General features: G+C 63.1%; 48 protein-coding genes and 1 tRNA gene (2 of these 49 cut by a window edge). 29 read left to right on the top strand and 20 right to left on the bottom strand.

Annotation, left to right across the window (positions count from 1 at the left end):
• The 10 genes from mrdA to F4X08_09835 form a co-directional block, all read left to right on the top strand.
• On the top strand, positions 1–1107 hold the 3' portion of the coding sequence (gene mrdA / locus F4X08_09880; GenBank protein ID MYD26108.1) for a penicillin-binding protein 2. Its footprint begins 714 nt before the window's first position; 1107 of the gene's 1821 nt are visible here — the last part of the coding sequence; its start codon lies off the left edge, out of view; it ends in the stop codon at positions 1105–1107.
• A gap of 26 nt (positions 1108–1133) precedes the next feature.
• Positions 1134–2351 (top strand): rod shape-determining protein RodA, encoded by a 1218-nt coding sequence (gene rodA / locus F4X08_09875; GenBank protein MYD26107.1) that lies wholly within the window; start codon positions 1134–1136, stop codon positions 2349–2351.
• Positions 2352–2401: 50 nt separating this feature from the next.
• On the top strand, positions 2402–3235 hold the full coding sequence (gene lgt / locus F4X08_09870) for a prolipoprotein diacylglyceryl transferase (GenBank protein MYD26106.1): 834 nt from the start codon (positions 2402–2404) through the stop codon (positions 3233–3235).
• Positions 3236–3495: 260 nt separating this feature from the next.
• The gene (locus F4X08_09865) at positions 3496–4224 is read left to right on the top strand and encodes a ComF family protein (protein ID MYD26105.1); all 729 of its coding nucleotides are present in this window, start codon (positions 3496–3498) and stop codon (positions 4222–4224) included.
• A 111-nt stretch (positions 4225–4335) separates the two neighbouring features.
• Positions 4336–5367 carry a 6-phosphofructokinase gene (locus tag F4X08_09860; protein ID MYD26104.1) on the top strand — a complete coding sequence of 344 codons (1032 nt, stop codon included), beginning with the start codon at positions 4336–4338 and terminating at the stop codon, positions 5365–5367.
• A 63-nt stretch (positions 5368–5430) separates the two neighbouring features.
• Positions 5431–6171 (top strand): triose-phosphate isomerase, encoded by a 741-nt coding sequence (locus tag F4X08_09855; protein ID MYD26103.1) that lies wholly within the window; start codon positions 5431–5433, stop codon positions 6169–6171.
• 44 nt (positions 6172–6215) lie between these two features.
• A complete protein-coding gene (secG, locus tag F4X08_09850) occupies positions 6216–6587 on the top strand; it encodes a preprotein translocase subunit SecG (protein ID MYD26102.1) in 372 nt (123 codons plus the stop codon).
• A 48-nt stretch (positions 6588–6635) separates the two neighbouring features.
• A tRNA-Leu gene (locus F4X08_09845) sits at positions 6636–6719 on the top strand.
• 56 nt (positions 6720–6775) lie between these two features.
• A complete protein-coding gene (locus tag F4X08_09840) occupies positions 6776–8461 on the top strand; it encodes a peptide ABC transporter substrate-binding protein (GenBank protein MYD26101.1) in 1686 nt (561 codons plus the stop codon).
• Between the two features lie 21 nt (positions 8462–8482).
• Complete coding sequence (locus tag F4X08_09835) at positions 8483–9748, top strand: alanine--glyoxylate aminotransferase family protein (GenBank protein MYD26100.1); 1266 nt, start codon at positions 8483–8485, stop codon at positions 9746–9748.
• Here the strand turns inward: F4X08_09835 and F4X08_09830 are convergent.
• From F4X08_09830 to F4X08_09820, 3 genes are read right to left on the bottom strand one after another with little or no spacing between them, the layout of a single operon-like run.
• On the bottom strand, positions 9732–11486 hold the full coding sequence (locus F4X08_09830) for a peptide ABC transporter substrate-binding protein (protein ID MYD26099.1): 1755 nt from the start codon (positions 11484–11486) through the stop codon (positions 9732–9734). The two genes, F4X08_09835 and F4X08_09830, sit on opposite strands and share 17 nt — an antisense overlap.
• The gene (locus F4X08_09825; GenBank protein MYD26098.1) at positions 11483–11878 is read right to left on the bottom strand and encodes a Rieske (2Fe-2S) protein; all 396 of its coding nucleotides are present in this window, start codon (positions 11876–11878) and stop codon (positions 11483–11485) included. Before F4X08_09825 ends, F4X08_09830 begins: the two co-directional genes overlap by 4 nt.
• Entirely contained in the window at positions 11875–12984 is a 1110-nt protein-coding gene (locus F4X08_09820; protein ID MYD26097.1) for an amidohydrolase, read from the bottom strand. Before F4X08_09820 ends, F4X08_09825 begins: the two co-directional genes overlap by 4 nt.
• Before the next feature lie 249 nt (positions 12985–13233).
• On the opposite strand from F4X08_09820, the gene F4X08_09815 reads away from it, so the two are divergent.
• Positions 13234–14214, top strand: coding sequence for an aldo/keto reductase (locus F4X08_09815; protein ID MYD26096.1), 981 nt, complete (start codon positions 13234–13236; stop codon positions 14212–14214).
• Positions 14215–14217: 3 nt separating this feature from the next.
• Here the strand turns inward: F4X08_09815 and F4X08_09810 are convergent, their stop codons facing one another.
• Together F4X08_09810 and F4X08_09805 are read right to left on the bottom strand one after the other, a co-directional pair.
• Positions 14218–15549 (bottom strand): HlyC/CorC family transporter, encoded by a 1332-nt coding sequence (locus tag F4X08_09810; protein MYD26095.1) that lies wholly within the window; start codon positions 15547–15549, stop codon positions 14218–14220.
• 60 nt (positions 15550–15609) lie between these two features.
• Entirely contained in the window at positions 15610–16080 is a 471-nt protein-coding gene (locus F4X08_09805; GenBank protein MYD26094.1) for an SRPBCC family protein, read from the bottom strand.
• A 197-nt stretch (positions 16081–16277) separates the two neighbouring features.
• Here F4X08_09805 and F4X08_09800 point away from each other — a divergent pair, with 197 nt between their 5' ends.
• Together F4X08_09800 and F4X08_09795 are read left to right on the top strand one after the other, a co-directional pair.
• Complete coding sequence (locus F4X08_09800) at positions 16278–17183, top strand: TIGR01777 family protein (protein MYD26093.1); 906 nt, start codon at positions 16278–16280, stop codon at positions 17181–17183.
• A 94-nt stretch (positions 17184–17277) separates the two neighbouring features.
• Positions 17278–18912, top strand: coding sequence for an AbgT family transporter (locus tag F4X08_09795; protein ID MYD26092.1), 1635 nt, complete (start codon positions 17278–17280; stop codon positions 18910–18912).
• An 82-nt stretch (positions 18913–18994) separates the two neighbouring features.
• Here F4X08_09795 and F4X08_09790 read toward each other — a convergent pair whose 3' ends face one another.
• A complete protein-coding gene (locus F4X08_09790; protein ID MYD26091.1) occupies positions 18995–20416 on the bottom strand; it encodes an amino acid permease in 1422 nt (473 codons plus the stop codon).
• A gap of 270 nt (positions 20417–20686) precedes the next feature.
• Between F4X08_09790 and F4X08_09785 the strand changes: the two genes are divergently transcribed.
• The 3 genes from F4X08_09785 (at position 20687) to F4X08_09775 (ending at position 24229) form a co-directional block, all read left to right on the top strand.
• Positions 20687–21487: a 2OG-Fe(II) oxygenase gene (locus tag F4X08_09785; GenBank protein ID MYD26090.1), complete on the top strand. Its 801-nt coding sequence runs from the start codon at positions 20687–20689 to the stop codon at positions 21485–21487.
• A complete protein-coding gene (locus F4X08_09780) occupies positions 21435–22775 on the top strand; it encodes an NAD(P)/FAD-dependent oxidoreductase (protein ID MYD26089.1) in 1341 nt (446 codons plus the stop codon). The genes F4X08_09785 and F4X08_09780 overlap by 53 nt, the downstream gene beginning before the upstream one ends.
• 122 nt (positions 22776–22897) lie before the next feature.
• On the top strand, positions 22898–24229 hold the full coding sequence (locus F4X08_09775) for a 4Fe-4S binding protein (GenBank protein ID MYD26088.1): 1332 nt from the start codon (positions 22898–22900) through the stop codon (positions 24227–24229).
• Positions 24230–24276: 47 nt separating this feature from the next.
• Here F4X08_09775 and F4X08_09770 read toward each other — a convergent pair whose 3' ends face one another.
• The gene (locus F4X08_09770; GenBank protein MYD26087.1) at positions 24277–25182 is read right to left on the bottom strand and encodes an AEC family transporter; all 906 of its coding nucleotides are present in this window, start codon (positions 25180–25182) and stop codon (positions 24277–24279) included.
• Positions 25183–25236: 54 nt separating this feature from the next.
• Positions 25237–26022, bottom strand: a complete 786-nt coding sequence (locus F4X08_09765) for an SDR family oxidoreductase (GenBank protein MYD26086.1) — start codon at positions 26020–26022, stop codon at positions 25237–25239.
• Positions 26023–26332: 310 nt separating this feature from the next.
• On the opposite strand from F4X08_09765, the gene F4X08_09760 reads away from it, so the two are divergent.
• Positions 26333–27223, top strand: coding sequence for a diacylglycerol kinase family lipid kinase (locus F4X08_09760; GenBank protein ID MYD26085.1), 891 nt, complete (start codon positions 26333–26335; stop codon positions 27221–27223).
• 30 nt (positions 27224–27253) lie between these two features.
• Here the strand turns inward: F4X08_09760 and F4X08_09755 are convergent, their stop codons facing one another.
• Positions 27254–29128, bottom strand: coding sequence for a peptide ABC transporter substrate-binding protein (locus F4X08_09755; GenBank protein MYD26084.1), 1875 nt, complete (start codon positions 29126–29128; stop codon positions 27254–27256).
• Between F4X08_09755 and F4X08_09750 the strand changes: the two genes are divergently transcribed.
• The 4 genes from F4X08_09750 (at position 29082) to F4X08_09735 (ending at position 33077) form a co-directional block, all read left to right on the top strand.
• A complete protein-coding gene (locus tag F4X08_09750) occupies positions 29082–30188 on the top strand; it encodes an AI-2E family transporter (protein MYD26083.1) in 1107 nt (368 codons plus the stop codon). The genes F4X08_09755 and F4X08_09750 overlap by 47 nt on opposite strands.
• Positions 30189–30683: a dCMP deaminase family protein gene (locus F4X08_09745; protein ID MYD26082.1), complete on the top strand. Its 495-nt coding sequence runs from the start codon at positions 30189–30191 to the stop codon at positions 30681–30683. It begins immediately after the preceding gene.
• Between the two features lie 118 nt (positions 30684–30801).
• Positions 30802–31539: a hypothetical protein gene (locus F4X08_09740; GenBank protein ID MYD26081.1), complete on the top strand. Its 738-nt coding sequence runs from the start codon at positions 30802–30804 to the stop codon at positions 31537–31539.
• 137 nt (positions 31540–31676) lie between these two features.
• Complete coding sequence (locus tag F4X08_09735) at positions 31677–33077, top strand: phytanoyl-CoA dioxygenase (protein MYD26080.1); 1401 nt, start codon at positions 31677–31679, stop codon at positions 33075–33077.
• A 17-nt stretch (positions 33078–33094) separates the two neighbouring features.
• Here F4X08_09735 and F4X08_09730 read toward each other — a convergent pair whose 3' ends face one another.
• The 9 genes from F4X08_09730 to F4X08_09690 form a co-directional block, all read right to left on the bottom strand.
• On the bottom strand, positions 33095–35035 hold the full coding sequence (locus tag F4X08_09730; GenBank protein ID MYD26079.1) for a hypothetical protein: 1941 nt from the start codon (positions 35033–35035) through the stop codon (positions 33095–33097).
• The gene (locus F4X08_09725) at positions 35011–36369 is read right to left on the bottom strand and encodes a sulfatase (protein ID MYD26078.1); all 1359 of its coding nucleotides are present in this window, start codon (positions 36367–36369) and stop codon (positions 35011–35013) included. The genes F4X08_09730 and F4X08_09725 overlap by 25 nt, the downstream gene beginning before the upstream one ends.
• 35 nt (positions 36370–36404) lie before the next feature.
• Entirely contained in the window at positions 36405–37712 is a 1308-nt protein-coding gene (locus F4X08_09720; protein MYD26077.1) for a hypothetical protein, read from the bottom strand.
• Positions 37694–38848 (bottom strand): hypothetical protein, encoded by a 1155-nt coding sequence (locus F4X08_09715; GenBank protein ID MYD26076.1) that lies wholly within the window; start codon positions 38846–38848, stop codon positions 37694–37696. Before F4X08_09715 ends, F4X08_09720 begins: the two co-directional genes overlap by 19 nt.
• Positions 38814–40868 (bottom strand): (Fe-S)-binding protein, encoded by a 2055-nt coding sequence (locus F4X08_09710; GenBank protein ID MYD26075.1) that lies wholly within the window; start codon positions 40866–40868, stop codon positions 38814–38816. Before F4X08_09710 ends, F4X08_09715 begins: the two co-directional genes overlap by 35 nt.
• Positions 40869–40926: 58 nt before the next feature.
• Positions 40927–42045, bottom strand: coding sequence for an electron transfer flavoprotein subunit alpha/FixB family protein (locus F4X08_09705; GenBank protein MYD26074.1), 1119 nt, complete (start codon positions 42043–42045; stop codon positions 40927–40929).
• Positions 41931–42722 (bottom strand): electron transfer flavoprotein subunit beta/FixA family protein, encoded by a 792-nt coding sequence (locus tag F4X08_09700; protein ID MYD26073.1) that lies wholly within the window; start codon positions 42720–42722, stop codon positions 41931–41933. Before F4X08_09700 ends, F4X08_09705 begins: the two co-directional genes overlap by 115 nt.
• An 84-nt stretch (positions 42723–42806) precedes the next feature.
• On the bottom strand, positions 42807–44009 hold the full coding sequence (locus tag F4X08_09695) for a butyryl-CoA dehydrogenase (GenBank protein ID MYD26072.1): 1203 nt from the start codon (positions 44007–44009) through the stop codon (positions 42807–42809).
• A gap of 1 nt (position 44010) precedes the next feature.
• The gene (locus tag F4X08_09690) at positions 44011–45204 is read right to left on the bottom strand and encodes an aminotransferase class V-fold PLP-dependent enzyme (protein MYD26071.1); all 1194 of its coding nucleotides are present in this window, start codon (positions 45202–45204) and stop codon (positions 44011–44013) included.
• 215 nt (positions 45205–45419) lie between these two features.
• On the opposite strand from F4X08_09690, the gene F4X08_09685 reads away from it, so the two are divergent.
• From F4X08_09685 to F4X08_09660, 6 genes are all read left to right on the top strand, one after another.
• A complete protein-coding gene (locus tag F4X08_09685; GenBank protein ID MYD26070.1) occupies positions 45420–46400 on the top strand; it encodes an amidohydrolase family protein in 981 nt (326 codons plus the stop codon).
• A gap of 119 nt (positions 46401–46519) precedes the next feature.
• Positions 46520–49282 (top strand): DNA polymerase I, encoded by a 2763-nt coding sequence (polA, locus tag F4X08_09680; GenBank protein ID MYD26069.1) that lies wholly within the window; start codon positions 46520–46522, stop codon positions 49280–49282.
• A gap of 63 nt (positions 49283–49345) precedes the next feature.
• A complete protein-coding gene (locus tag F4X08_09675) occupies positions 49346–51157 on the top strand; it encodes a Rieske (2Fe-2S) protein (GenBank protein ID MYD26068.1) in 1812 nt (603 codons plus the stop codon).
• Between the two features lie 24 nt (positions 51158–51181).
• Positions 51182–52933 carry a Rieske (2Fe-2S) protein gene (locus F4X08_09670; GenBank protein MYD26067.1) on the top strand — a complete coding sequence of 584 codons (1752 nt, stop codon included), beginning with the start codon at positions 51182–51184 and terminating at the stop codon, positions 52931–52933.
• A gap of 45 nt (positions 52934–52978) precedes the next feature.
• Complete coding sequence (locus F4X08_09665) at positions 52979–54274, top strand: sulfite oxidase (GenBank protein MYD26066.1); 1296 nt, start codon at positions 52979–52981, stop codon at positions 54272–54274.
• A gap of 245 nt (positions 54275–54519) precedes the next feature.
• Positions 54520–54807, top strand: coding sequence for a helix-turn-helix domain-containing protein (locus F4X08_09660; protein MYD26065.1), 288 nt, complete (start codon positions 54520–54522; stop codon positions 54805–54807).
• Positions 54808–54823: 16 nt separating this feature from the next.
• Here F4X08_09660 and F4X08_09655 read toward each other — a convergent pair whose 3' ends face one another.
• Positions 54824–55678 (bottom strand): phytanoyl-CoA dioxygenase family protein, encoded by an 855-nt coding sequence (locus F4X08_09655; protein ID MYD26064.1) that lies wholly within the window; start codon positions 55676–55678, stop codon positions 54824–54826.
• A gap of 41 nt (positions 55679–55719) precedes the next feature.
• Positions 55720–56658, bottom strand: a complete 939-nt coding sequence (locus tag F4X08_09650; GenBank protein MYD26063.1) for a hypothetical protein — start codon at positions 56656–56658, stop codon at positions 55720–55722.
• Here F4X08_09650 and F4X08_09645 point away from each other — a divergent pair.
• On the top strand, positions 56644–56961 hold the full coding sequence (locus F4X08_09645) for a hypothetical protein (protein MYD26062.1): 318 nt from the start codon (positions 56644–56646) through the stop codon (positions 56959–56961). The two genes, F4X08_09650 and F4X08_09645, sit on opposite strands and share 15 nt — an antisense overlap.
• A gap of 108 nt (positions 56962–57069) precedes the next feature.
• A protein-coding gene (gene aceE, locus F4X08_09640; GenBank protein ID MYD26061.1) for a pyruvate dehydrogenase (acetyl-transferring), homodimeric type crosses the window boundary here: on the top strand, positions 57070–57671 show its 5' portion. Its footprint extends 2080 nt past the window's final position; the window shows 602 of its 2682 coding nt (coding positions 1–602); its start codon is at positions 57070–57072; its stop codon lies off the right edge, out of view.

Below are 57671 nucleotides of genomic sequence, written 5' to 3'. Positions count from 1 at the left end.
GGTAACAATGTCTACCTGACACTGGACACCCGTATTCAGGCCGTTGCCGAAGAGGCGATTCCCGACAGCCTTGCCGGCGCACTGGTGGCGGTGGATCCCATGACGGGCGCGGTCATCGCGATCGTCAGCAGGCCCGGATTCGACCCGAACCTGTTTACGGAGCGGATTCCCCAGGAAACGTGGGATTCGCTTGCCAACCATCCCATGAAGCCCCTGTTGGACCGGACCCTGGACGGGCAGTATCCACCGGCTTCCACGATGAAGATCGTGACGGCCTCCGCCGCGCTGGAGGAGAACCTGGTCACGCAGTCCACGCTTTTCCGTCCCTGCAATCGAGGTTACCAGTTCGGAAATCGCTGGGCGGGGTGCTGGACCCACGGTCACGGTTCAATGGCGTTCAGGGACGCCATGACCCATTCCTGTGACGTCTATTTCTACCAGGTGGGTCACCTGCTGGGACTGGAACGGTGGGGCCGGTACGCCCGGGGCTTCGGCCTGGGAACTCCGACCGGTTACGACGCGGGTGACGAGCAGGGCGGCCTGGTTCCGGACACGGACTACTACGATCCGGCGGAGAACAGAATGTGGACGCCCGGCAAGATCCTGAACCTGGCGATCGGTCAGGGTGAACTGCTCGTAACGCCGCTGCAGATGGCGATGTTGACCGCCGCGGTGGCCAACGGAGGCGTGCTTTACCGGCCCTACATCCTCGACCGGGTGGAGTCGGCCGGCGGAGAAACGGTGGTAACCGGCGAACCAAGCATCAGGGACACGCTGACCGTTTCCTCGAAGACGCTGCGCCTGATCCGGGAATCCCTGACAAACGTGGTCAATGAAGGGACCGCACGGTCGGCGCGACTGCCCTACGCGCAACTGGCGGGAAAGACGGGCACGGCCGAAAACCCGCACGGTGACAGCCATTCCTGGTTTGTCGCCTATGCTCCGGCTGAATCACCGCGTATCGCCGTCGCGGCGATCATGGAGAACGCGCCATCGGGTTCTGCGGTGCCGATTGTACGCCAGGTGGTCGACACCTGGCTTTCCCTCGAACCGACACCTGTCGCCGGCCTGATCGACGCCGGATACACGGAAGATACCGCGCCTTAGCGCCCGGGGAACACGCCTGAAAGACCATGGAAACCCATTTAAGCCGCACGCTCGTCATCATCTCCATCCTGTTGTCCGTGATCGGCATCATCGTGATCTACAGCGCCACGCGGGACGAGACCGGTCTGGGCACGTCCCGTTACATGCTGCAGTCCATGTGGTTCGTAGCCGGCATCGGGGTGATGTACATCACGTCGGTGCTGCCCATTCGTTTCCTCCAGGCCATTACCATCCCCGTATTCGTCGTGGTGATGATCCTGCTGGTCGTTGTACTGGCCTCGGAAACCGTCAAGGGATCCAGCCGGTGGATCAGACTCGGCTTCATCGGCATTCAACCTTCCGAACTGGCGAAGATCGCCGTCATCATGGCGCTCGCACAGTATCTTTCCCAGTTGCGGACCAACATACACCGACCCTCGGTCATGGCCACCTGCGGCGTGATCGTGGCGTTGCCCGTTTTCCTCATCCTGTCCCAGCCCGACCTCGGCACCTCCATCGTCTTCGGGGCGATCTTCTGCGGCGTGCTGCTCTGGGCGGGGTTGAGCGTCCTCCAGCTGCTGCTCATGGTATCCCCGCTGATCGGCGTCGTGATCGGCGTCGTGAGCGGGTTCGACTGGGTCATCTGGTCCGTATTCATACTGATCGTGGCGGGCATCATGTACCTGAAGTGGCCGCCTCGGTTCGTCACCATATTCCTCACCGTCACGCACCTGGCCGTGGGCCTGGGTGCGGAGCCCCTGTGGGATTCGCTGCACGACTACCAGCAACAACGCGTCGAGACCTTTCTGAATCCCCAGGTCGATCCGAAGGGCGCGGGATACCAGATCATCCAGTCCAAGATCGCCATCGGATCGGGCGGACTGCTCGGACGCGGGTTTCTGCAGGGGTCCCAGACCAGCCTTGCGTTCCTGCCGGAGCAGCACACGGACTTCATCTTCTCGGTCATCGCCGAGGAGTTCGGGTTCATCGGCTCGATGGCCGTCCTCATCCTCTGCTACGTATTCATACTCATCGGGATCTACATCGCGATGAACGTCAAAAGCCGGTACCAGAGCCTGCTGGCGGCCGGCTGCGTATCCGTCTTCATTTTTCACGTGATCATGAACGTGGGGATGGCCGTCGGTGTGCTGCCGATCGCCGGCGTACCCCTGCCCTTTCTCAGCTACGGCGGCTCCTTTCTGATGACCAGCCTGATCCTGTGCGGCCTGCTGTTGAACGTATGGCGCCATCGATTTGACTACTGAATGTTGTTTCACGCCTGAATGCCGGCTACCGCCGCGAACGAGGAAAGTCCATGCATCCCATTCTTTTTGAGATCGGTCCGTTCACCGTACGTACCTATGGCCTGTTGCTGGCCGTTTCATTCATCGCGGGGATTCTTCTGGCGCTGAGGCGGTCCAGGGCGCGCGGCCTGAACCAGAACCAGATGATCAACATGAGCCTGCTCATCATGCTCGCGGGCATTGTCGGCGCCAGGATCATGTACGTCATACCCCACTGGAACGAGTTCAGCGCGAACCCCCTCGACATCATCAGCCCCTTTCAAAGCTCCGGTTCGATCGGCCTGACCGGCCTGACCATGTACGGCGGGTTCATCGCGGCGGTCCTGGTTTCCATCCTGTACCTGCGCGTTAACCGATTGTCCATCTGGAAGGCCTGCGACGCCTTTGCGCCGAGTATCGCGCTCGGCATCGGCATAAGCCGCGTCGGCTGTTTCATGAACGGCTGCTGTTTCGGACTGCCCACCGAGTCCGCCCTGGGCGTGGTCTTCCCGGCATTCAGCGCTGCGGGTTCGTTCTACCCGGACGTAGCCCTGCATCCCGCACAGCTTTACAACGCGGTGCTGGGCTTCGGTCTCTTCGGCCTGTTGATGTGGCTGGACCGCAAGCCGAGATACGACGGATTCCTCTTCGCCGTGCTGCTGATCGCCGAACCCGTCACCCGGTTCTTCGTCGATCTTTTCAGGTACTATGAATCGAGCATGACCCTGGGCAGCCTGGGTGGAATTGCCCTGTCCGTAAACCAGGGGATCAGCCTCGTTCTGATCGGCCTGGGACTCCTCCTCCTTGGATGGACCAGGAACCGTGCGCGGCAACGCTCGTCGCGAAGCCGGTCCCGTCACGGGTAGCGGTTCTTCACGCGGCGGCCGTGCCGCTCGTATTGGTTCTTTACGCGGCAGCCGCGCCGATGCAAGCCGTACGCTTCCGGTCCCTACACGCTTAAAATTCGAGCATTACCCTTCCTGTTTCATACTGATAAAAGGAAAGACTGCAGGACTCCGGCATGGTCCGGTTCGACCGGTTCGACCGGTCCGGAGGTTTCAATGCGCGCACACCCGTGGGTGTTCGATCGTTCACATCATGGTTCGAGCCGGTTTGAAAGATACCTATGGCCCTGTTTGCCCATACGCTGCGCACGGCTGGCCGAACGGCCCTGGACCTGGTCTATCCTCCGTGCTGCGTCCTTTGCAAGGCCCGGATCTTCGATGAACGGCGCGCCGTCTGCGAAGATTGCGGAGCGGGACTGCTTTTGATCGAAGCGCCGTACTGCGAACGATGCGGCCAACCGCTGCACACCCCGGTGGCCTCCTGTCCGGCCTGCACGGGCCGCACATTCTATTTCGAAGGCGCTTTTTCCGCGTTCGTATTCAACCGGCCGCTTCAGGATCTCATCCACCTGCTCAAGTACCGGAACCGCCCCGGGATCGGCCGGTTCCTGGGATCCCTGCTGGCGAAAAGGGTTGAACAGGAACCGGGGATACCACATATTACGGGCGTTTTGCCCGTGCCTCTGCATCCGCTCAGAAGGCGGGAAAGGGGCTACAACCAGAGCGCGTGCATCGCCCTGGGCATATCGGACGTAACGGGCATTCCGGTGCTGGAAAACGTGCTTTGGCGTAACCGTAACACACCGACGCAGACCTCGCTGAGCCCCGAAGCGCGGATGGCCAACGTCGAAGGGGTGTTCGAAGTGGCCCGGCCCGATGCGGTGCGCGGCGCCACGGTATCGCTGGTCGACGACATATTCACTACGGGGGCAACGATAAACAGCTGTGCCCGGACCCTGCTCCAGGCAGGCGCCGGAAGAGTGTTCGCCCTGACCGTCGCGCGCGCCTGAGTCCCTCCGAATCACCGCCGGCGCCGCGGGCAGCCTGATGCGGCGGGCGATCCGGCGCCGCGGGCAACCCGGCCCCTTCGTATCACCTGCATGCGGGAGAGAAGACTTCAAATGCATATCGGTATCCTGACGGGCGGCGGCGATTGCCCGGGTTTGAACGCCGCGATCCGGGCGGTAACAAGGCGCTCGATCAAGTCCTATGGCTCGACGGTCCTGGGCATTCGCAATGGATGGGCCGGACTGATCAACAACGATACCAGTCCACTCAGCCTGGTCTCCGTATCCGGCATACTGCACCGGGGCGGAACCATCCTGGGCACCTCCAGGACCAATCCGATGAAGGACGAAGGCAACATCGACCGGATCAAGGAGAACGTCCGGGATCTGGGCCTGGATGCGGTCGTCGCCATCGGCGGCGAGGACACCCTGGGTGCCGCGGCCGCGCTGAACGAAGCCGGCATTCCCATGGTGGGCCTGCCGAAGACGATCGACAATGACATCGTCGGGACGGACATGACCTTCGGCTTCGACACGGCGGTCACGATCGCCACTGACGCCATCGACCGGCTCCATACCACCGCGGAGTCCCACCACCGGGTGATGGTCATCGAGGTGATGGGCCGTCATACGGGGTGGATCGCCATCAAGTCGGGTATCGCCGGCGGGGCGGACTGCATCCTGATTCCCGAGGTTCCCATGGACCTGGACGAGGTCTGCGCGCTCGTCCAGCAGCGCATCGACCGAGGCAAGACGTTCAGCCTCGTCGTGGTCGCCGAGGGATTCACCATGAAGGACACTCCGGGCCAGGTGACCCAGGATGACCAGGTCGATGAATTCGGTCATGTGCGGCTGGGCGGTATCGGAGAAGTGGTCGGCGCCGAGATCGAACGTCGGGCGGGCATAGAAACCAGGGTGACCATCCTGGGATACATTCAGCGCGGCGGTTCGCCCACGCCCTACGACCGCGTCCTGGCGACGCGGTACGGCGTGACCGCGGCCGACCTGGTGCACGACGGGGATTTCGGCAAGATGGTGGCGTTGAAGGGCTCGAGGATCGAGAGCGTGCCGCTGGCCGAAGTGACCGGCCGGATCCGCACGGTCGACATGGAGTTGTATGACATTGCCCAGGTATTCTTTGGTTAGCCTGCCAACGGAGTGGTTGTGAATACGGCGTCGCGCCGGCTGATCATCGCCGGCAATTGGAAAATGCATACCGACCTGGTCGAAGGCGCTTCGCTGGTCGCCGAGGTGATGGAACGCACGGAATCGCTCGCCCTGGCCGCGGACCTGGTTTTGTGCCCGCCTTTCACCCATCTGACCGTGGCGGCCACGCAGTTGTCCGGCAGTTCCATCTCGCTGGGCGCCCAGCACATGCACGACGCCCCGGAAGGCGCGTACACGGGGGAAGTGTCGGCCAGAATGCTGTTGACTTCGGGGTGCAGGTACGTTATATTGGGGCACTCCGAAAGACGGACTTATTTCGATGAAACGAACGTGTCCGTCAACGGCAAAGTGAAATCGGCGATTTCATCGGGTCTCACCCCGATCCTGTGCGTCGGCGAGACGCTGGAAGAGCGGGAAGCCGGCCGTACCGAGGAGGTAGTCGGCGAACAGGTACGAGCGGGTCTTTCCGGTACGGATCCCGGGACGGCCGACAGTCTCGTCCTGGCTTACGAACCGGTCTGGGCTATCGGGACCGGCAAGGTGGCTACCCCCGATCAGGCGGACCAGGTGCACGGTCACCTGAGGAAGGTGATCGCGGGGTTGTTCGGCGACGACTTCGCCGGCCGGATCCGGATCCAGTACGGAGGCAGCGTCAAACCTGAAAACGCGGGCGCGTTGATGAACCAGCCGCACATCGACGGAGCGCTCGTGGGTGGTGCCAGCCTGGACGCCTCTTCATTCGAGGCTATCGTCCGGGCCGGACTGGGCATCAAGGGCGGCTAGCAATACCTGACCGGACACCGGTCGCCAAGCGAAGGATACATACCGTGTTTACCACCGTGGTTGCAGTACATGTGCTGGTTTGTCTCGTTCTGATCCTGTCCGTCCTGCTGCAGTCGGGAAAGGGCGGCGGCCTGTCCAGCGCTTTCGGCGCGGGCGGACCCACCGGCGGCATGGCCGGCCAGATGTTCGGCGGCCGGGGCGCCGCGACTTTCCTGGGCAAGGTGACCACCGTGCTGGCGACGCTGTACATGCTGATCGTCATCGGCCTGAACCTGTTGCCCGACGATACGCAAGGCACGCGAAGCATCATCCTGGATGAGGCATTGAGAAACCAGCAGACGTCCCCCGCCCAGGGATTGCCCGACGCGGAATCGGGCCTGCCCCCCGCGCCCGGGGATCCAGGGTCCACGCCTTAATCCTTCGACCATTGTGAGGCGGTCCAGCCGCCGGCCGGTCGTCATGACGCCGAAGTGGTGGAATTGGTAGACACGCTGTCTTGAGGGGGCAGTGGGAGAAATCCCGTCGCGGTTCGAATCCGCGCTTCGGCATCCTTTCCTTCATTTCAGTCGTACATCCCCGTCCTCGTGAATCCGGAGGGCGTCCCATGCGCCATGCGCGAATGCTGTTCTCCCTGATCGCCGGCCTGGCAGTCCTGGCCGTCGTCTCCGTATCTTCCGGCCAGCCGGGCCAACCCAGCCAGCCCGGTCAGCAGCCGCGCACGAATTCGGTGGGCAAAGTCATGCCTCCCGACGCCGCCCCCCTGTCGCAACAGGTCTTACGCGTGATGAACATGGAGCCGCGCAGTCTCGATTCCGGCATCCATCCCTACGACGACGAAGGGCTGGTTATGAGGCCCTTCGAGATGTTGATGTGGCGCGACGAGTTCATGCAGCCCGTTCCGGGGGCGGCCGAGCGCTACGAGCGTTCCAATGACGGCCTGACCTGGACGTTCTACCTGCGTCCCGGCGCCCGGTGGAGCGACGGGCGTCCGGTCACCGCCCACGATTTCGTGTACACGTTCCGGCGGAACGTCGATCCCGCGTCGGCGAACATCTACGCGAATTTCTACTACGACTTCAAGAACGCCCGGGCGATCAACCAGGGGCGGATCGAGGACGTGTCGCAACTGGGCGTCCGCGCGCTGGACGACCTGACCCTGGTCATCGAGACCGAGCAGCCGACTCCTTACCTTCCGTACATCATTTCCTTCCCGGATACCTTTCCGGCGCCTCGATGGGCGATTGAAAAGCACGGTCGTAAGTGGACCGAGCAGGGCAATATCGTCACCAACAGCGGCTTCAAGATGGCCGAGTGGGTTTCCGGCAGCCACATCAGGTTTATACCGGATCCCATGTACAACGGTCCCCACAAGCCCTTTCTGGAGCAGGTCGTGCAGCTGTTCCGGGAGCCCGCGGCGGCTAACATCCTGCCCTATGAAAACGACGAAGTGGACATGGAAGCGGTCGACCTCGCGGAGCTTCACCGCATCCAGAGCCACCCCCGGCTCGGCAAGGAGATCGTCCGATCGCCGAGCTATCAGAGCTGGTATTTCATTTTCCGAACCCGGGAGCCGCCCTTCGATGATGTCCGCGTCCGTGAAGCCTTTACCCGGATCATCGATCGGGAATCGATCTGCGACGTGATTCTCCAGGGTGCCGGTATCCCGGCCTACTCCATGATTCCACCCGGATTCGACGCCTACGCGGGACCGGAATACGAGCCGATACAGGGTTTCGATCCGGAACGGGCCAAAGCGCTCATGGCAGAGGCCGGCTATCCGAGGGGACGGGGCTTCCCGACCATCGAAACGTGGTTGAGAGCGCCTAATCCCATTACCCGCAGAATCGCAGAGGCGGTCCAGGGGATGTTGCGGAACCATCTCGGGGTGGACATCACCTTCCGCAGCGCCGATATGGGTTCCTACATGAGCGCCCTGTTCGATTGGCAGATTCCCTTCGGATTCATCGCCTGGGGGGCAGACTACCTGGACCCGAGGAACATGCTGGACATGACCTGGCATTCCAGGCCGAGGGGGGCGCAGCGCCAGGACTGGGCCCATCCCGCCTTCGACGATCTCGTGGACCGGGCGGTCGGGGAATCCGACCCCGCACGGCGCACGGAGATATACAAGGACGCCGAGCGTATCCTGGTGTCCGACTACGGCGGTGCATTCGTCTATCATCCCATCGGATACGGCCTGCGCAAGCCCTGGTTGAAAGGGTACTCCAGACGTCCCGACGGGACGGTGGGAAGCCTGATGTGGACCGAAGTCTACATTGGTGATCGTTGAAGACGGACAGGGAGGCGCGGCATGAATGGTGAACAGTCTGCCGTTCCCGTGGAACAGCGCATCAATATGAGTTGCGGGCAGACGCCCCTCTCGCCCGCCTGTCTCGCGGCCATCGGGAAGCAGCTGGTGGAACCGGTCTACTATGCCCATTACCCGGTGATCGAAAAAGAGACCTGTCTCATGCTCAAGCGGCTGCTGAACACCGGAAACGGCCCCATGCTCATACCAGGGTCCGCCGTGTACGGACTGGAAGCGGCCATGCTCGGCACCGTGGAGTCCGGCGACCGTGTGCTTACGGTCCAGACCGGTGTCTTCGGCCGGCTGCTGACGGAGCTGGCCAGGTTCGCGGGCGGGGATACGACCGAGATCGCCCTCGAGGAAGGGCAGTCAGTCGACCCGGACACAATTCGTCGACACCTGCTCGGCGACCCGGACATCAGACAGGTCGCGCTGGTCCACTGCGAGACCACGACCGGCACGCTGAATCCGATCGAGGCCATCGGGCGCATGCTCAAGGACGAGTTTCCCCATGTGATTTACCTTGTGGACTGCGTGTCTTCTTTTGGAGGGGTCGAGGTGCGCGTCGACGACTGGGGCATTGACCTGCTCGTCACCACGACCCAGAAGTGCCTGAACGCGCCCCAGGGACTGGCGATCGTGGTGGCCAGCGAGAAGGCCTGGGACAAGATTGAAAACCTGCGGAGCGCACCGCGCGCCATGTGCCTCGATCTCCACTCCTGGCGCCGCTACGGCATGGAGGGAGGCGCTGCGATGGGGTACGATACGCTCGAAAAGGGAGCCGTGCCGCGCGCACGTAAACCCCACCCACGGGACTGGCCCGTCCACGGCCCCCATGCGTCTTACACCCTGGTCTTGGGGCTGCACGCCTCGCTGAAGGCCATCATGGAAGAGGGACCGGAGAAGGTCTACCGCCGCCAGTACGTCGCTTCCAGGGCGGTACACGCGGCATTGCGGGCCCTGGGTCTCGGCATCGTGGCCGCGACGGCGGCGTCGGCCGCGCCTGTGGCGACGCGCATCGCGTTGCCGGACCACCTCGACGCGACCGAACTGAATAGGATCCTCTTCAAAGAACACGGCATCGCACTCAGCAGCCTTGCCCGGATCGGCACCATGGGGTTCATGGCCGTACCGGAGCATGTGCTGCGTACGATATCGGCCCTGGAGCAGGTTTTGAAGAAGATGGGATGGGATGTGAAGGAGGGTTCAGGCGTATCAGCGGCCCGTGAGGTTTTCGAGCACTCGCAGATCTTCAACGACCGGATCTGAAGAGCCAGTCCCACAATCCCTCGTCCCGGTCCTCGGCGGCCCCGTCCCTCACGACCTCCTCCGTGACGTAAAGCGTCGTCGAGAGGTTGAGATGCTTGTCGACACGAATCGCGTAACCACCCCGCTCGTTCCGTTCGAGGGCCTCGGTGCGAAGATAAGGCTTCCACAGCTCGTTGTGCTGACTGTGCCACAGGAACACGCCGGCCACGTCCTCGACCACGATGCGTTCGGCCTCCTCGTAGAGCGCTAGACGTCTTTCCGGGTCGCCGATCAGGTGATTGGCCTCCGCCATGACGGATTCGAAGCGCTGGTTGTACCAGGCATGGCGGCCCGACGAAAGCCAGATGCCGAGCAGGTTGCTGGGATCCATATAGTCGTACCCGTAGGGGATCATGGCGAAGGCGATGTCTCCCTGGTACATGGATTCCATGAACAGTTTGGCCTCGGTGTTCTGTACGCCGATATCCAGGTTCAGATTGCGCTTCAGCATGGCCTGTACCGCCTGGGGCGCCTGTCCCCCCTGTAGATTGGTTCCCCTGATCCACATCACCGTCTGTGGAAACCCGCTGCCGTCCGGATAGCCGGCTTCCGCGAGCAGCCGGCGCGCCAGGCCCGGATCGTATCGCTGAACAGGCGCGAGTTCCCGGGTATCGGCCGAGGGAAACCCGTCGGGCAACATGGACACCGCGGGAACGGCCACGCCCTGGAGGGCGGACTCGACCAGCGCTTCGGTATCGATGGCGTGGCTGAACGCCTGCCGCACCCGGAGATCGTCGAAAGGGGGCTTGAAGGTGTCCATCATCAAGTAAGTGGTCCCGAAGGCCGAATAGGTGACGAGCTGGTCCCTGAGCCCTGCATCGTGCTTAACGCGGTTGATTTCCGCCTGGTTCGTCAGGGAGGCCAGGTCCACCGCGCCCGCCTCGTAGGACGACAACATCGGCGGAGGTACCGCGGCGTTGAAGAGCTTCGAGACCACTCTTTCGAGATACGGTTTGTGGGGTCCCCGGTAGTGGGGATTCGGCGCCAGCACAATCCGGTCCAGCTTCGACCATTCCAACAGCCTGAACGGGCCACTGCCCAGCAGCGTTTCCGGCCGCGTCGACCAGCCCGGACCGTGTTTCTCGAAAAGGTGCGTGGGCGTTACCCAGCTGAATGTCAGGATCAGGGGCAGGTAAGGCGTGGGATCTTCGGTTGCAAAGGCGATGGTGTGATCGTCCAGCGCCGTGACGCCCAGTGAATCGAGAGGCAGTTTGGCGGCGACGACCTCGCTCCAGTTCCTGATCGACCGGTAGAACCATTCGAAATCGAATCCCGTGTCCGGGTCCGCCCACCGTTTGAAGGTGTCTTCGAAGTCTTGAGCCGTAAGGGGATGACCATCGGCGAAGATCAGATCGGATTGGAGGTGAAACGTCCAGGTGAGCCCGTCCCCGGACACCTCCCAACGGGTCGCGGCGGCCGGCAGCAGGTTGTAGTCCCGGTCCATGCGCACCAGCGGTTCGTTGACCAGGGCATAGTCGTGGCCGATCACCTGGTAGTGGGAGGTGGCCATGTCCAGGTACCGGTTCTCGGCCTTGAAACTGGTGAAGACCTGGTACTCGGGCGGGGCCGCGTCGGGCGGCATCGAAATGCCGATGGAATTGGTGTAGGGCGCGGGCGGATCCGCGTCCGGCCAGGCCAATGCGGCCGTGCAGCCAATCAATGCCGAGGAGAGGAGCGCAATGGCAAACCGGACCGTCACGGGATGTCCCCTTCTTCCCTCGCAGGCGATTCCGGTCCATCCAGGTACAGGATCACATTACCCTCTTCGATCTCCACCCGGAAAGTTTTGACCCGCAGCGCAGGATCGTATAGCGCCCGGCCGGTGGCGAGGTCGAATTCCCACTGGTGCCAGGCGCACTTCAGGACCTGCTTCTCGTGCTGTTCGACCGAGTATACCTCATCCGCCGTTACATGGGGCCTCAGGCGGCCGCGGCAGAGCGGCCCGCCCTTGTGGGGGCAACGGTTCCGCAGGGCGTAGTACCGGCCGCCGACGTTGAATACGCCGATCCCGCCGCGCCCGCCCGCGGGGACGATGCGCCGTTCACCCGGCGGAAGGTCTTCGACCGCGGATACCACGTAACGGCGGCTCATTCGCAGGGTTTCCCGTGTTCGTCCAGGCCGTACAACTCCCGCGCCGTCTCCACGAACACCCTGTTCTTAAGCCGCGCATCCACGCCGGGAAGCACCGAGTCCGGCGATTCCCAGTCCCAGTGGGGATAGTCGCTCGCGTACACGAGGATCTCGTCCGCGTGCAGCCACTCCAGGAAGGTCTTGAGGTCCTTTCGGGTCGGCGGCTGTTCCATGGGCTGGCATCCGAACCTGACGTGGTCACGGATATACTCGCTCGGAGGCCTTTTGACCCAGGGCGTGTAGTCGCGGACCGCCTTCCAGTCGGCGTCCATGTGCCACATGAGGCCCGGTACCCAGAAGGTATCGTGTTCGATGAAGAGGAACTTCAGCCCGGGGAATTTCTCGAAGGTCCCTTCGCAGATCAGGCTCGAGACGTGCGCCATGGCGATCTGGGGCCGGGCCATGCGCATTTCCAGGTAGTAAGAGGGATATCCGGCCGCCGTGGGGGCATTGGCAAAGCCGGCGCCCTCCACGCCGAAGTGCACGCACATGGGAAGCCGGTACTCCTGCGCCGCTTCGTAAATCGGGTCATAGAACCGGTTCCCGAAAGGCATGCGCCCCCCGGCGGGCATGATGACCTGGAGTACTTCGGGACGACTGCCGATCCGCCGGATCTCCGCGGCCGCCTGCTTCGGGTCGGACGGCGCGATGGCCACCGACGCACGGAAACGGCCGTCCGCCTTGATCCAGGTCTCCAGGGTCCAGTCGTTGAAGGCCTGGCACATTGCGGCGCCGAAGTCGGCGTCCGGGTGCACCGCCGCTCCGTACACCGTAACCCCCGTCAACAGGGCGACGTCGATGCCGTATTCGTCGAGATGGTGCCTGCGGGCCAGCTCGATGTTGCTGCTCGGATGGGTTTCGGTGTGCTCCCAGAGTTCGGCGCGGCAGCCGCCTTTGGGGAGATTGGTATAGACAAGGCCGGGCATCATGGACCCGAAGTCCTTCACGTACTCCACGTAATGACCGGGGAGGTAAGGGAATAGATCTTCGATTTCCACGACACCGTGATGCAGGTCGCAGTCGATGAGACCGATGGGGTTGGCGGCTTTCGATTCGATTTCAGTCATGATCTGGTGGCAGCTCGTCGGGAACCCGGAGGAGATCGAACCCGGCGGAAGTCCGGAAATGTGTTACTGCCATAAATACGCCGTCCGGGGGTACTGTCAAGTTGATCATGACGACGTGTAGAAGATTGTGCTTTGTATTTGACGACGAGACGCTACATTGCCATACCGTTTCATTCCTGCGACACATGCGCCTGCGGTGCAACCGGGGCGTTCCGGCCTTCACCCGCGTCCGAAAACGGAGAGGAACTCATGGAATACCGGCAACTCGGCCGCTACGGCGTGCGCGTGTCTCCCATCTGTCTCGGTACGGCGTTCCGGGGGTTCTGGGCCGGACGGACGGACGAGAAAACCTGCTTACGCACGATCGAAACGGCGGTGGATCTCGGGATCAACTTCATCGATTGCGCGAACTTCTACTTCGGCGGCAGATGCGAGGAAGTGCTGGGCAAGGCCCTGGCCGCCATGAAGGACAAGCGGGACAACCTGGTGATCTCCAGCAAGGTCTGGAGCGAGATCGGGCCGGGGCCGAACGACAAGGGCACCTCCCGCTATCATATCATGCGGGAGATCGACCGTTCGCTGAAGCGCCTGGGGCTGGATCATATCGATCTCTATCTCCTGCACCATTTCGATCCCGACACGCCCCTGGACGAGACCCTGGACGCCATGAACGACGTGGTGAGGCAGGGCAAGGCCCGGTATATCGGCATGTGCAACTACACGGCTGCCCAGGTCGTCGAAGCGCTGTGGGTGGCCGACCGGCACGGCTTCGCGACGCCGGCATGCCTGCAGAGCCAGTACAACCTGATCCATCGATCCGGCGTGGAGACCGAACTGCTCGACCGGTGCCGCCGGCATGGACTGGGGATGATGACGTACAGCCCCATCGCCGTCGGACTGCTTACGGGCCGGTGCAGACGGGGCGAGGATCCCCCCGCGGGCTCGGTCTGGGCGAACGATATCGATCGGTTCAGGAAGATCATGACTCCGGCCGTCGATCAGCTCGTCGCCACGTTGATCGACGTGGCCGCGGAGCTCGGCAGGACCCCCGCGCAGGTCGCCTTCGCATGGATCCTGGATCATCCCGAAGTGACGGCCGCCATGACGGGACCCGATCTACCGGAGCACGTGGAAGAGGTCTGCGGCGGAGCGGGTTGGCATCTGCCCCCCGAGATGCGAAGCAAACTGGACGAGGCTTCCGCCCCGGACCGGCTCGGACAGGTCGAGTAGCGCTTACCCCTGATCGTTTCCCGCATCCGCTTCCGCCGCATCGGGCATGCCGGCCATGCGATCGATCCTGAGCCGCTGGACGCGGGTCGGCTCCACGCGCAGCGCCGTCATCAGGTGGGTGCCGGCACGGACCTGTTCCCCCTGCCTGGGAATGTGGCCCAGCAGTTCGGTCATGACTCCGCCCGTGGTATCCGAAGTCAGTTCGTCGGGCAGTTCCAGGCCGCAGGCGCGGACGACCTGGTCGACGGGGCAACTGGCATCGACCTCGAACCGGTGAGGTCCCGTCCGTACGATAAGTGGCGCCTCGCTGTCGAATTCATCCTGAATCGGGCCTACCAGTTCTTCCAGTACGTTCTCCAGCGTGATCATCCCGGAAACCGTTCCAAACTCGTCCACCAGGACGGCCAGTACGGAATTGCGCCGCTGGAACTCCAGGAGCAGTGCGTCGAGGCGGATGGTCTCGGGCAGGAACAGCGGCTCGCGGGCGATACTTTCCAGGGAGGCGAACTGGTCTTCGTCGTAAAGGCCCTTCATGAGGTCCTTGACGTGAATGATCCCTGTGATCTGGTCCAGGTCCTCGTCACAGAGCGGGAAACGCGTGTGTCCGGATTCGGCTACGACGCGCAGTTTCTCTTCGGTGGGGTCGTTCTGGTTCACGAACACGATCTGGTTGCGGGGTAGCATGTAGCGCCGGGCCACCTTTTCCTCGAGGTCGAGCACGTTTTCCATGATCCGGCGTTCCCGCCGGGAGACGTGCCCGCCGGCCACCATGCTGACCAGGGCGATGCGCAGTTCCGATTCGGTGAACGATTCCCCGTGCGCGTCGATCACCCGGATGCCCAGGCATCTGAGCATGAGATTCGCGCTTACGTTCAGCAGCCAGATGAAGGGTCGAAACACCCGGTAGAACACGACGAGGGGAATGCCGATGACCAGCGCCACCTGCCGGTACTTCTGCAGGGCGACGAACTTGGGCACGAGCTCGCCGGCCGTGATGAGCAGGAAAGTCATCACCACGAGGGCGAGCGGGATCGCGATGAGATGGGCGGTCGCCGCGGAAAAACCCAGGGACAGCACGAGCGGTTCTAGCAGGGCGGCCACCGTCCGTTCGCTGAACCAGCCCAGGCCCAGGCTTCCAAGCGTTACCCCCAGCTGGCACGAGGAAAGATAGGTGTCCAGGTTCTGCAGTATATTCCGTACAGTCTGCGCGATTCGGCTTCCATCCTGGACCATGACCTCGATTTCGGCCATCCGGATCTTGACCAGGGCGAATTCCGCGGCTACGAAGAAGCCGTTGAACGCGACCAGCAGAAGTACGATAATGAGGTCGTTCATGGTACCGGGGATTTACGGAGAGAAGTCAGTCTGTGTTGGTCGTTGGGAACGCATGAACCCTCAGCGAACGGGAGGAGTACCGAATCTATCGGCGAGGGCTTCGCGCCGGTAGTCGAAAATGGCGTTGAGATGGTTCTTCACGATCGCCGCATGTACCATACGGCCCAGCACACCAAATGGCAAGGCATAATGAACCAGGTCTTTCATTTCCACTCCGCCCTCAACGGAACGCAGCCGGTGTTCGTGGTGCCAGAACCTGTACGGCCCCGATCGCTGTTCATCGATAAAGTAGCTAAGTGGTTCTGCCTGAGTGATTTCCGTTACCCAATTAAAGTAGAACATCGAGTAGAGTCCGAGCCGGTACGTGATGATGAGACCCGAGTACATGCGGTCCGGGAGATCGGAAGTCACGGTCAGCCGGACACCCGGCGGGGTCAGGTCGCGCAGGTGCTCGGGCCGGCACAGGAAATCCCAGGCGGCATCCAGGGATACGGGCAGGATCTGCGTGCGTTTCAACCGGTAGACATGCATTGGAATTCGGTGCTCCAGTCCAGGTTTCCCTTCCCGTCAAGGCGCGGCTGGTCCATGGCGCCGACGGGCGGCGGGCACGGAACGCAACCGCGCTATCTGGATACTACGGGAATCGTTGAAGCGAGTCAAACCACATTGGCTGGGCGGCCCCCCCGGCCTTGACACCTTGCCGTACCGGTTTTAACTTTCGCCACACTATGACCATACTCGTTACCGGCGGATCGGGGTTGATCGGCCGCCGGCTGATCTACCGCCTCGAGCAGGAGGGCCATCGCGTCCTTCGCCTGGTCCGGTCCAGGAACCTGGCCGGCGACAGGGCGGTCTACTGGTCCACCTCGGAAGGCGGCTTTGACTGGGACGAATCCGGTTCCACTGACGCCATTGTCCACCTGGCGGGCGAGTCGATCCTGGGACGGTGGACCGAGGCCAAGAAGGCCCGGATCCGGGACAGCCGCGTCGGCCCCACACGCAACTTGTGCGCGTTTCTCGCCGGGATGGTGTCGCCGCCTTCGGTCCTGGTGTGCGCGTCGGCCACCGGTTTTTACGGCCACCGAGGCGACGAACCGCTCGGGGAGGCATCGCCGGCGGGGGAAGGATTTCTGCCGGCGGTGAGCAGGGCGTGGGAAGCGGCGACGGAACCGGCCCGAGACGCCGGGATCCGTGTCGTGAACCTGCGCATCGGCATGGTGCTCACCCCGGAGGGCGGTGCGCTGGCCGCCATGCGTACGCCCTTCCGACTGGCATTGGGCGGAAAGGTCGGGGACGGGCGCCAGTACATGAGCTGGATCACCCGGGACGACCTGATTTCCGTCATCCGATACGCCCTGGAATCGGATGTGCTGGCCGGTCCCGTGAACGCGGTTTCTCCGCAACCCGTAACCAACGCGGAATTTACCCGGACGCTGGGCCGGGTGCTGCGTCGTCCGACCCCATTTACGGTACCCGCCTTCGCCGTCCGCCTGTTGTTCGGCCAAATGGGAAGCGACCTGCTGCTCGCTAGCGCGCGCGTCGAACCCCAACGGCTTCTGGATGCGGATTTCCAGTTCGAGCATGCGGACCTGGAGGCTGCGCTGAACGACCTGCTACGGGCGAAGCCTTTATGACCTGTGCACCGAGCACACCGGGCCGAACCTCCACAATGGCGACGCCTCCTGCCTCGGCGGTGCCTCTCGCCACCAAAAACGCCACGGAAGGGCCATGAATACCGACAGGCGGCAACAGCAACAACCCGTGCAGCATCAACCGGCGTCTGCGGGTTCAGCGGCTACAGGCGGATTCCTCGACACCATCGAGCGGGTCGGGAACCGCTTGCCGGATCCCGCGACGCTCTTCCTGATCGGCGCACTGTTCATCATCGTCCTCTCCGACATCGCGGCCCGCGGCCAGTGGACCGTGGTCCAGCGCCTGCCGGAACAGGTGGTCCTGCAGGATGGATCTACCGGCGTGGAATGGCGCGAGACGGGGGAGACCTTCAGGTCCACCAGCCTGCTTACCCGGGACGGCCTCTTCTGGGTCGTGGCCAACATGGTGGAGAACTTCATGCGGTTTCCGCCCCTCGGCGTCGTGCTGGTCGGGATGCTGGGCATTGGAGTGGCGGAGCGGACCGGCATGATCGGCGCCCTGCTCAAGGCATTCATGCTGGCGGTCCCGGGCCGGTTACTGACCCCGGCCATGGTCTTCATTGGCATCATGTCGTCCATGACGCTCGACGCCGGATACGTCATTCTACCGCCCCTCGCGGCCGCGCTGTATAAGGCGGTCGGCCGGTCGCCGCTGGCCGGCCTTGCCGCCGTATTCGCGGGGGTGTCCGCCGGATTCAACGCCAACCTCTTCGTGACGGGCCTGGATCCCCTGCTGGCCGGACTTTCCACGGCCGGGGCGCAGACGATCGACGCGGCCTACCAGGTCGCCGCCACGTGCAACTGGTACTTCATGATCGTGTCGACGGTGATCATGACCCTGGCGGGATGGCTCGTAACGGCCTGGTTCGTCGAGCGGCGCTTGGCGAGCAAGCCGCCCGAGGAAGGCGGACCCGCGCCCGCGTCGTCCGACGGTCCGGATGAACACGCCCTTACCGCCGTGGAGAAGCGGGGCATGGCCCGGGCGTCCCTGGCGTTCCTGGCGGTACTTTCGGCCATCGTGTTCATGATCCTGTGGCCCGGCGCTCCGCTGCACGGCACCGGTAGTCTGTTCGACCGGTGGGTGGAGGCCATCGTGCCCCTGCTGCTTTTCTGTTTCATCCTACCCGGCATCGTGTACGGGATCTCGGTAGGCGCCATTAAGAGCGACAAGGACGCGGCCCGGCTGCTCATCGAAACGATCGCCACTATGGCTCCGATCATCGTCCTGGCCTTCTTCGCCGCCCAGTTCATCGCCTACTTCCAGTATTCGGGACTCGGCCAGATGCTGGCGATGGCCGGCGGCCAGGCCCTCGGCCAGGCGCAGATGCCGGCGTGGATGCTGATGATAGCCTTCATCCTCGTCACGCTGGCGTTCAACCTGCTGATTGGCTCCATGTCCGCCAAGTACGCCCTCTTCGCGCCGATCTTCATCCCGATGTTCATGATGGTGGGCATCAGTCCCGAGCTGACGCAGGCGGCCTACCGGATCGGCGACTCCGTCAGCAACATCGTCACGCCCCTGAACCCCTACCTGGTGATCATCCTGGTCTTCATGCGCCAGTTCGTGCCCAGGGGGGGCATGGGCACGCTGATCTCCACGATGCTTCCCTATACTGTGGTATTCGCCGTCATCTGGACGGTTCTACTCGTGGCCTGGATGGCGTTGGGCATCCCCCTCGGCCCCGCGGGCGGACTGGTCTACGTACCCTGATCGGAAGCCGTGACGAGGCTGCCCTGTCGTACAGGAAAAAGCGACTGACGCCAGCGGGCCAGCCAGTCACGGACGGACCGGTCTAGCTGTCTGTTGTTGACAGCGCCGGCGTGCGGCGTCGAAGGAACAGGTAGGCGGGGACGCCCAGGGCGGTCAGCGCGAGACCCGCGATGGATTCGACGGGCGTCTCGAAGAGCATGTTGGCGAGAATACCGGCGGAACCGGCGATGAACAGCAGGGGGACGACCGGATAGCCCCAGGCGCGGTAGGGTCTTGGCAGGTCGGGCCGTTTCCTGCGAAGCGTGAATACCGCGGCGGCGCCGGCGATCCACAGCATGAGATTGGCGAAGGTGACGAAGGTGATCAGGTCTTCGAAGGTGCCGCTGAGGGTGAGCACGCAGGCCCAGGCCGCCTGAAACACCACCGCCGGCCCCGGCGTGCGGAACCTGGGATGGACCGATCCCGCACGCCTGAAGAACAGCCCGTCCCTCGCCATGGCAAAATAGACGCGGGGGCCCACCAGGACGGTGGCGTTCAGCGCGCCGACGATGGACACGATGACGGCGGCCGACAGCAGTACGGCGCCGGTTTCACCGAAGAGCACGTTGGCGGCGGCTTCCCCGACTCGGACGACCCCGGCCATTTCCCCCACCGGCAACGCTTTCAGGTAGATGTAGTTCACCAGCAGGTAGACGATGGTGACGATCGCGGTGCCCATGACGAGGGCCCGCGGCAGGTTCCGTCCGGGCTGCCTGACTTCGCCGGCGACGAAGGTGACCTCCTCCCAGCCGGCGAAGGCCCAGGACACGGCGATCAGGGCGACGCCGAAGGCGACCACCAGCTGTCCAAAGTCGATCCCCTGCGCGTTGATACGAAAGTCGATCGGCTGGGCGGACCCGGACCAGAGCCCGAACAGGATGAACAACCCGAGCGCGGAGACCTTGATCACCGAGGAAACGTTGGTGATGTACTTGCTGAAGGTTACGCCGCGGTAGTTCACCACCGTGAGCAGGAGGACGAGGACGAGTGCGGTGAGGTGCCCGGCGGAGAGGGCGTACGGAAAGGTCCAGCCGGGCAGGGCGATTTCGGTTTCGAAGAATACGTTGTTCATCCCGATCGCGGGGATGAAGTAGCCCGCGTATTCGGCGAATCCCACGCCGAGGGCGGCGATGATGCCGGTCAGGTACATGGTGAAGGAAACCCAGCCGAACAGGAACCCGCAGAACGGCCCGTAGGCTTCCCGGAGGTAGACGTACTGGCCGCCCGCACGGGGCATGGCGGCGCCGAGTTCGCCGTAGGCCAGCGCGCCGGCGAGGGCGTGCAGGCCGCCGAACAGCCAGGCCAGCAGAATGAGCGACGCGGACGGTATGCCCCGGGCCATCAGGCCGGTCGTGAGGAAGATCCCCGATCCGATCACGATGCCGATGATGATCATCGTCGTGTCGAAAAGGCCAAGCTGGCGGACCAGGCCAGTCTTTTCTTTTTGCTCGCTCGGAATTGCCATATATTGAGGGTAGAAGTCGTTCCGCCGGGCTGCCGCATACAGCAGGTGCGGTAACTGCCAAGTCCAACTGGTGTGGTTATCGTCGGCGCGGGCATAGAGAAGTCGAAAACGAACGTCCATTTTACCGGTACGATCCGCCGAAGTCAAGACGGGACTGGGCAGATTCAGGCACGACCAGGCACGACCGGGTGGGACTGGGCACGACTGGACACATCCGGGCACGACCGGGCGATACCAGGCGAGACCGCAAATCGGAAAGGAAACCCCGAGGTGAACGATTCGGCGCTGGACCTCATCGACGCGACGACTTACCCCATTCACCAGCCCGGATCGGCCACGTACCGCACCCTGGTCGGCAGGTGCAGGGACGACCTGGCGGCCCAGAGCGCCTGCCTGCTGCCAGGCTTCATCACGGAGGAAGCGCGGGTTCGCATGGTGGCCGAGGTAGACCGCGCCGCCCCGGACGCCTTTCCGTGCCGAAGACCCCATAACGTCTACCTGGAAGAACACGACGACGCCTTTCCGTCCGACCACCCGCGGCGGAGGACCCAGGCCACGGAACTGGATTCGGTCGCCTTCGACCAGTTCCGCCCCTCCGACGGCCTGCACCGGCTCTACGTCTGGGATCCGCTTCTGTCCTTTGTCGCCGACGTACTCGACAAGGAACACTACTACCGGATGGCGGACCCGCTGGCCGCGCTGACCGTTAATGTCATGCGCGAGGGCCAGAATCACGGCTGGCATTTCGACGAATCCGAGGCGACGACCACCCTCATGCTTCAGGCGCCCGAAGCGGGGGGCGTTTTCGAGTACGCCCCGGATGTGCGTCCCGCGGACGGAGACGGCTACGAGATCGTGGACCAGGTGCTGCGTGGCCGCTACCCCGACATTCGCACGCTCGCGGTGAAACCCGGCACGCTCATCCTCTTCGTCGGCTACCGGTCCATGCACCGGGTGACCCCCGTCGAGGGTCCGGTGACACGGTACGTCGCCGCGTTCTGCTACAAGGACCGGCCCAATGTCCGCAACAGCCGGGAGGTACAGAAGCTGTTCTACGGGCGAACGGCCTGACGGAGGTGGACCATTGCACACCGTGATCGTTGGGAACGGCGTAACCGGCGTAACGGCCGCCACGCGGCTCAGGCAGCTTCAGCCGGATTGGAAGATCACGCTGGTATCGGGTGAATCGGCCTTCCACTACTCCCGCCCCGCCCTCATGTACATCTTCATGGGGCACATGACCTACGAGGCGACGAAACCCTTCGAGGACCGTTTCTGGCGCGACCAGCGCCTGGACCTGGTCAGGGACTGGGTCACCGGCATCGATATCGAGGACAAGCAGCTGGTGCTGCACCGGAACGGACGACTGCCCTATGACCGGCTGCTGATCGCCACCGGCGCCAAGTCGAACAAGTTCGGCTGGCCGGGGCAGGATCTCGAGGGCGTTCAGGGCCTGTACAACCTGAAAGACCTGCGCCAGCTGTACAAGAACGCGGAGCGGGCCCGTCACGCGGTCATCGTCGGCGGCGGGCTGATCGGCATCGAACTGGCCGAGATGCTCCATTCGAGGCACATCCACGTCACCTTTCTCATCCGCGAGTCGTCCTACTGGTGCAACATCCTGCCCATGGAGGAGTCGGGCATGATCAACCGGTTGATCGAGGAGCAGGGCATCGGCCTGATCCGGGAGACCAACCTGAAGGAGATCGTGGACGACGGCTCGGGCAGGGTCGATGCGGTCGTCACCGAGTTCGACGACCGGATCGACTGCCAGCTCGTCGGCCTGACACCGGGCGTTTCGCCCAATACGGACCTGGTCAAGGCGACCCCCATCGAAACCGGCCGGGGCGTTCTGGTCGACCATTCCTTCCGCACGAACATCCCCGACATCTACGCCGCGGGAGACTGCGCGGAAATCGTCAGCCGGAACGGAGGCCGCAACCTGATCCAACAGGTCTGGTATACGGGCAAGAAACAGGGCAAGGCGGCCGGTGAGGTGCTGGCCGGTGAGGATACGGCATACGATCCGGGGATCTGGTTCAATTCGGCCAAGTTCTTCGACCTGGAGTACCAGACCTACGGCATGATACTGAGCACGCCACAGCCCGGCGAGCTGCACCTTTACTGGGAACATCCCTCCCACCGCCACGCCGTCCGCGTCGTCGGCGCCGACGGGTGTATCAAGGCCTTCAATTTCATGGGAATACGCGCCCGCCACGAGGTGTGCGAACGCTGGATCGCCGAACGGCGCACTGTGGAGTACGTCCTGGACCACCTGGAAGAAGCCAACTTCGATCCGGAGTTTTTCGTCCGCCACGAGACGGAAATCGTTCGCTCGTTAAAGGAGCAACTCGCATGAGCACACCACCCGCTGGAACGACGTTGATCGACCCGGAAACCATCGCGTACTTCTACGACGAAGAGGCCGACGGTTTCGGTGAGCCCGACTCCGCGGCCGAAGCGCCGAGGAACCCGGGCTTGATGGTCTCCGCCGGCGTGATCGGACTGGGTTTCCTCGCCCTCGCCGTCTCCCTGCTCGGCAGTATGCCCCTCGCCGGCGCCTGGACGCCCTTCCTGCTCTCCTTCGGCCTGTTGTCGGCCGGTACGATCGGTTACGCCTGGTTCGCCTACAAGGATACCGTGCCCGGTATCAAGCACGACGGCATCATGTTCGGGAATACCACGCACCGCGGCGCGATCGCCTGGGCGCTGGGCATCGCGCTCACAGGATTCTACGTTGTGTTGTACTGGTGGCCCGAGTACCTGGCGCGCGCCATCGCGCTCGTCGAGCCGCTCTCGCTGGCCCTGTCGGGACAACCGGCGAACCAGTGGTTTCTCTACGGGTTTCTCTACACCATGGCCGTGGTGCTCTTCGGTTTCCGCATGTTCATGCGGTACCGCCACAACCGCTACCACATCATCCGGACCATTTCGGTCATGTTCTTTCAACTGGTGCTGGCCTTTATCCTGCCCCATTTACTCCGCGCTCTGAACGAACCGGAGTTCTATTTCAGCTATTTCTGGCCGCTGAAGTACGACTACCTGTTCCCCGGCACCGTGGATTACCTCGTCAACAGTCCGGGCGCCCTGGGTTCTTTCATGGTGTTCTGGGGCGCGGTCTGCTCCTTCATCGCTACGCCCGTGCTGACCTACTTCTACGGCAAGCGGTGGTACTGCTCCTGGGTATGCGGCTGCGGCGGACTCGCCGAGACCCTCGGCGATCCCTGGCGGCACCTGACGCCCAAGTCGACGGTGTCGTGGAAGATCGAACGGGCGATCATCTACGCCGTGCTCCTGCTGATCATCCTGACGACGGCGGTGCTCTGGGTGAGCAGCACGTCCGAAGGCGCGCTGAGCGCGATTTCCGCCCCGCTGCAGCAATGGTACGGCTTCTACATCGGTGCCGTCTTCGCGGGCGTCATCGGCGTGGGGTTCTATCCCGTCCTCGGAAACCGGGTCTGGTGCCGATTCGGCTGCCCGATGGCCGCGGTGCTGGGCATCATCCAGCGCTTTTTCTCCCGCTTCCGCATCACGACCAACGGCGGCCAGTGCATGTCCTGCGGCAACTGCACGACCTATTGCGAAATGGGCATCGACGTGCGGGCCTACGCCGAGCGCGGCGAGAACATCGTCCGGTCTTCCTGCGTGGGATGCGGGGTCTGTTCGGCCGTGTGTCCCCGCGGCGTGCTCAAGCTCGAGAACGGCACGTCCCACGGCGACCGGTACCCGGGGTCCGACAAACCGCTGGGTGCTCTTTCAACGGCCGTCAGCAAAGGCGCACGGGTGTACGGCGACCGCGAAGGGTACGTCTGAGGCGGAGACACCTGGCGGCCGGCCGACACGCTCGGCCCGGCCGGCACTCACCTGACCAGGAAGATCACCACCGCGACCGTTACGATGCTGCAGACGGTGGACAGGAACACGGCGTTGGCCGCGAAGTCCTCCCTGCTGCCGAATTCCATGGCGATCAGCACGGTGTTGATCGCGGTGGGATAACTCGTGGACACGACCAGGATCGGGGCGATCCTGGGATCGATGTCCAGCAGGAGCACGAGTCCGTAGCCGATCAGGGGGGAGATCACCAGGCGGCATACCAGGGACGCCATGCTGGCCTGCCACGCGTCCGTGATGCGGGTCCTGGCCAGCTGCATGCCCAGGGTGACCAGGGCCATGGGAACGAGCGCCTCGGCCAGGTATTCGATGGGAAGCCAGACGAAGCCGGGGAGTTCCAGGCCGAAGTTCCGGATGGCGAAGGCCAGGATCAGCGCGTAAACGAAGGGCATCTTGAAGGACTGCAGGAACGCCTTCCGGGCCGAAATACGGCCGACCGAGACGAAGAACAGCCCCAGTGTGAACACGAGGAAGTTCTGGACGGCCAGGACGATGGACTGCACGGCCAGGCCCAGGGTGGGAAAAGCCAGTTCGCTGGCCGGGAAGCCGTAATTGCCGCTGTTGTAGTACATGACCGACAGACTGAAGGCCTGCTTCATGTCCTTTCGGTACCGCATGATCAGGGAACCGGCCAGGCTCAGGACATAGAGCGCGACCAGCATGAGCAGGCAGAACACGCTGGTGTCCCATACGAAATCGGCGGAGAGTTCGGACTGGGTAAGGGATACGACGAGGGTCGCGGGCATGACCAGGTACAGCAGGACCCGCGTCAGGGCTTGCATGTCGAAGTGCCATTTCTTCTGAAACAGGTAGCCGAGGGAGATGAGGACGAAAATCGGGGCGATGATGTCGAGCAGGATGTTCAGGAATGGCATTGGATCGCCGGGGAAGAGATTCGGGTGGACTCGCGTGGGGGCGTTGTTCGGCCGTCAGCCGCCGAAGGGATCGAAGCGGCCGTCCGCCGCCGTCCACCCACCGTCGACGAACATGACGGAACCGGTGGTGTAGGAACTGGCGTCCGAAGCCAGGTAGAGGACGGCTCCCGAGATTTCTTCGGGCCTGGCCCATCGCCGGAGCATCGTCTTGTCGGCATACGCGCCGTACCACTCCGGATGCTGCTTGATCTGGGCGGTCAGCGGCGTGTCCACCACGCCCGGGGCAATGGCGTTGGCCCGCACGCCCCGGTCGGCGAGTTCGGCCGCCAGCGCGCGGATCATGAGCACCACGCCGGACTTCGTCGCGGCGTAAACGCCCTGGCCGGGCTCTACGACCTGTGATCGAATACTAGAAAAGACGATGATACTGCCCCCGCCGTTCTCGGACATGGACCGGGCGACTTCGCGTACCAGGCGGAAGGTGCCTTTCAGGTTGAGGTCGACAACCCGGTCGTACTCCTCGTCGGTGTACTCGAGGAGCGGTTTGCGTATGTTGACGCCGGGCGTGCTGACGAGGATGTCCGGAGGAGCAGTCCGGTCGAGCACGTGCTGAATCTGACCCGTATCGCGCATGTCCAGCGTTACCGCTTCGGCCGAACCGCCGTCCTTGCGAATCTCCCCCAGAACGGATTCCGCCGCCTCCTGCCGCACGTCCGCGCAGACCACGTGAGCGCCGAACTGGGCCAGGCACTGAGCCGAACTCCGGCCGATGCCGCTTCCGCCGCCGACGACCAGCGCATTGCGGCCGGTCAAATCGAAGAGGCTTCTGTAGTCAGTCATACCGTGGTCCGGATGATGGGCGTTTACTTCCTTGTGCGGAACAGGTCCTTGCGCGATTTACTACGTCCTTGCGACCGTCAATCCAATGGGTTGCATTGGCTTTGTCCGGCCAGCCCACTATCTTAGGACGAGGGCCGGTCCCTGTCAAGGTGTTCGGCCCGGGGTCCCGCCGGGCGCTTCCGGGTCCAGGATGGACGAATCCGGGGCCCCGATGGTTGCTTCCTGTGGCTCCGGCCGTGCGTATCCGGGTCCCGGGATGTGTTGCGCCGCGCGCGGGGTCGGCGCAGACGACTTTGTCTGGAGAAAGTAAATGACCGGTAAGACGCTAATCGTCGCGAATCCGACATCGGGCAGTGGACGCGGCATGAGATACGCGGAACGGGTGCGGGACCTTTTGGCCGCAAACCATGCGGCCGTCGAGCTCCGCCCAACCTCGGCCCGGGGCGAGGCGGAGGCCTTCGCGGCGGAAGCGGTGCAGGAGGGGTATGCCTGCGTGGCCGCCTGCGGGGGCGACGGAACCGTCCACGAGGTGGTGAACGGGCTGGCCGGAACGGACGTCGCCCTCGGCATCCTGCCCTGCGGACGCGGCAACGATTTCGCCCGGGCGATGGAGATACCGTCCGCGCCCGAGAAGGCCGCATCCGTCCTGCTGCAGGGCCATGTCCGCCCCTTCGACCTGGGCAAGGTGAACGACCGGTACTTCGCGACGGTGGTGACGCTGGGATTCGATTCGGAGGTGGCCAGGCTGGTGTACGAAGGGCAGGTCCCGTTCAAGGGCACGGCGGCCTATCTGTGGGGCCTGGCGTGCATGTTGCGCGTCTATCGCGGCGTGGCCCTGCGCATGACTGGCGACTTCGGCACCATCGACCAGACGGTCCTGCTCGCGGCTACCGGAAATACCAGCACGTACGGCGGCGGGATCAGGATCGCGCCGAACGCCAGCCCGGCGGACGGGGCTCTCGACATCTGCCTCGTGCGCATGATGAGCGCGGGCCGTATCCTGCGCGTGTTTCCCCGGGTCTACTGGGGCGGACACCTGACCCACCCCGACGTCTTCTCATACAGAACGGGCAGCCTGAGCATGGAAACGGAGCGGCCGGTCGTACTGTTCGCCGACGGCGAGCCCGTGGGCGAGACCCCGGCGGAGATCATCGCGGCACCCGGCGCGTTGCGGGTCGCCTGTCCGGTCCCCTCGGCCTGAACGGTGAAGGGTATTCGGTGTTCCTCTCCCCTACTCCCGGGCCTTGTATAGCCGGGAATACATGAGGGCGCCCACGATACCGTCGTAGTCCCTGGAATAGCCCTTGAGGTTGGACTTGCGGAGCTGAAGCGTCAGGGGATGGAAGACGAAGGCGGCGGCGTAGTCCTTTACGAGTATCTCCTCCGCCTGCCTGTAGAGGTCCGTTCGCATGACCGGGTCCAATTCGGCCCCTGCTTGCTCGACCAGCGCGTCGAATTCGGGCTGTGCCCAGTCGTGCCGTCCCGCGCCTTTCGGCTGGGAGTGCCACGTCATGTCGAGCATGTTGCGCGGGTCCATGTAATCGGCGACGAACCGCAGAAAGCCGAAGTCCATTTCCCAGTTGTACAGCTTGCTCATGTAGGCCGTCCGGTCGAGCGTGCGAACGGTGACATCGACTCCCAGGTGTTCCAGCAGCATGCTCTGAATGGCCTCGCCGGCCATCTTCATGGACGGCGTCGGCGCGCGCAACCACATTTCCTGCCTCGGAAACCCCCTGCCGTTCGGATAGCCGGCCTCCCGCATCAGTGCCTTCGCGCGGACCGGATCGAATGCCTGGTACGGTTTCATCGCGTCGCCGTTGTATTCCTTGAAGTCGGGCGGCATCATGGAGTAAGCCGGCGCCGCCGCGCCCCTGAGGACGACCCGGCAAATCGCGTCCCGGTCCAATACCCGGGCGAAGGCTTCTCTCACGCGGATGTCGTCGAAGGGCGGTTCCGCCACCTTGAAGAACAGGTACCAGGTCGTCCTTCCCGGCGTCTTCACGAGTTCCCGGCTGAGTACGGGATGCCGTTCTATCCGGTCCATGTCACTGATATCGACCGTCTCCACGTCCACCTCGTTGTTCTCATAGGCCAGGACGGTCTGTGCCGCCGCGTAGCGGAATGGATGGATGACCCTTTCCAGCAGGGGCTTGTGGGGACCGTTGTACATGGGATCGGGGACGAAGGTCATGTGGCTGCCCGTGGACCATTCGGCCATCCTGAAACCGGAGTTCGACACGATGTTATCGACCTCGGTCCATTTCCGTCCGTGTTTTTCCACGGCCCAGCGCGGTGCCGGGTAGGCCAGACCGAAGGATACCACGTGGGGAAAGTGAGGAGCGCTGCGTTCCATGTCCACCTGGAGCGTGAGATCGTCGACGGCACGGACCCCGAGCCGAGTCAGGTCGGTGATCTCTCCGAGGCTGATGGCCTTCGCGTTCCTGATGTCGTAGTAGAAGAAGGCGTAGGGATTGGCGTTGGCCGGATCCAGCATCCGCCTGAAAGCAAAGACGAAGTCGTGGGCCGTGACGGGCCTGCCGTCGCTCCACCGGGCGCCGGGCCGGAGGTGGAACGTCCATTCCATGGCGTCGGCGGAGACGTCATAATGGGTGGCGGCGCCTGGTATGGGCTGCCAGAGCTCGTCCCGGATGAGCAGGGTCTCGAAGGGCAGGAGCGTGGATTCCCCGTCGTACAGATTGATCTGGATGTCGAGGCTGCGCGGTTCCGGGCTCATCACCCGGAAAACCTGCTGGTCGGGCGGCGCCGCGTCGGGCGGGAGCGCTACGCCGACGGAATTCGTGTACTGGGCATGGGAAAAACCGGTTGCCGGCAGGATGGCCGCGGCCAGCAGCAGGACGGAAAGTACCTTGTGCATGCAGGTTCCGGGGTAAGGTGGATCTGAATCGAATCTACCGTTGGTGCGCGGTGAATATAGACCCGCCGGCGAAGGCAGGTCAAGAGATTGTCCGTCGTCCTGTATTTGCTTGACATCCGCCATCCCTGCGCCTACTTGATTACACGGCGTTTCCGTCAAGATCGGCGTTTCATCCCGAGTCACGATCATGCTGTCCGAAAGCCCTTTTACCTTCGACCGCGTAGTCCGCATCGCAATCGCCGTGGGCGTGATCTGGCTGTTGATCACCCTTATCGCCTATCTGAGCGATGTGCTCATACCCTTTGCCGTCGCACTGCTGCTCGCCTACCTGATTAATCCCCTGACTTCCTGGCTGCAACGGAAACTGCCCTTCAAGCAACGAATCATCTCCGTACTGCTGAGCCTGACGATCATCCTCGCCGCCGTGGTCCTGTTCCTTTCCATCCTGATCCCGATGGTCGTGTCCGAAGTCGCGCAGATGCAGCGGTTGCTCTCCGGGCTGGTGGACGCGGACCAGTGGCAGGCGAGACTACAGGACTATGTTCCGGAGGAAATCAGGATATACATCGCGGACCTGGTCCGGTTTGAAGAACTGGTCCAACTGCTGAACTTCGAAAACATCCGGCTGTTCTTTCAGCAGATCCTGCCCGGCATCTGGGGCGTATTCTCAGGTACCATCAGCTTCATCATCGGTCTTGCGGTCGTCATCGTCATCCTGCTCTACCTGGTCTTCATCCTATTGGACTTCGACGAGATCTCCGAAGGCTGGAAAGAACTGATCCCCGACCAGTACCGGCAGGTCGTACTCGACGTCGTATCCGACTTTACGAAGGCCATGCGGGTCTATTTTCGTGCCCAGGCCCTCATCGCCTTCATCGTCGGACTGCTCTTCGCGCTGGGCTTCTGGCTGATCGGCCTGCCCATGGGAATTTTGCTGGGCCTTTTCATTGGGCTGCTCAACATGGTGCCCTACCTGCAGGTCGTGGGCCTCATCCCGGCGGTGCTTTTCGCGATTGCAGGGGCCCTGGGCGCCGGCGAGAGCATCTGGGTCATGCTCGTCCTCGTCCTGGCCGTGTTCGCCGTCGTACAGGTCATCCAGGACGCCATCCTGGTTCCGCGGATCATGGGCAGCGCGACCGGGTTCAACCCGGCCGTGATCCTCCTTTCCCTGTCCATCTGGGGAAAACTGCTGGGTATCCTGGGGCTGCTGATCGCGCTGCCGGTGACGTTCCTGGTCCACTCGTACTACAAGCGGTTCCTGAAGGGATCTCAACCGGTGAAGGAGCAATGAATGGATAGAATCTCCTGGGACGAGTATTTCCTGCGCATCGCCTATGCCGTTTCGGCGCGATCGAACTGCATTCGCCGGCACATCGGCGCCGTGATCGTGAACGAAAAGATCATCACCAGCACGGGCTATAACGGCACCCCCATGGGCATACCCAACTGCTTCGACGGCGGCTGCAAGCGATGCAACTCGGACGGACCGTCCGGGGCGAACCTCGACGAATGCGTCTGCATACACGCCGAGGAAAACGCCATCGTCTTCGCCGCGCGCCACGGGTCGTCGACGAGCGGCGCCACGCTCTACACCACCAACAAGCCCTGCCTGGGCTGTCTGAAAAAGTCCATCCAGGCGGGGATTCGGCGGGTGGTCTACGCAGAGGAGTACGCCTACACGAAGTCCGTCGAAGAAGTGTATGACTGGCTGGTGGAGGAATCCGGTATCGAGATGGTCGAATTGAAGCTGGACGAGCATCCGGAAACCGTCGTGCAAACGGTCTGAAAACCCCATAAGCCGGGGGAGATTCTGCTTGACGAGCAGCCGGCCAGCCCGGACATTACGCGGCGAATCATTAAGGTCCATCAATAAGGATCATTGAACGTGCGAACCGGATGACGTTTTGCATACCAGCGAACGCATAATCCAGTCGGACTTCGTCTATCGCCGGCGGCAGGATTCGAAGTCGGAAGTCCTGTCCTTTTCCGAAGCGTATCCCGATTACCATCCGCAGGACCGCGTGGGACTGGTCTCACCCCGGCTGGAAGACGGCGTGTTCGGGTTGGCCGGCGCCGTCCTCGGCCTGGCGACCGGGTTCTACGACTGCCTCCGGTCGCAAGGGGGCGAGTTCTTCAACTACCCCCAGCATCACGTGTTCATCGGGGGACGAGATGGGCGCGTTCATACGCGAAACGGTGACCGGGACCTTTCCATCCCGGAGATGGGAAGTGCGTGGGGATGGCTCGACGTCTGGCCGGAGACCAACTGGCATCTCTGTCCGGCGACGCCGGCCGGCATGCTCGAGGCGGCCTTCCGCCTCCAGGTCAACCGCCTGTTCTGGCCGGCTTCATTCAAACCCGGTACCGTGGATGAACCGCTTTCGCATTACGCGTACAGACTGTTGTGCGGAAGGCTGAAATCCGTCTGGTATTACGACTGCGAGGATGGGAATCTGGAAGTCCGGGCATCGGGGTCTGCCGCGGACGTCATCCGGGAAAGCCTGGAGCGTCTGCCCGGTGGAGGCGCGGAGTCGTACAATAAGGTAGATAGAGCGGCCCGGCCATGGACTGTAAATCGTTTTAAGGCAGTGGAACCTGAAGCGTTTCTTGAAGATATGTCGGTCTGCTTCACTGATGGATGAAAGGTGAAACCAGGTTGCAATCACGTTTTGAACAAACCGCATGAGGCCATTCATGGCGACCGTCGTGGCCAGCCACGGTGACCGTCATGGCCGGCCGCCATGCCAAATGGAGCCATGCCAAAAAGGAGCAGTGACTCATGGTGGACAGATCCTACCTTTTCGACGATGACGCCATGCGCGACTTCATCGTAAACGGCTATCACGTGATCACCGTGGACAAGCCGGTCGCATTGCATGCTGACATTTACGAAAAAACAAAGGCGATCATCGACGAGGACGGGAATCCGGGAAACAACCTGCTGCCTCGTGTGCCCGAGATCCAGCAGGTCTATGACGATCCGTCGGTCCGGGGCGCGCTGACGAGCCTGCTTGGACCCGATTACGTCATGCATGCCCACCGCCACCCGCACGTGAACCCACCGAACAGCCGGGGAGGCGCCTGGCACAAGGACAGCTACTGGGGCTACACCAAGGTCCGGGACCACCACCCGCGCTGGATCATGGCCATGTACTATCCCCAGGACACCCCGGTGGAGATCGGCCCGACGGGCGTCATACCGGGCAGCCACTACGTCGAGTCCCGTGAAGAGACCGTCGGCGGGAACGGGTCGGTGCCCGACGGATTCCCCGCCAGCGGCAAGGCGGGAACTGTTACCATCATTCACTTCGACCTCTGGCACCGGGCGTTCCCGAATCAGACGGACAAGGTCCGCTACATGATGAAGTTCCAGTTTACCAGGATGTCGGAGCCGGACCGGCCCTGGTGGAACCGGCAACACGATGATATCGATCTCGGCGACCTGTCGGACCACCCCCGGAGCGCCATGTGGCGGAACATGTGGCACTGGCTTGCCGGAAACGGATCGGCCGGGACCCGGCGGGAAGGCGCGGAACACGTCGAAGCGCTCGCCGGCGACCTGACCCACGAACTCGAACAGAAGCGCCTGCACGCGTCCTATACCCTGGCGGAGTGCGGCGAGGCCGCACTCCCCCACCTGCTCTCCGCCCTCCAGCACGAACGGGACGAGGTCCGCCGGGAAGCGTGCTACGGGCTCGGTGCGCTGGGCGCCGCAGCCGTCGAACCACTGGTTCCCCTGCTCGGGCACGGTGACGAACGGGTCCGGGGCTACGCGGTCTACGCCCTTGGAGACATCCGGCACCACAACCCTTCGGTTGCGGAGCACCTGGCAGGTCTGACAGACGACCCGTCGCCCTTTGTCCGCCAGAACGTGGCCGATGCCCTGGGCCAGATTAAACTGACCGCGGATGCGTCCGTTCCCGCGCTGGTCGGCATGATGAAGGACGAGGATGAGCAGGTGCGTTCCAGGAGTGCCTATGCGCTAGCCCGCTTCGGGGACGAGGCCCAGGCGGCCATTCCGCATCTCGCGGACGCGTGCTACGATGAAAACCGGTACGTGCAGGGCCAGGCCGCCATCGCCCTCGAACAGATCGGCACGCCGGAAGCCCTGCGCACGCTGCTGCACTGGCTGCAGGCCTCGCGGTGGTGCCCCCTGACGACGGCGAAGAGTACGTACTAGCGGCCGGTTACCGTCTGCTACCAGTCGTGCATCATGTGGCCCTGTCCGGGATAGAACAGGGCATCCGCGATGAAGGACAGGACGATGCCCAGCGTGTATCCGAGCAGCACGCCCAGGAAAAACCGCTGGCCCGTGCGGTAAGCGCCGGTCCCGACCTTCAGCAGGATGAACTTTATGAGCCAGGCGAGGAAGACCGACAGGATCGAGTCCCGGATATTGCTCGCGAAGCAGATGGCGAATCCCACCGGGGCGAGGGGCCACCAGACCAGCCAGTGCCTGAGCTTCAGCAGGACCATGAAGATTACCGCGCCCGCCGCCATGAACCAGGGCTCGTTCTGCCCCAGGGACAGCGGGTTCTTCATCCAGGTCACGATTTCTTCGTAGTAATGCACATTGAGATTGCTGAATGCGCCCCCACCGAAGTTGTAGGCCCCCGTGGAATACCCCCAGTCGATCGAATAAGCCACTGCCGTGACCATGCTGACCAGGAAGGTAACGGTAAGCACGAGCAGCAGCCCCTTCTTCCGCGGCCATAATCCGTCGGTCAACCGGTCGGCCAATACGACCGAACCCATTCCCAGACCGCGCCAGTTCCGGGCATAGGCGCTGGCCAGGCCCAGCGAGGTGAGGCTTTGGGGTGACACGTTTCCCGATCCCAGGGAGAGCACCGTGATCTGATGGGCGTTCACGGGCAGGTCCAGGAACACCACCCCCGTTTCCGCGATCACTTTCGTCGTTCCGAAGTAAAGCACGAACAGAAAGGCCAGAAACACCGCGATCACGGGAATCGATATACCCGACTGGTATAGCCACGCGCAGATGAAGACCGTCCCCGCCAGCACTCCGGCCACGGCTATCCTGTACGACACCAGTTCTTTCGAATCATCCGGCGCCGCATCCCTGCCCGCCGCCTTTCTGACCACCGCGAGCAGGTGGCGCCGCGCGGTCCAGAGCGCGTATCCCACGTAAACGAGGAAACCCCCGAAGAACTGCGCGTTGACGCCGCCGGTACCGCCTGGACCGCTGCCTTCCGTGTTGAGTCCGATGTAGCTCAAGGCGCCGATCTCGAGGATTCCGAGCATGAAAAACACCCAGATGCTCAGGAGGATGTCGACGTTGATGAAGTACCCGAAGCAGAGCATGTACGGGCTGATGCGCAAGGGGATGGACGGGAACATCGGACTCAGCTGGAGCGGGGTCTCGAAGAAGGTGCCCACGGGCAGCTGCGGTACGATAAGGGCGAACGAGAAGATATTCCAGATCGCGATGGCCAGCGCGAGACCGAATCCGACCTGGAAGAGCCGGTCGTAGACCAGTTTCGGCCAGCGTCCCGGCGATTGATCGGCTGCTATGAGCTCCAGGGGTACCTGGACCAGCGGAAAGGTAAGCCGCTCATACTCCACCCATTGTTTCCTGAATATGGCCGCGATGCAGGCGCCGACGACGAAAATGGCAATGAAAAAACTCATCCACCAGGCGACCGGTATGATCCAGGGTGACCACGGGACGGTCCCGCCCGGCGGGAGCCCTTCGTAGAACCAGCCCATGGCGTTGTTCTGGTTGCTCGCCACAAGCCATTCCGGGAGATAGGGAAAAAACAGTTCGGCCCACTGGTTTTCCGGCTGGGCGAAGTAGAAGGGCGTGGAGACGATGGTCAGGAAGTACGACACGAAGGCCTTGCCGGGAATCAGGCTGGAGATGAGCAGGATGCAGAATATCAGCGACAGCTCGCGGCCGGTGAAGGCGGCTCGTGTGTAGAGGCTCCGGGCGACCGGATTGTACAGGAATACAACGAGCAGGAACAGGGCCAGGGCGGAGATGGGCAGGTGGGCCACCGACATGCGGGACGAGTGAAGGATATAGGTCCCGTAGGTCACCCAGACGTTGAGGACGATGGCCAGGACCAGCCCCGTGGCGAGGGACCGCAATGTGATTACGGAGTTTGGCGTTCCTGCCACACGACCTCCATTGGATCGGGGATGGCGTAGGGCTTGACCCGCTGTTCGTGAAGCCACTCGGAAAGGTAGTGATCCATGCTGTGCAGGATCTCCGGTTCGTCATCCGCCAGGTTGCGCGTCTGGTACGGATCGTTTCCCATATCGTACGGGGCTACCGGGTCGAACCGGTAGCCGAAGTCGTCGTAGGTCCTGATCATGAGGTGATCGGGCGTCCGCACCGCCCGTTGCAGCGTGTAAAGGCCGTGACCCCAGACCAGGTAGTCGTGCAGGCGGCACTGTCCGGTGGCGAGTCCGTCCGCGAAGGACCGCCCGTCGTAATACTCCGGCACTTCGCCGCCGGCCAGTTCGATCAGCGTCGCGCTCAGATCCACGTTATACAGCAGATCGCCGCAGGTGGATCCGGGCGGCGTAACCCCCGGCCACTTGATGACTAGCGGGATGCGGTGTATGCATTCGTCGGCGCATACGTGGTCGCCGTAGATGCCGTGCTCCCCCATGGCCTCGCCGTGATCCGCCGAGATGATGACCGCCGTGTCGTCCGGACAGCTCAGGTCGCCCAGGGCGTCCAGCACCTGCTGAACGTGATGGTCGGTGTAGCGGATCTCCGCGTCGTATCCGGTCACCATGTGATTCAGATCGTCCGTGTTCCGGATGGCGTCCGGCATATTCGGCGTGGGGCTCGGCCGGTCCCCGGGAAAGAGGTGGGACGCGGTAAACCATCCGTCGATATCCTGGTGGCCGCCTATCGCTTCTTCGTCAGGCCAGTCCACCGCCGGCGGTTGGGCCGCCATGCGGTCGAACCCGTCGCGAGGCGCTTCGTAGATCCGGTGCGGGTCCCAGTAGTTGATGTACAGCAGGAAATCGTCCCGATCGCCGTTCGCGGCGATCCATCGTAACACGGCCTCATTGACTTCGTCCGCCGTCTCCGATCCCGTCTTCAGGTTGGGCGAATGGAACTCCGACCAGCCCAGCCCGAACCAGGTCGCGCAGTGCCGGATGGGGAAGTTGGAAAAGCAGACGGTATCGAATCCGTGCTGGCGCAGTCTTCTCTGCACCAGTTGGTTCCGCTCGTCGGGACCGCCGTACCGCTGTTCCAGGATATGCAGCTTCGATGCGGGACCGCCGTGGGTCACCACGCCGTTGTTGATCCCGAAACGGCCGGTGATCCATCCGTGCCTTGACGGCATGCAGGGAGAGTCCGCGCAGTAGTACCGGTCGAAACGCATACCCTGCGCGGCGATCTCGTCGATGGCGGGGGAGGTCGGCCGGCCATAACCGTAGCAACCCAGGTGGTCGGGCCTCAGACTGTCGATATCGAAGAAGACGATGCGCAAGGAGGATTACCGGTGTCCTGGGTAAGTAATTGCCGCTAGGCCGCGATGGCCTTGTCGATGATGACCTTCATCTTGTCGCCGTGCTTGTGACGGCTGGCGGCTTCGATGAGGGCTTCGATGGGCAGAAACCCGTTGTCCTGGAGCCAGTGGGCGATGGCGGCCAGGGCGGCGCCTTTTAAACCGCCCGTCTTTCTGAAGTCGCGGGTCACCAGGTTGGACGGCCCTATCGGACCATTCGCACCGTTCGGACCCGGCGTGCCGTTCGGTCCGGCCGGCCCGGCCAGCGCCGCAAGCTCGGGGCCGAGTTTCGTGTCCGCGATCACCAGGGTGTGCTCACCGATGCGGGACCGTACCTTGTCCAGTCCGTCCTGTGATATGACGATCATGATATCGGGACAGTCGATCCCGGTGTAGTGGATAGGCTGCCGGGAGAGGATCACCTCTGCGACGGAGAACCCGGTTCCGATGGTGATGGGATAGTCGCCCTTCTTGGTGGCGGAAAGACCCGCGGTTATGCCCGCCGTGGAGAGCAGGTCCCCCGCGGACTGGATGGCCTCGCCGGCTGAGCCCGCGACGATGATTTCCAGGCGGCCGTCGAGCGGCGCCTTGCAGGTGTGTTCGATCGGTTTCAGCGCGTCCATCAGGGACCGCCCGATCGCCCGGTGCGGCAGGCCGACCGCGCGCGTGTTCCGCGTCACCACACTTTCGTAGTCCGCCGTATCGTGGAGCTCCTGGACCTTCCGCATTCCGTACGCCGGGCACATTTCCACGATCTCGATCAGCGAGAACCCCGACGTGGAGAGGGCCTCCTTCCAGAGTTCGGCCGTATCCTTGCCGATAAACGTCCGCGCGGTGTAGGCTGCGCCGGCGTTGTGGGCCAGTGCGCAGATGTCGTACCCAGGCACGGCCGACTCGGGCCGGTCAGGTTCCTTGAACTCGGTAGAGGACAGCCCGCTGGTCTGGCCGCCCGTCATGCCGTAGACCATGTTGTTCTGCACGACGAGGGTGAGGTCCAGGTTGTGCCGGGCCGCTTCGAGCAGGTGCTGCAGTCCGATCGTGGCGCCCCCGTCGCCCTGCAGGGCGATGATCTTCTTGTCCGGATGCTCGAGGCCCATGCGGATGCCCATGGCCAGGGCGACCGCCCGGCCGTGAAGCCCGTGGATGGTATGGCAGGTCAGCAGCGGGTCCACGAGCCCCGTGCAGCCGATGTCACTCACGACGATGACGTCGAGGGGGTGCACGCCCATATCCGCCAGGGCCTTGCTCATGGACTTGTTGGCGACCGTATGACCACAGCCCGGGCAGTAGGGCATTTTCAGGTCGTTCAGAATGGTATCCTGCATTGCCTTACTCCTTCCGCGATCTCTTGCGGGGTGATCATGTGGCCGATCTTGTTGACGCCGTGTATCCGGTCGTGCTGATGGTTTCCGTAGAGCAATTCCCGCAGCAGGCCGACAATGTTTTCCTCGACAACGACGACGTGCCGGTATGCCGCAAGCAGTTCGTATATTCGTGGCGGTACCGGCAGCAGCGTCTTCATGACCAGGAGCGAAATGGATTCGCCGCCAGCCCGCAGCAGGCCTACGGCCTCCCTGGCGGCCTCCGCCGAGATGCCGTAGGTCAGGATGACCGTATCGGCGCTTTCGTCCCGATCATGGTCGTAATAAGTGTAGTCATCGATGTTCTGTTCGACCTTGTCCTTGAGCCGCTCGGTATTGCCGAGGGCCTCGGGACTGTTCTTCTGGGTGATGCCTTCCGTGTCGTGCGTCGATGAATTCAGCCGGACCTGGTGCAGGTCGTTGCCCAGGGGCAGAAAGGGCGGCGCCAGGTTGCCGTTTGCCCCGTAGGTCTTGTATTCCCCGTTCCCTTCATGCATGTGGCGTTCCGCGCGCTCAACTTCCTTCAGGCCGGAAATGTCCATGTTCTGGTTGGTCATGACCATTTCCTTCGAGGTCAGCAGCACGACCGGGGTGCGGAGGTTTACCGCCGTGTGCACGCTGGCCGCGGCCAGGTCCCAGCAGTCGTTCAGGTTCGAAGGGCAGAAAACCGGAAGCGAATACCCTCCGGAGATGCATCCCCGGAGCAGGAGCAGGTCTCCCTGGCCGCCGGTTGTGGCCGAACCGGTGCTCGGACCCAGGCGCTGGGCGAGGATGATGACCATGGGCAGTTCCATCATGAAGGACATGTTGATCGATTCGATCATCAGGGCGAAGCCGGGAAAAGCGGAAGCCGTGACGGGGAACACGCCCGATGAGGAGAATCCGGCGGCCCATTGAAGCGCCGTGATCTCGTCCGGTGCCTCGAGGGCAATGGGGATGCGCTCCTTGGCGCCCGCGAAGAGCCAGTTGACGGGCGTGATGGGATACCCGATGTAGGCACCCGCGCCGGCCCGGGCCATCGCCTCGATGATCAGCCTGGACCCGTCCAGGAAGACCATGCGTTCGTTAACGGTCGTCATGGTGCGTGCGCTCCCGCTCATCTTGAATGGATTCCGCTACGATTTCGGCAATATCCCGGACCCGCATGGGTTCGCCGGCCCGCTTGTTGGCGTCGTTCATCATCCTGGCGCAGAAGGGGCAGCCCACGGCCAGGGTGTCGGCCCCGGTTTCCCTGGCTTCCCGGAAGCGATGGTCGCTGACGGCCTCCCTGCCTTCCTCTTCTTCTTTCCAGACCTGTGCGCCGCCCGCGCCGCAGCAGAATGACCGGTTCCGGCTTCGGGCCATTTCCACCAGGGAAGGCCGGGCCGCCGCCAGCGCCTGGCGGGGCGCTTCGTATTCACCACCGTGGCGGCCCAGGTAACACGGGTCGTGATAGGTCGTGCGCGTTCCGTCACGCCCCGGCATCGCGAGCCGGCCTTCCTTCGACAGCTCGCCGATGAGTTGCGTGTGGTGCAGGACCTCGAAACGGCCGCCCAGCGCGCCGTACTCGTTCCCGAGGGTATGCAGGCAGTGGGGGCAACCCGTGACGATGCGCTTCCGGCCGGCCTGGTCGGCGCCCGCGGCGTTCAACGTCTCGATGTTCCCTTCGGCGGCTATACTGAAAAGATACTCGTTTCCGGCCCTTCGCGCCAGATCTCCCGTACAGGATTCGTCGTTTCCCAGCACGGCGAAGTCCACCCCCGCCCGGTGCAGGACCGTGGCGATGGCCCGGGCCGTGTCCCGGGCGCCGGGATCGAAGGCGCCGGCGCAACCGACCCAGAACAGCACGTCGTAGTCCGGTTTCTCCGCGACGGTCGGCACCTTGAAGTCCAGGGATTCGGCCCATTCCATCCGGTCGCCCGCCATCTGCCAGGGATTGCCGTTCCGTTCGATCCCGGTGAAGGCGCCTTTCAGTTCATTCGGAAACGCGCTCTCCATCAGCACCTGGTTCCGTCGCATGGCGAGGATATCGAACATGGGTTCGTTGCCGACGGGGCAGGCCTCCGTGCAGGCGCCGCAGGCCGTGCAGGCCCAGAGCGCGCTTTCACTCATGGTGTAGCCCAGCATCGGTTCCGTGTCTTCCCCGTCCGCAGCCACGGAATTCATGTGGTCGCGAAGGTGATACCGCTTGTTCACCTCCAGGGCCGCGGGAGACAATTCCTTGCCCGTGGCATAGGCCGGACAGGCATCCTGGCACCGGTTGCACATGATGCAGGCGAAGGCGTCCGTGATATGGGTCCGATCCAGGTCGGTGATCCGGCCCGCGCCGAACTGCTCGATGGTTTCGTCTTCGAAATCCAGGGCATCCAGCGCGCCCGGACTGGTCCGATCAGGGGCGGTCATCAGGTTGAAGGGACCCATGAACAGGTGGGCGTGTTTCGAATAAGGAAACCAGGGCAGGAAGGCCAGCACCAGCCCGATGGCGATCCACCAACTGGCGTGCAGGCCGAAAGTCAGCACGGAAGGTTCCATGCCCGACCAGAGACCGGCCGCCAGCGCCGCGACCGGCTGCCAGGGGTCCGGTCCGCGTAGGGCGATGTCGAAGGATGCGCCCACGAGCCGGAAGCCGACATGGCCGAGGATGAAAAACCCCACGATCAGGGAATCTCGCCGGATGCCGCCGGCTGCACGGGGGTGCAGCTTGACGTTGGGCGCGACGGCGAGGTCCGTGGATTTCACGATGAACCTGCGGATCAGCAAGGCGGCCATGCCCGCCAGCGCGGCCAGGGTCATGAGATCGACGAGCAGGCGGTAGACCTGACCGGCGGCCCCGTCTTCCAGAAAAACGAAGCCGGTTACCAGGCCTTCCAGCACGTCCACAAGGTTGACCGCCATGTAGAGGATGAAGCCCCACGCAATCCCGGTATGCGCGAGTGAAACCAGCGGCCGGTTGCGGATCATGTTGTTCTGGCCGGCCAGGGCCTTGACTCCGGTCCACAGCCGGCCTCGAAGACCATCCCACGCAAGGCGGCCCTGGCCCCGCATAATCGTCCCGATCATGCGCCGGAAGGTGACGGACGCCAGGTACAGCGAGACGGTCGCAAGGAGGGCGAAGACGATCTTTTCGTAGGGGGAAAGCATCGGCGTCCCGCAATCCCGATGTGCCGCCGAAGGAAGACGCGATGCACGGCGCGCCGGGTTACCGGCCCAGCCGTTTCCTCACTTCTTCCGCGATGGCGGGCAGGTAACTGAAGAGGTCGCCTGCGATGCCGTAATGGGCGTACTTGTACAGCGGCACGTCGGCGTCCTTGTTGATGGCCACGATCACGCGGGCGTTTTTCATGCCCGCCAGGTGCTGTATCGCACCGGAAATCCCACAGGCGATGTACAGGTCGGGCTGTACCGTCTTCCCGGTCTGGCCGACCTGGTGGGCATAGGGAATCCACCCGGCGTCCACCGCGGCCCGGCTCGCGCCGAGTGCGCCGCCCAGGGCGTCCGCCAGTTCGCGAACGGGTTGGAAACCCTCCGGTCCGCCCACGCCGCGTCCGCCCGATACGATGATGCTTGCTTCGGTCAGGCTGACGGTGCCGTCCGCGGTCTCCACGGACGCCACGCGGGTGGGGATCTCGTCCTCGGACAGCACGGCAGGCACCTCGATGATCTCCCCGGTCCGGGACGGGTCGGGATCCGCCGGCTGGAAGATATTGCGCCGCACCGTGATGAAACGATGCCCAGTGCCCCTGAACGTCACGGTGGATACCAGGTTGCCGACCAGTGCGGGACGGACCGCCATCAATTGGTCGCCTTCTACATGCAGGTCGGTGCAGTCCGGCGCCAGGCCCGCACCGGCGAGGGCGGCGACGTAGGCCGAAAGCTCCAGGCCGGCCGTACTCGCCCCCATCAGAACCACGGACGGCGGCTCGTTCTCCAGGATCCGAGCCAGGAGTTTCGCGTAGGGTTCCACGCGGTAGCGGGCCAGCAAAGGTTCATCGGCGGTATACACGCGGTTCGCGCCGGCCTCGACGGCCTGCCGGGCGATCTCGTCGACACCGTCACCGAACACGGCGGCGGTAAGGGAACCGCCGAGATCACCGGCGACTTTCCCCGCGGCGGCCATCGCCTGCCAGGCGATCGGGTCCGCCTGCCCGTCCACCTGTTCAATCCATACGAGTAGGTTGCTTGCCATCCGTTCGATTTTCCCGCCTAAATGACCTTTTCTTCCATCAACCGGTCTACCAGGGTCCTGGCCGCCTCTTCGGGGCCGCCATCGATCATCTCGATGTGCGCTTCCCGCACCGGAGGCAGCGCCGTCCGCCATTCGACCCCCGAGGCCCCTGCGCCCACGCCGGCGGCATCGAGACCGAGATCCTCGCAACGCCACACCGGTATCTCAGCCCGGGCCGCCTTGCGTATGCCGATGAGGCTCGGATACCGGGGTTCGTTGATCTCCTTGACGACCGTGATCAGGGCCGGAAGCCGGCTGGTGACCGTCTCTCGCGCTTTCTCGAGCAATCTGACCGCCGAGAGGGTTTGGTCGGACGGATCCAGGTTCCGGAGCTCCGCCACATAGGAAACGAGCGGTACATCGAGCAGGGCCGCGATCTGCACGGCCGTTGCGGCCGTATTGCCGTCGATCGCCGCCCGGCCCCCGACGATCAGGTCGAAGGCACCGATTTTGCGGATGGCCGCGACCAGGATACGCGCCGACGTGAGGCTGTCGCTATCCGCCATGGCCGGGTCCGAAACCAGGACGGCTTCGTCTACGCCCATGGCCAGCGCGGTCTTCAATGCGTCGGCGGCTTCGGGAGGCCCCAGGCACAGCGCGGTCACCTTGCCGCCGTGCTCCTCCCGGGCCTGTATGGCCGTTTCCAGCGTGTACTCGTCCCAGGGGTTGACGATACGGGGTCCGCCCTCGGTGGACAGCTTGAGACCGTCCATGGAGGCGGACAACTGCGCCGTATCGGGCGTCTGCTTCACCAGGGCGATGATATTCAAGAAATCTCTACCTCGCTTTGTACCTTTTCGAGCCGGCGTGGCCGCATATGGTCAGTGGTCGGCGTAGCTACATGCGGTCAGCGGTCAGCTTTGCCAGTAATCCGGATCGTAGGCGGGCATCTCGCACCGGAGCGGTCGGTCCGTCCGGTTGCCGAACTCGTAGTCCGCCTGCATGAGCTGGTGGATCTGGGACGTGCCTTCGTAGATGACCGCGCTCTTGCTGTTGCGCAGGTGACGTTCCACGTCGTACTCATCGGAGTATCCATAGGCACCGTGGACCTGTACCGCGTCGCTGGCCGTGGAGAAGGCCGATTCCGTGCAGTACCACTTGGCCATGCTCGTCTCCCGGGTGTTCCGCATGCCCCGGTTTTTGAGCCATCCGACCTTGCGCACCGCCAGTTCACCCAGATCGACGCGCTGCTTCATCTGGGCGATGAGTTGCTTTACGAGTTGATGGTCGCCGATGGGCTGGCCGAAGGTCCGGCGCTGCCGGGCGTACGCCACGGAAGCTTCCAGGCAGTACTTCATCAGGCCGACGGCGCCCGCCGCGACGGTATAACGGGCGTTGTCGAGACAGGACATGGCGATCTTGAATCCTTCGCCCTCTTCACCCAGCCGGTGGGACTCCGGCACGGGGACCTCGTCCATGTTGATCCAGCCCGTGTTGCTGGCCCGCACCCCCATCTTGCCCTTGATGGTGCCGGTGGTCAGGCCTTCCCACCCGCGTTCAAGCAGGAAGGCGGTGATGCCCCGCGTGCCTTCCTCCTGGTTCGTCTTGGCGAAAACGAGAAAGCGGTCCGCCACGTCGGACAGCGTGATCCACATCTTTTCGCCGCTGACCAGGTAGGTGTCGCCCTCCTTCCGGGCCCGGCTGCCCATGGCGGCCACGTCCGAACCCGCGCCGGGTTCGGTCAGTCCGAAGCAGGCAATGTTTTCACCGGTGGCCAGGGGCGGCAGGAACTGTTCCTTCTGTTCTTCCGTGCCCCATTGGAAGATGGGCAGGGCGTGCAGGCCCAGGTGGACCGCGATCGTCTCCCGGACGGAAGAGTCGGCCCATTCCAGGCCTTCCGAAAGCAGACCCAGGGAGATGAAGTCCATGCCGGCCCCTTCGTAGCGAACCGGGAGGCAGATGCCCATGAATCCCTGCGCCGCCATTTTGGGCAGCAGTTCGTGGGGGAAAGTGCCGTTGCGGTCATGTTCCCTGATGGACGGCAGGATCTCGTTGCGGGCGAAATCGTAGACCATCCGCTCGACCATCCGGTGTTCTTCGCTCAGCTCGAATTCCATGTCAGCCCTGGCTTTCGGCCGTTACCCCGGCCGCTTTTCTGAAGTCCCTGCCGGGCCTGGACGCCGGCTGGGTCACCGGGATCTCCCGCATGACTTCGAGGAACCGGTCCACGTCACGGTCCGTATTGTAGAAATGGGTGGACACGCGGGCCCTTCCCACGCCGCCGTAAGCCCCGAAAATCAACACGTTCTGTGCTTCGAGGGCGTGAGTCACCGCGTTGACGTCCGCCGCGGTGAAGCAGACGTTGCCTGCCCTTTCCGCTTCCGACCGGGGCGTGATGACTTCCCAGCCCAGGTCCGACAGGCCATCCCACACGCGGGTGCTCAGGTGAAGCACGTGCTCCTCGATGCGGTCGATCCCTATGCCCAGCAGGCAGTCCAGGGCGTTGTCCAGGATGTACACACCGATCCAGGTTTCGTTACCCGGCGTGAACCGGCTGGCATCCTCCCGGGGAATGTACGCGGAGGGATCCTTCCAGTCGGGCAGGTAGGCTGGCGTATGCCACCCCACGAAGGGCGGTTTCAGTTCGGGCACGCGTTCCCGGTTCCAGTAGAATATACCCACGCCGTGCACGGCCATGAGCCATTTGTAGCAGCTGGATACGACGAAGTCCGCGTATTGCGCTTCGACCGGAACGACGCCCGCGGAATGGGTAACGTCGAGACAGAGCAGGGCGTTCTTGCGATGCACGATTTCGGCAAGCTTGGGAAGCGGAAGGCGTTGGCCGGTGAAATAACTGACATGACTGACATTGACCACCCTGGTGTTTTCATCTATCGCTTGATCAAGATCTTCCAAGTCCGTGTGCCAGTTATTGTTTTCCACAATCCGGAGTTCCACGCCGTGGTCCTTCAGCAGGGTCCACGGCAGTACGTCCGAAGGGAACTCCACGTCGGCCACCACTACGTTGTCGCCGGGCCTCCAGTCGAGCGCGTAGACCAGCAGGTTGATGCCTTCGGAAGTAGAGGTCAGGAAACCGATATCGTCGGGTTGGACGCCGAACAGGCGGCCGACTTTTTCCTTGCATCCTGCGGAAACCACTTCGAGGCGCCTGCGTCCTTCCTCTCCCAGGAGCTTGTCCTCGAAGAAACGGTGGACGGCGTCTTCATGCGTTTTCAGCATGGGCGATTCGCCGCCGGTACACAGGTGGGTTATGCCCTCGGTTCCAATGAACTCGGAAGGATCGATAAGCATGGGTGTCTCCAGTTGTAATAACTGCGGTTTCAGCCGGTCGCTAATTCGACTGCCAAGATATCCGCCGGCGCCGTTTTTGTACAGGGAATTCGGGAGGTCGTTACCGTGCGTGGCTTCCGGCGTTGTGATTGATGTAAAACGGGCTATATTGTCTGGAACCCCGGGAATCGGCCGCGCGCTGACGGAACGCCCGGTACAACCGCTGGAGGGTCCGTTTGGTATTCGATTTCCACACTCATTTCTATACCTCCGCTTACCTCGACGAGATCGAACGGGGAGGATACCAGGCAACGCTGGTCAGGGACGCCGACGGCCATCGCCTTCTGAAGTTGGACGGCGATTACAGCATGATCGCGCCGGGCCATTTCGATGCGGATCACGTGATCGCGCATATGGACCGGCACGGCGTGGACCGGCAACTGCTCAGTCTCTCGATCCCCGGACTGCACGTCGAGGAACCGGATGCCGGCCGTCGCCTCGCCCGGATCGTGAACGAGGCCCTGGCCGAGACCGTGGCCCGCCATCCCGGCCGGCTGTCCGCCCTGGCGGTCCTTCCGCTGCAGGATCCGGCCGCTTCGGCGGCGGAACTGCGTCGCGCCGTGGAGTCGCTGAACCTGCGGGGCGGCATGCTATTCTCGAATATCAACGGCCTGTCGCTGGGTGCCCCGGAGTTTCATGAACTCTACGCGGAGGCTTCCGCCCTGGACCTGCCGCTCTTCGTACATCCCACCACGCCTCATTCCCATGACGTTTACGCGGCGTACCGGCTTACGCCCATGGCCGGGTTCCCTTTCGACACGTCGGTGGCCGCCCTGCACCTGGTATTCAGCGGAACCATGGCGGCTTACCCGGACCTGAAGGTCGTGCTGGGGAACCTCGGCGGCACCATCCCTTTTCTCGCGGGACGGATCGACCAGGCCTACCGTTCCTACCCCGAGGCTCGCGAGCAACTGGATCGGCCGCCGTCTGAGTACCTGAAGGACATGTACTACGAATCCGCGGGGATGCCGGACAGCGGAGCGCTTCGCCTGGCCATCGATTTCGCCGGTATCGATCGGGTGATGTTCGGTTCCGACTTCCCCCAGCAGATCGCCGACGTCGACCTGGGGTTGCGTGTCATTGATGAACTGGGGTTGGATGAAGCGGCCAGACAGCGCATCGTCGGCCGGAACGCGGAAAGACTTTTGAAGGAATAGCGCTATTCACTGGTAAAATTGGTTTGTCGCACTATAATAAAAAAAACACTACATCAGGCAGGAACCGCGGGTTGACGGATCTACACGTACGGTTCCCTTGAAGCCGGAGCGAACCACTTATGACTGAGGTGCAGAAGACCCTGTTCCTGCTGGACGGGATGGCGCTGGCCTATCGCGGTCATTTCGGGTTGATCCGTAATCCGAGGATGACCTCGACGGGGATGAACGTATCCATGGTGTTCGCCATCGCCAATACCATCCTCGGCATCCTGAACAAAAACAGGCCCACCCACATCGCCGCGGTGTTCGATACGCCCGAACCGACCCACCGCCACGAGCAGTATCCCGAGTACAAGGCGCAGCGGGACGCCATGCCCGAAGACCTGAGCATCGCGCTGCCCTTCCTGTTCCGGCTAATCGAAGGATTCAACATCCCGGTGATCCGCGTCCCGGGATGGGAGGCTGACGACGTGATCGGAACCCTGGCGAAGCAGGCCGACGAAGCGGGTTTCACCACCTTCATGGTCACGCCGGACAAGGACTACGCGCAACTCGTCTCCGAGCAGTCCTACATCTGCAAGCCCGGAAACACCGGGGACAACTTCGAAACCATGGGCGTGGCCGAAGTGCTGGAGAAATGGAGCATCGAGCGCGTCGAACAGGTGATCGACGTGCTCGGGCTCATGGGGGATACCAGCGACAACGTGCCCGGCGTCCCGGGGGTCGGCGAAAAGACCGCGCAGAAGCTCATCGCCCAGTTCGGATCCGTAGAGAACCTGCTGGAAAATACCCACCAGTTGAAGGGCAAGCAGAAGGAGCGCATCGAAGATAACCGGGACATGGCCGTGTTGTCGAAGAGCCTGGTCACCATCGAGCGGGACGTGCCGCTGGACATCACGCCAGACGCGTTGACCGTCAAGGAACGCCGGGAGGAGGACCTTAAGAAGCTGTTCGTCGAACTGGAATTCAATACCCTGGGCAAGCGGCTATTCGGGGACGATTTCTCGGCGGCCCCCCGGCTGACCGTCGCCGGCACCCAGGAAGACCTGTTCGGGGGCGACCAGCTGAAGACGATCGCGGACGTGGAGCACGACTACCGCTGCGTCGACACCCCGGAAGCCCGCGCGGCGCTCATCGGCGAACTCTCCCGCGCGCCGTCCTTCTGTTTCGACATGGAAACGACAAGCCTGGATCCCAAGACCTGCGAAATCCTGGGTTTCGCCTTCTCGATCAAGCCCCATACCGGCTACTACGTGCCCATGCCGGACGGACGGGAGGAGGTACTGCGGGTCGCCGAGGAATTCCAGTTCCTCTTCGACGACTCCGGTAAGGAGCTCATCGGGCACAACATCAAGTTCGACCTTTCCGTGCTGCGGTGGCACGGGATCACCGTGTCCTGCCGCATCTTCGACACGATGCTGGCTGCCTACGTGACCGTGCCGGACCTGCGCCGCACCATGGATTACCTCTCCCAGGCCCTCCTGGGATACACGCCGATTTCCATCACCACCCTCATCGGCGAGAAGGGCGAGGAACAGGGCACGCTGAAGGACGCGCCACTGGAGAAGGTCGTTGAGTACGCGGCCGAAGACGCCGATATCACCCTGCAACTGGCCAAGCTTCTGCGGCCCCGGATCGGCGAGATGAACCAGGATACCGTCTTCACGGACATCGAGTGCCCCCTGGTGCCCGCTCTCGTGGAAATGGAGCACGAAGGCGTGCGGATGGACGTGGGGCAGCTCGAGCACCTGTCCCGCCTGCTCGATGAAGAGATCCAGCGTTCCTCGGACCGGATCACCGAGCTGGCCGGAGAACCCGTGGATTTCAATTCGGCAAAACAGCTCGGGCACATCCTCTTCGACAAGCTGAAAATCGATCCCAACGCCAAGCGCACGGCCAAGACCGGCCAGTACTCGACGGCGGAAGCCATACTCCGCCGGCTCGCGCCCAAGCACGAGATCGTGGAGCAGATCCTCCACTACCGGATGTGCACCAAGCTGAATTCGGTGTACGTCAGTCAGTTGCCCCACGCCGTGTTTTCCGGTACGGGACGCGTGCATACCTCCTACGAGCAGGCCGTGATCGCCACCGGACGGATCCAGTCTCACGGGCCCAACCTGCAGACCATCCCGGTCCGAACGGAGATGGGCCGCCAGATCCGAAAGGCCTTCGTGCCGCGGGACGACGACTACCTCCTGATGGCCGCGGACTATTCCCAGATCGAACTGCGCATCGCGGCCGAGCTCAGCCGGGACGAGGGCATGATGGAGACCTTCATCCAGCACGAGGACATCCACTCGGCGACGGCCATGAAGATCTACGACGTGGACCCTGACGGGGTGACCGACGAGATGCGCAGGCGCGCCAAGACCGTCAATTTCGGCATCATCTACGGCATCTCCGCCTTCGGGCTGGCCGAACGGCTCAACATCCCGAGGGGTCAGGGGCAGGAGTTGATCGACCAGTACTTCGCGAAGTATCCGGGGACGCGCAAATACATGGACGAAACGGTCAAGTTCGCGGAGGAGAACGGATTCGTCGAGACCATGACGGGCCGGCGCCGGTACCTGCGGGACATCAATTCCCGGAACAACACCACCAAGCGCGCCGAGGAGCGCGTCGCCATCAATTCCCGCATCCAGGGCACGGCGGCCGACCTGATCAAGCTGGCCATGACGCGGATACACAACGAACTGAAGAAGCGGGCGTGCCGCACGCGGATGCTGCTGCAGGTGCATGACGAACTCGTCTTCGACCTGCACAAATCGGAACAGGACACCGTGCCCGGCCTGATCGAGGAATGCATGCGGGGCGCGCTGCCCATGACCGTGCCCATCGAAGTGGAAATCGGTATCGGCGCGAACTGGCTGGAAGCCCACTAGCGGCCCGGATGCTCGCGGGAGCGTCGGAGGCAGAAAGCACACCTGAGAAAGGAAAGGTTCCAAATGAGCGCAGGCAACGGCTGGATCCGGGTTGGGTCCCTCGCGGACGTGCCGCCCGGGGAATCCCGCGCCGTGAAGATCAGCGAGGGGCGCAGCGTCGCCCTGTTCAACGTGGATGGTCGCATCCACGCCACCGACAACCAGTGTCCCCACATGGGGTTTCCGCTGACGCGCGGCGTGGTGAAGGACGGCGTCCTGACCTGCGACTGGCACGGACGCAGCTTCGATCTCGAAGGCGGCGGTTGCTTCAACTACGAATGCGACGACCTGGAGACCTTCCCGGTCGACATCCGCGGGGACGAACTGTGGGTTCAGGCCGGAGACGCGACCTACCGGCGCCGCGACCAGCACCTGCAGTTGCTCTGGGAGGGCCTACTGAGCGGGGATTCGTGGACGATCTCCAAGGCCACTGCCCTGCTGCTCAACGGAGGCGTTTCCGAACACGACATCGTGCAGTTGATCCTGCGTCACCTGGGCCGACACGTGGCGTCGGAGCAGGACGCGGGCGGGGGTGGCAACATCGTTTCCCTGCTGGTCTCCGGCCTCGAAGTCGGCCGAAGGTACGACGGGGAGGACCGCCTGATGGCCCTGTCGCTGGCCGGTCGCGCCGCGTCGGGGCGGGCGTCCGAACGGCTCGAGGTCATCACGTTGCCGCCGCCGGTGCGCTGGGATCAGATCGACGGCTGGGTGCGCATGTTCTCCCGCAACATGCAGGATTTCAGGATCGAACGGTGCCTGCACACGGCCCGCGAAAACGGCCAGGAAGCACATATCTTCAAGCTGCTGTTCGAATGCGCCGTGGCCCCCTATTTCCTGGGTTTCGCCCGGAACGTGGCCAACCTGGGGGACCTCGCCCGGGTGGTGGATACCTTCGGCTGGGGTGAGGCGTCCGAACTGGTCTGCAACCTGGGCGCCAAGATGGTCGGACGGGGACGGGACGAGCCGGAGCGGTTTCACCGGGACGCGGTGCGCCTGCTCGAAGGCCTCGCGCCCGAACTCGAATTTCGGGATTACGGGGCGAACACCCGCACCGACTACGACGAGAACGCCCTCGTGGACGCCCTGCTGAGCGTGGATGTCGACCGGTCTTTCGAAGCCGTGGCCAGCGCCTTGAGAGACGGCGTGGCCATCGAACGCCTCATCACGACCTTCGTCCTGCTCGCGGCGGACCGCATGGCGCGCACGCCCGTGAACGTCGACGCCGGATGGGGTTCCCTGTCCACCGAGTACAACCTGGCGGCCTCCCTGCGGCACGTCCACGCCTACGGCGGTCCCGCGGCCGCGGCAAAGGGTCTCTTCCACGCGGCCTGGCAGATCTTCGACAACCGCTGGATCAACATTCCGTCCCGCGCTCTCGACGAACCCCTTCCGGATCATGCTTCGGACGCGCCGGACGCGGCTTCCGCATCGGAGCGCATCGTCCATGCCATCAAGTCGCTGGATATCCACGGGGTGGGCGACCAGGTGGTGGGTTACCTGAACAGCGGCTTCGACGGTTCGGAGCTGCTCAAGGAAATCGGCCGGGCGATCCTGTGGGACGATACCAACATGGAGCTGCTGCCTACGCTGCGCGTCACCTTCAATGAATGGGAAGGCACGAGCGGTGCTGACGCCGACGGTGCGAACGCCAACGGTGCGGCCACGAGCGGTTCGTCCGCCGCCGGCGGATCGGGTCACCCGTCCCAGTACCAGCTCCTGGTGGGGCTGGCCCGTTACGCGACGGACGTGCGCCTGAACAAGAACAGCATGGCATCCATCAACACAGCCATGCGGTTTTCTGAAGGGCGGACGACAGTCGAAGTATTTGACGAGTAGGAATCATCTGAGAGGTAATCGGTTATGGCGACGGAACAGAACGGATTCGTGAGGGTGGCGGGTACGGACGAGGTGGTGGACGGCAAGCCCAAGGCCGTAAAGGTGGAGGGTAGGAGCATCGCCCTCTTCAGGCACAACGGGTCGATCCACGCCACGGACAACCAGTGTCCCCACATGGGCTACCCGCTGACCCGGGGGCGCGTCCGCAACGGCGTGCTGACCTGCGACTGGCACGGATGGAGCTACGACCTCGGCGGGGGCGGCTGTTTTACCGGCGGGTGCGACGACCTCGAGACCTTCCCGGTCGAAGAGCGAAACGGCGACGTATACGTAAGTGTCGGCGACGGTGGATCGAAACGGTCCGACGCCCATTTCCTGCTGCTGAAGGAAGGGCTTTATTCCACGGACCAGTGGACGATCTCCAAGGCCGTCGCCATCATGCTGGCGCGGGGCGTATCCGAAGGGGACACGCTCAACCTCATCATCCGTCACGGCGGCCGGCACATCGCCACGGAACGAGGCGCCAACGACGGCGGCGGAGAGGTTGCGGATTTCGTCAACGGGATCAAAGTAGCCCGTCAGTACGAGACCGATGACCGGATCATTCCGCTGACCTTCGCCGCCCATGGACTGTCGGGCCGTGCGGGGGACCGGCCGAGCATCCAGCGGTTGCCCGACCCGGTTACCTGGGAGAAACTCGAAGGCTGGATCCGCGTATTTTCGAAAGACAAGAAATGGGAAGGCATCGAGAAATGCCTGATCACCGCCCGGCGGATGGGCGGCCATGACCAGGAGATCCTTCCGCTGCTCTTCGAATGCGCCATGGCGCCCCATTTCCTCGGCAATTCGAACAACCTGCTCAACATCGGCTACATCGCGGAGGTGCTCGAGGAATTCGGATGGGACGAGGCGGAAGAATTGGTCTGCAACCTGTCGGCCAAGATCCTGGGCCAGGAGCGGGGTCTGCCCGACGAGATCCGGCAGTCGGCCATCGACCAATTCATCGCCGACACGGCGACGCTGGATGCCCTCGCAGACGGGCAGGCCGACGGTTCCACAGTGGCGTTCGACGAGGATGCCTTTGCCGAAGGCCTGGTCAGCGGCGAAATCGGACCGACCTTCGGTGCGGTCACGCAGGCGTTGACGGACGGCGTTTCCATCGATCGGATCGTGACGACCATGGTGGTGCTCGCCGCGGACCGCATGGCGCGCACGCCGGTCAACATGAACCCCGGTTGGGGAGGACTGGTCCGGGAGATGATGATGGCCTCCGCGGTGCGCAAGGCCCAGCGGTTTGCCGGATCCAGGGTCGCCGCACAGGCCCTGTACCATGTCGCTTGGCAATTCTACGGCGACCGTTGGCTGAACATCACCCACCGGCCCCTGTCCGAGTCCCGCGGCAGTCTGCAGCCAGGAAGCGCGGACGAGTCCGAAGCGATCGAGAGCGTCCTTTCGTCCATCGAAAAGATCCAGATCAGGGAAATCGGGAGGCAGACCCGGGATTACCTGCGCTCCGGTTACTCGGGAGACGCGCTGCTCCGCGGCCTCGGCCTGGTGATCCTCAAGGACGACAACGGCCGCAACATCCTCTCCACACTGCGGACGATCTTCGACGAGTGGACCCTGTGCGCGGATCATCCCTCGCGCAACCAGCTGCTGGTCGGCCTGGCGCGCTGGGCAACCGACAGCCGGCGCGCCACGGGCAGCCAGTCCGCCGCGGCGACGGCCCTGCGGTTCGCCAAGGGACAGACCGCGGTGGATCTGTATGAGTCGTAGTCGGCAGTCGCTGCCCGGGTCGAATCGAATTCGAGGTGCACGGACATGGGCGCCGATCCATCGATAAAGCGACTTGAGGCACTCTACCGGGAAGACCCCGACGAGGCCGATCGGTTGCTGTTCGGACGCCGCACGTATTCTGATCGGCGCGGATTCCTGAAGAACGCCGGCCTGGCGGCCATGGGCGCGCTGGTCGGGGCCGCGATCCCCTTCCACCGCAACATGCCCGCCCACTTCATACCCGTAGCGCTCGCCGCCGAGGGCGTCATTCCCGGCAAAGACGGCCTCACGGTCCTCAATGACCGGCCCATGTGCGCGGAGACCCCGCCGCACCTCCTCGATGATGCCATTACGCCCACCGAAAGACACTTCGTCCGCAACAACGGACTGATGCCCGAGGACCTGGACGCATCGCGCTGGACACTGGCGATCGACGGCCTGGTCGACCACCCGTTGACGCTCGGTCTCGATGATCTAGGAGCGCGTTTCGAAGTCGTAACCCGTGCGCTGGCCCTGGAATGCGCAGGCAATGGACGGGCTTTCTTCGACCCGAAGACGAAAGGCGAACAGTGGACCTACGGCGCGGTGGCCTGCTCGGAATGGACGGGGGTGCGGCTCGCAGACGTACTGGCAGCCGCTGGAATCCGGCGCGGCGCCGTCTACACCGCCCACTACAGCGTCGATACACACCTTTCCGGCGCGTCGGCCGGGCTTCCCATCTCCCGTGGGGTGCCGATCGACAAGGCCATGGACCCGCACAATCTCATCGCCCTCGCCCAGAACGGCCGGTCGATCCACCCGATGAACGGCGGCCCGCTGCGGCTGATCATACCGGGTTGGCCCGGTTCGTGTTCCCAGAAGTGGCTGACCCGCGTTGAGATCCGGGACCAGGTACACGACGGGCCCAAGATGACCGGAACCTCTTACCGCATGCCGGACCGGGGGATCGCACCCGGCGAGACCGTGGTAGAAAAGGACTTCCGAATCATCGAAACCATGCCGGTGAAGTCGCTGATTACCCATCCTTCGACGGGACACAGGACATCAGAAGGCTCGGTCGAGGTGCGCGGTCATGCGTGGACGGGCGAAGGGCGCGTCGACTCGGTAGACCTGTCGATCGACTTCGGGGCGACATGGATGCCCGCTACACTGGATGATCCGGTGAACGCCTACGCCTGGCAGAACTGGCGGTCAGGTGTTTCGTTGCCGGGGGAGGGGTATTACGAAGTTTGGGCCAGAGCGACGGACTCGCGCGGCATCAGCCAGCCCCACGCCATCGCGTGGAATCCCGGCGGCTACCTGAATAACGCCATGCACCGTGTCGCGGTTTACGTGGAATAAGCACTTCCCTTCGCTACGATTTTATAACCGATAATGCTGAATGGAATCCTACTAATCCGAAAGGGGTTGGTGAAACGCAAAGTCGCTATTGACAACGTATCATAATTGATACACTTTAGATACGGCATCTACATGTTGCGTGTCGTTTTTTATAAGACTGAAAGTGGACGCGAACCTGTCCGTGATTGGTATCAGGACCTGCAGCTTGCAAAAACGCGAGCGGCTAAGCTGGGAGATTCGACAGAATGACTTCTATTAACAAGCACGTTGGAAGCGACTTCGATGAATATCTGAAAGAAGAAGGACTGTCTCAAGAGGTAGAACGAGTCGCGATCAAACGAGTGGTTGCTTATCAGGTGGGGCAATACATGTTGAATCAAGGATTGACCAAGACGGAAATGGCCCGGCGTATGCACACGAGTCGCGCCTCACTGGATCGTCTGCTGGATCCGGAAAACAGTTCGGTCACGTTGCAAACCCTCGAACGGGCGGCCCGTGCGCTGGGGAGACGCTTGCATATCGCGCTGGTTTGACCCTGATCCCTACTGACTACACGTTATCCACCGCCGGCCGCGGCAGATCCGCCCAGTGGTCCGTGGGATCGGATCCCTTGACGATCACGCCTTCCTTGTTCCAGTTGAGTTCGGCGCGGACGGAGGCGGCGCAGAACCTGAGCGTCAGGCCGCAACGGCGTCGGTCCGACGTATTGAGCCCGGATCCATGCAGTAGCAGGTCGCTGTGCAGCGAGATCTCTCCCGCCTTGAGTTCGATGTCCACCTCGGTGCCGTACATCCCGACTTCTCTCACCGTCTGGTTGAGCACGTTGTTCTCGGCTTCTTCGCTCATGTGATAGGTAAGGTGCCCGTAGTGGTGCGATCCGGCCACGAAACGCATGCAGGCGTTTTCCGTGTCCGCGTCGTCGATGGCCAGCCAGGCGGTGACCGTCTTTGAAGGCGAGAGGGGCCAGAAGCTGGCGTCCTGGTGCCAGTTGACGATCTTGCCGTCACCCGGAAGCTTGCAGAAGAAGTGGGCGCCCCAGCCCACGACGTCGTCGCCCAGCAGGTCGCTGATGTAGGCGACGATGCGCGGATCGTTCATGATATCGTGCACCATGCCCGATTTCAGGTGGGCTGAAATGATGGAATAGTTGTGGTCGCCCCGTGCCATGACCTGCTCGATCATGCCGTCGAACTCATCCCGGATGGCGTCGATTTCTTCGTCCGAGTATATCCTGAAGGGCTTCAGGTAGCCCTGTTCGTTGAAGGTATCGATCTGCGCGCTCGTAAGCACCGCCGGATGGTCGTTGCGGACCGGATGGTACCGCAGGTCGCGGGACATGCGGATCAGGTCTTCCGGGGTCGGCATCTGCTTGAAACGGGTGTCCTGCAGGGTCGTCTGCGACATGGGACCGCTCCTTGTGGTGGCCGTCGGCCGGGTTGATGGCCTCAGCGCTCGTTCTTCGTCCTCAAAATGATGTTCTCGGTATCCTTTTCCCAGGTTTCGTTGAAGACCAGGGGCCGCGGCCTGCGCGGCGGATAGTCCGGCGGGGGATTCTCCGGGTCGTTCAGTTCCAGGCGGTCGCGCCCACGGGGCGCCTCGTACCAGTGCTTCTCCCGCTCCGCCGCCTCGATCTCCCTGCGGAGGATGAATTCCGCGTGATCGAAACCGGAGATCGCCGCGTCCGCCAGGAACACGCGATGCACTTCGCTGCCGTCCCACGTTTCCAGGTCCGGCAAAACCACGGGACCCGTACAGACCTGAAACTCGGCGTCTTCCTCGTTAATATTGATCAGATCCACGGGAAACTCAAGGGTTACCTTCAGGCTTCGGTCCGCCTGGCCTGCCTGGTCCGCCTGGTTCGTCCGTTCCGCCTGGTCCGCCTGGCGCGGTTGGTCCGGGTCATGGTGGGCGGTCTTGGCGGTCCAGGTGATCCTGGCGTTCATGAGATCCCGGTCCAACGTGGCCTGGACTACCTCACGGGCATTGGTCAGCGCATTATCGGTATCGTACTGCCTGATGTCGATATCGTGGCCCTGGAACTGCTCCTTCAACGGGGTTCCCCCGGATCCGGAGGGCTCGGTGCTCGGCCTCCTCGAAATGGGGATGCTCAGGCTCCGGCTGAAAGCCATGCGCCATTCATCGCTGGGTATCTGAAAAAGGTTTCGGCGGGCGATCGTGTACTCTGTGCGGCAGGGCGCTCCCAGGTACATCTCGGTCCTGCGACCCGATTCCAGGTCTTCCACGGTACAGGCCGCTTCCAGGTGGTACCGCACCTGGTAGGCCTGTCCCGGCACGCCGACGAACCCGCCCGTGTACTTGTATGCGGGGTCGGGCTTCCAGGGCCAGGACTTCCAGTGGAAGGATGAGCGATGAAAAGCGATCATGGGGTGGGCCGTCTTTTCGCGCGAGTCGAGCGCGCGTTTTCGTTCTGGCCGGATCAGGGTTTTCTGGCCGGGGCAGGATTGCTCTGCCTGACCGGTCGAAGCCACCATTTTACGTCCGCCATCCCATGCCGGCCTGTTGAGACGATCAATCAAAATGACTCGTTTAACGGGCCGGAGCAATACAATTCTGACCGCTTGCACGAAGCGGTGCCGCCTTGTTTTTTGTTGCGAGCGAAGGGTGGGAAGGCTACATTGAAAGCGTGTTTCAAACAGCAAAAGTCGGCGTGCAACCGCAGTAATTGACGACGCACAACTACGGTAAATGACGGTGCGCCGACCCAATAGATGACGACGCCCGGTTCCGGAACAAAACGGTCGCGGCCATCGTACACAACGGCCCACGGACTGGATATGACGCAGGATTCCTCACGCTCGGAGTATGAAATTGACCTGGATCGCGTAGAGTCCCTGGAATGGCTCGAATCGCTGGACTACGTACTCCAGCACTCCGGCCCGGGCCGGGTGCGCCAGCTGATCGCCCAGCTCCAGGCCCACGCCCGCGGCAAGGGCGTCCGGCTTCCCTTCGCCGAAAACACGCCTTACATCAACACCATCCCCCCCGACCAGCAGCCGCCCTATCCCGGCAGCGACGAACTCGAGCACCGGATCCGCAACATCATCCGGTGGAACGCCATGGCCATGGTGGTCCGCGCCAACACGGCCGACAAGTCCCTCGGTGGCCACATCGCCACGTACGCCTCGGTCTGCAACCTCTACGAGGTAGGCTTCAACCATTTCTTCCGCGGACCGGGCGAGGGTTACGACGGCGACCAGATCTTCTTCCAGCCGCACTCTTCGCCGGGTGTATACGCCCGGGCCTATATCGAGGGGCGGTTCAACGAACAGCACCTGGACAACTTCCGCCGCGAACTGCGTCCGGGGGGCGGGCTCTCGTCCTACCCCCATCCCTGGCTCATGCCCGATTTCTGGATCTTCCCCACGGCCTCCATGGG

Source organism: Gemmatimonadota bacterium (genome assembly GCA_009841265.1).
Lineage (GTDB): Bacteria > JAAXHH01 > JAAXHH01 > JAAXHH01 > JAAXHH01 > JAAXHH01.
Note: the sequence above shows the minus strand (reverse complement) of the source record. Positions and strands in the feature narration are given on the sequence as shown.

What these genes read in the sequence shown, in the direction of transcription:
- F4X08_09780 (MYD26089.1), top strand. Translation starts at nt 21,435, where the DNA reads ATGTCCGCAACAGCCGGGAGGTACAGAAGCTGTTCTACGGGCGAACGG.
- F4X08_09735 (MYD26080.1), top strand. Translation starts at nt 31,677, where the DNA reads ATGGTGGACAGATCCTACCTTTTCGACGATGACGCCATGCGCGACTTC.
- F4X08_09760 (MYD26085.1), top strand. Translation starts at nt 26,333, where the DNA reads ATGACCGGTAAGACGCTAATCGTCGCGAATCCGACATCGGGCAGTGGA.
- F4X08_09695 (MYD26072.1), bottom strand. Translation starts at nt 44,009, where the DNA reads ATGGAATTCGAGCTGAGCGAAGAACACCGGATGGTCGAGCGGATGGTC.
- F4X08_09810 (MYD26095.1), bottom strand. Translation starts at nt 15,549, where the DNA reads ATGAACGACCTCATTATCGTACTTCTGCTGGTCGCGTTCAACGGCTTC.
- F4X08_09860 (MYD26104.1), top strand. Translation starts at nt 4,336, where the DNA reads ATGCATATCGGTATCCTGACGGGCGGCGGCGATTGCCCGGGTTTGAAC.
- F4X08_09660 (MYD26065.1), top strand. Translation starts at nt 54,520, where the DNA reads ATGACTTCTATTAACAAGCACGTTGGAAGCGACTTCGATGAATATCTG.
- F4X08_09705 (MYD26074.1), bottom strand. Translation starts at nt 42,045, where the DNA reads ATGGCGGACGGCGCTGCCTCCGGTGCGGGAAGCGCACATCGAGATGAT.
- F4X08_09855 (MYD26103.1), top strand. Translation starts at nt 5,431, where the DNA reads ATGCATACCGACCTGGTCGAAGGCGCTTCGCTGGTCGCCGAGGTGATG.
- F4X08_09800 (MYD26093.1), top strand. Translation starts at nt 16,278, where the DNA reads ATGACCATACTCGTTACCGGCGGATCGGGGTTGATCGGCCGCCGGCTG.
- F4X08_09795 (MYD26092.1), top strand. Translation starts at nt 17,278, where the DNA reads ATGAATACCGACAGGCGGCAACAGCAACAACCCGTGCAGCATCAACCG.
- F4X08_09710 (MYD26075.1), bottom strand. Translation starts at nt 40,868, where the DNA reads ATGCTTTCCCCCTACGAAAAGATCGTCTTCGCCCTCCTTGCGACCGTC.
- F4X08_09755 (MYD26084.1), bottom strand. Translation starts at nt 29,128, where the DNA reads ATGCGGACTACGCGGTCGAAGGTAAAAGGGCTTTCGGACAGCATGATC.
- F4X08_09790 (MYD26091.1), bottom strand. Translation starts at nt 20,416, where the DNA reads ATGGCAATTCCGAGCGAGCAAAAAGAAAAGACTGGCCTGGTCCGCCAG.
- F4X08_09645 (MYD26062.1), top strand. Translation starts at nt 56,644, where the DNA reads ATGAAAAGCGATCATGGGGTGGGCCGTCTTTTCGCGCGAGTCGAGCGC.
- F4X08_09745 (MYD26082.1), top strand. Translation starts at nt 30,189, where the DNA reads ATGGATAGAATCTCCTGGGACGAGTATTTCCTGCGCATCGCCTATGCC.
- F4X08_09770 (MYD26087.1), bottom strand. Translation starts at nt 25,182, where the DNA reads ATGCCATTCCTGAACATCCTGCTCGACATCATCGCCCCGATTTTCGTC.
- F4X08_09840 (MYD26101.1), top strand. Translation starts at nt 6,776, where the DNA reads ATGCGCCATGCGCGAATGCTGTTCTCCCTGATCGCCGGCCTGGCAGTC.
- F4X08_09765 (MYD26086.1), bottom strand. Translation starts at nt 26,022, where the DNA reads ATGACTGACTACAGAAGCCTCTTCGATTTGACCGGCCGCAATGCGCTG.
- F4X08_09675 (MYD26068.1), top strand. Translation starts at nt 49,346, where the DNA reads ATGAGCGCAGGCAACGGCTGGATCCGGGTTGGGTCCCTCGCGGACGTG.
- polA (MYD26069.1), top strand. Translation starts at nt 46,520, where the DNA reads ATGACTGAGGTGCAGAAGACCCTGTTCCTGCTGGACGGGATGGCGCTG.
- F4X08_09865 (MYD26105.1), top strand. Translation starts at nt 3,496, where the DNA reads ATGGCCCTGTTTGCCCATACGCTGCGCACGGCTGGCCGAACGGCCCTG.
- rodA (MYD26107.1), top strand. Translation starts at nt 1,134, where the DNA reads ATGGAAACCCATTTAAGCCGCACGCTCGTCATCATCTCCATCCTGTTG.
- F4X08_09650 (MYD26063.1), bottom strand. Translation starts at nt 56,658, where the DNA reads ATGATCGCTTTTCATCGCTCATCCTTCCACTGGAAGTCCTGGCCCTGG.
- F4X08_09825 (MYD26098.1), bottom strand. Translation starts at nt 11,878, where the DNA reads ATGAGCCGCCGTTACGTGGTATCCGCGGTCGAAGACCTTCCGCCGGGT.
- F4X08_09655 (MYD26064.1), bottom strand. Translation starts at nt 55,678, where the DNA reads ATGTCGCAGACGACCCTGCAGGACACCCGTTTCAAGCAGATGCCGACC.
- F4X08_09805 (MYD26094.1), bottom strand. Translation starts at nt 16,080, where the DNA reads ATGCATGTCTACCGGTTGAAACGCACGCAGATCCTGCCCGTATCCCTG.
- F4X08_09775 (MYD26088.1), top strand. Translation starts at nt 22,898, where the DNA reads ATGGTCTCCGCCGGCGTGATCGGACTGGGTTTCCTCGCCCTCGCCGTC.
- F4X08_09715 (MYD26076.1), bottom strand. Translation starts at nt 38,848, where the DNA reads ATGAGCGGGAGCGCACGCACCATGACGACCGTTAACGAACGCATGGTC.
- F4X08_09690 (MYD26071.1), bottom strand. Translation starts at nt 45,204, where the DNA reads ATGCTTATCGATCCTTCCGAGTTCATTGGAACCGAGGGCATAACCCAC.
- F4X08_09815 (MYD26096.1), top strand. Translation starts at nt 13,234, where the DNA reads ATGGAATACCGGCAACTCGGCCGCTACGGCGTGCGCGTGTCTCCCATC.
- F4X08_09665 (MYD26066.1), top strand. Translation starts at nt 52,979, where the DNA reads ATGGGCGCCGATCCATCGATAAAGCGACTTGAGGCACTCTACCGGGAA.
- F4X08_09835 (MYD26100.1), top strand. Translation starts at nt 8,483, where the DNA reads ATGAATGGTGAACAGTCTGCCGTTCCCGTGGAACAGCGCATCAATATG.
- F4X08_09720 (MYD26077.1), bottom strand. Translation starts at nt 37,712, where the DNA reads ATGCAGGATACCATTCTGAACGACCTGAAAATGCCCTACTGCCCGGGC.
- F4X08_09670 (MYD26067.1), top strand. Translation starts at nt 51,182, where the DNA reads ATGGCGACGGAACAGAACGGATTCGTGAGGGTGGCGGGTACGGACGAG.
- F4X08_09820 (MYD26097.1), bottom strand. Translation starts at nt 12,984, where the DNA reads ATGACTGAAATCGAATCGAAAGCCGCCAACCCCATCGGTCTCATCGAC.
- lgt (MYD26106.1), top strand. Translation starts at nt 2,402, where the DNA reads ATGCATCCCATTCTTTTTGAGATCGGTCCGTTCACCGTACGTACCTAT.